Origin of the sequence: Amycolatopsis sp. MEPSY49 (genome assembly GCF_051337345.1) — a bacterium.
Lineage (GTDB): Bacteria > Actinomycetota > Actinomycetes > Mycobacteriales > Pseudonocardiaceae > Amycolatopsis.
The window spans coordinates 1-57671 of record NZ_JBDLYJ010000022.1 but is presented as its reverse complement, the minus strand read 5'-3'; the positions used below and the strand labels follow the sequence as shown (position 1 = coordinate 57671).

General features: G+C 72.9%; 34 protein-coding genes and 2 pseudogenes. 12 read left to right on the top strand and 24 right to left on the bottom strand.

Translation table 11 applies throughout. The annotated features are described in order from the left end of the window. Positions 1–231: 231 nt before the first annotated feature. Complete coding sequence (locus tag ABFJ78_RS47730; RefSeq protein WP_436394153.1) at positions 232–1569, top strand: GH25 family lysozyme; 1338 nt, start codon at positions 232–234, stop codon at positions 1567–1569. Between the two features lie 23 nt (positions 1570–1592). After that, a complete protein-coding gene (locus tag ABFJ78_RS47725) occupies positions 1593–2333 on the top strand; it encodes a D-Ala-D-Ala carboxypeptidase family metallohydrolase (RefSeq protein WP_436394152.1) in 741 nt (246 codons plus the stop codon). 141 nt (positions 2334–2474) lie between these two features. On the opposite strand, the gene ABFJ78_RS47720 is transcribed toward ABFJ78_RS47725, so the two are convergent. Next, the gene (locus tag ABFJ78_RS47720; RefSeq protein WP_436394151.1) at positions 2475–3425 is read right to left on the bottom strand and encodes a helix-turn-helix domain-containing protein; all 951 of its coding nucleotides are present in this window, start codon (positions 3423–3425) and stop codon (positions 2475–2477) included. 256 nt (positions 3426–3681) lie between these two features. Between ABFJ78_RS47720 and ABFJ78_RS47715 the strand changes: the two genes are divergently transcribed. The 3 genes from ABFJ78_RS47715 to ABFJ78_RS47705 all read left to right on the top strand — a co-directional run bounded on the left by ABFJ78_RS47715 (position 3682) and on the right by ABFJ78_RS47705 (position 7157). Next, entirely contained in the window at positions 3682–5079 is a 1398-nt protein-coding gene (locus tag ABFJ78_RS47715) for a hypothetical protein (protein WP_436394149.1), read from the top strand. 105 nt (positions 5080–5184) lie between these two features. Continuing rightward, a complete protein-coding gene (locus ABFJ78_RS47710) occupies positions 5185–6330 on the top strand; it encodes an acyl-CoA dehydrogenase family protein (protein WP_436394148.1) in 1146 nt (381 codons plus the stop codon). Further along, on the top strand, positions 6327–7157 hold the full coding sequence (locus ABFJ78_RS47705; protein WP_436394146.1) for an FAS1-like dehydratase domain-containing protein: 831 nt from the start codon (positions 6327–6329) through the stop codon (positions 7155–7157). The genes ABFJ78_RS47710 and ABFJ78_RS47705 overlap by 4 nt, the downstream gene beginning before the upstream one ends. Here ABFJ78_RS47705 and ABFJ78_RS47700 read toward each other — a convergent pair. The 7 genes and pseudogenes from ABFJ78_RS47700 to ABFJ78_RS47670 form a co-directional block, all read right to left on the bottom strand. Continuing rightward, positions 7154–8392, bottom strand: coding sequence for a prolyl oligopeptidase family serine peptidase (locus ABFJ78_RS47700; RefSeq protein WP_436394145.1), 1239 nt, complete (start codon positions 8390–8392; stop codon positions 7154–7156). The two genes, ABFJ78_RS47705 and ABFJ78_RS47700, sit on opposite strands and share 4 nt — an antisense overlap. Positions 8393–8447: 55 nt before the next feature. Further along, positions 8448–9023, bottom strand: a complete 576-nt coding sequence (locus tag ABFJ78_RS47695) for a molybdopterin dinucleotide binding domain-containing protein (protein WP_436394143.1) — start codon at positions 9021–9023, stop codon at positions 8448–8450. Positions 9024–9273: 250 nt separating this feature from the next. Then, positions 9274–9807 (bottom strand): annotated as a pseudogene (locus ABFJ78_RS47690) (molybdopterin-dependent oxidoreductase); the annotation flags it as partial. 172 nt (positions 9808–9979) lie between these two features. Continuing rightward, a pseudogene (locus tag ABFJ78_RS47685) lies at positions 9980–10696 on the bottom strand (molybdopterin-dependent oxidoreductase); the annotation flags it as partial. Positions 10697–11158: 462 nt separating this feature from the next. Continuing rightward, on the bottom strand, positions 11159–12373 hold the full coding sequence (locus ABFJ78_RS47680; RefSeq protein WP_436394141.1) for an RNA polymerase sigma factor: 1215 nt from the start codon (positions 12371–12373) through the stop codon (positions 11159–11161). Then, entirely contained in the window at positions 12373–12750 is a 378-nt protein-coding gene (locus tag ABFJ78_RS47675; RefSeq protein WP_436394140.1) for a YciI family protein, read from the bottom strand. Before ABFJ78_RS47675 ends, ABFJ78_RS47680 begins: the two co-directional genes overlap by 1 nt. Positions 12751–12899: 149 nt before the next feature. Further along, positions 12900–13898 carry an ABC transporter substrate-binding protein gene (locus ABFJ78_RS47670; RefSeq protein WP_436394235.1) on the bottom strand — a complete coding sequence of 333 codons (999 nt, stop codon included), beginning with the start codon at positions 13896–13898 and terminating at the stop codon, positions 12900–12902. A 944-nt stretch (positions 13899–14842) separates the two neighbouring features. Between ABFJ78_RS47670 and ABFJ78_RS47665 the strand changes: the two genes are divergently transcribed. After that, a complete protein-coding gene (locus ABFJ78_RS47665; RefSeq protein WP_436394139.1) occupies positions 14843–17674 on the top strand; it encodes a helix-turn-helix transcriptional regulator in 2832 nt (943 codons plus the stop codon). Between the two features lie 231 nt (positions 17675–17905). Here ABFJ78_RS47665 and ABFJ78_RS47660 read toward each other — a convergent pair whose 3' ends face one another. Both ABFJ78_RS47660 and ABFJ78_RS47655 read right to left on the bottom strand, forming a co-directional pair. After that, on the bottom strand, positions 17906–19057 hold the full coding sequence (locus tag ABFJ78_RS47660; RefSeq protein WP_436394137.1) for an MFS transporter: 1152 nt from the start codon (positions 19055–19057) through the stop codon (positions 17906–17908). A 245-nt stretch (positions 19058–19302) separates the two neighbouring features. Then, positions 19303–20190 (bottom strand): LysR family transcriptional regulator, encoded by an 888-nt coding sequence (locus ABFJ78_RS47655; RefSeq protein WP_436394136.1) that lies wholly within the window; start codon positions 20188–20190, stop codon positions 19303–19305. A gap of 83 nt (positions 20191–20273) precedes the next feature. Here ABFJ78_RS47655 and ABFJ78_RS47650 point away from each other — a divergent pair, with 83 nt between their 5' ends. Beyond that, a complete protein-coding gene (locus ABFJ78_RS47650; protein ID WP_436394135.1) occupies positions 20274–21128 on the top strand; it encodes an EamA family transporter in 855 nt (284 codons plus the stop codon). A 190-nt stretch (positions 21129–21318) separates the two neighbouring features. Here the strand turns inward: ABFJ78_RS47650 and ABFJ78_RS47645 are convergent, their stop codons facing one another. The 8 genes from ABFJ78_RS47645 to ABFJ78_RS47610 all read right to left on the bottom strand — a co-directional run bounded on the left by ABFJ78_RS47645 (position 21319) and on the right by ABFJ78_RS47610 (position 42665). After that, positions 21319–22491, bottom strand: a complete 1173-nt coding sequence (locus tag ABFJ78_RS47645; RefSeq protein WP_436394133.1) for a glycosyltransferase — start codon at positions 22489–22491, stop codon at positions 21319–21321. Next, entirely contained in the window at positions 22488–23939 is a 1452-nt protein-coding gene (locus ABFJ78_RS47640) for a serine hydrolase (protein WP_436394131.1), read from the bottom strand. The genes ABFJ78_RS47645 and ABFJ78_RS47640 overlap by 4 nt, the downstream gene beginning before the upstream one ends. A gap of 2 nt (positions 23940–23941) precedes the next feature. Beyond that, on the bottom strand, positions 23942–24613 hold the full coding sequence (locus ABFJ78_RS47635; protein WP_436394130.1) for a hypothetical protein: 672 nt from the start codon (positions 24611–24613) through the stop codon (positions 23942–23944). Beyond that, entirely contained in the window at positions 24610–25818 is a 1209-nt protein-coding gene (locus ABFJ78_RS47630; RefSeq protein WP_436394129.1) for a cytochrome P450 family protein, read from the bottom strand. Before ABFJ78_RS47630 ends, ABFJ78_RS47635 begins: the two co-directional genes overlap by 4 nt. 10 nt (positions 25819–25828) lie before the next feature. Beyond that, positions 25829–26701, bottom strand: coding sequence for a TauD/TfdA dioxygenase family protein (locus ABFJ78_RS47625; protein WP_436394128.1), 873 nt, complete (start codon positions 26699–26701; stop codon positions 25829–25831). A 23-nt stretch (positions 26702–26724) separates the two neighbouring features. Further along, positions 26725–35268, bottom strand: coding sequence for an AMP-binding protein (locus ABFJ78_RS47620; RefSeq protein ID WP_436394127.1), 8544 nt, complete (start codon positions 35266–35268; stop codon positions 26725–26727). Beyond that, positions 35265–39089, bottom strand: a complete 3825-nt coding sequence (locus tag ABFJ78_RS47615; protein ID WP_436394126.1) for a non-ribosomal peptide synthetase — start codon at positions 39087–39089, stop codon at positions 35265–35267. Before ABFJ78_RS47615 ends, ABFJ78_RS47620 begins: the two co-directional genes overlap by 4 nt. Positions 39090–39674: 585 nt before the next feature. Further along, on the bottom strand, positions 39675–42665 hold the full coding sequence (locus ABFJ78_RS47610; RefSeq protein ID WP_436394125.1) for an MGH1-like glycoside hydrolase domain-containing protein: 2991 nt from the start codon (positions 42663–42665) through the stop codon (positions 39675–39677). A 247-nt stretch (positions 42666–42912) separates the two neighbouring features. On the opposite strand from ABFJ78_RS47610, the gene ABFJ78_RS47605 reads away from it, so the two are divergent. Then, entirely contained in the window at positions 42913–44109 is a 1197-nt protein-coding gene (locus ABFJ78_RS47605; protein WP_436394123.1) for an MFS transporter, read from the top strand. A gap of 27 nt (positions 44110–44136) precedes the next feature. Here ABFJ78_RS47605 and ABFJ78_RS47600 read toward each other — a convergent pair whose 3' ends face one another. Then, on the bottom strand, positions 44137–45333 hold the full coding sequence (locus ABFJ78_RS47600; RefSeq protein ID WP_436394122.1) for an oxygenase MpaB family protein: 1197 nt from the start codon (positions 45331–45333) through the stop codon (positions 44137–44139). A 205-nt stretch (positions 45334–45538) separates the two neighbouring features. Here ABFJ78_RS47600 and ABFJ78_RS47595 point away from each other — a divergent pair, with 205 nt between their 5' ends. Next, complete coding sequence (locus tag ABFJ78_RS47595) at positions 45539–46705, top strand: TetR/AcrR family transcriptional regulator (protein ID WP_436394120.1); 1167 nt, start codon at positions 45539–45541, stop codon at positions 46703–46705. Here the strand turns inward: ABFJ78_RS47595 and ABFJ78_RS47590 are convergent. Beyond that, positions 46683–47747, bottom strand: coding sequence for an MBL fold metallo-hydrolase (locus ABFJ78_RS47590; RefSeq protein WP_436394118.1), 1065 nt, complete (start codon positions 47745–47747; stop codon positions 46683–46685). The genes ABFJ78_RS47595 and ABFJ78_RS47590 overlap by 23 nt on opposite strands. 110 nt (positions 47748–47857) lie before the next feature. Here ABFJ78_RS47590 and ABFJ78_RS47585 point away from each other — a divergent pair, with 110 nt between their 5' ends. Then, positions 47858–48451: a TetR/AcrR family transcriptional regulator gene (locus ABFJ78_RS47585; RefSeq protein WP_436394117.1), complete on the top strand. Its 594-nt coding sequence runs from the start codon at positions 47858–47860 to the stop codon at positions 48449–48451. A gap of 164 nt (positions 48452–48615) precedes the next feature. Here the strand turns inward: ABFJ78_RS47585 and ABFJ78_RS47580 are convergent, their stop codons facing one another. Continuing rightward, on the bottom strand, positions 48616–49206 hold the full coding sequence (locus ABFJ78_RS47580; protein WP_436394115.1) for a TetR/AcrR family transcriptional regulator: 591 nt from the start codon (positions 49204–49206) through the stop codon (positions 48616–48618). A 95-nt stretch (positions 49207–49301) separates the two neighbouring features. On the opposite strand from ABFJ78_RS47580, the gene ABFJ78_RS47575 reads away from it, so the two are divergent. Beyond that, complete coding sequence (locus tag ABFJ78_RS47575) at positions 49302–50291, top strand: quinone oxidoreductase family protein (protein ID WP_436394113.1); 990 nt, start codon at positions 49302–49304, stop codon at positions 50289–50291. Here ABFJ78_RS47575 and ABFJ78_RS47570 read toward each other — a convergent pair. Then, a complete protein-coding gene (locus tag ABFJ78_RS47570) occupies positions 50288–50887 on the bottom strand; it encodes a TetR/AcrR family transcriptional regulator (protein ID WP_436394112.1) in 600 nt (199 codons plus the stop codon). The two genes, ABFJ78_RS47575 and ABFJ78_RS47570, sit on opposite strands and share 4 nt — an antisense overlap. Positions 50888–50972: 85 nt before the next feature. Here ABFJ78_RS47570 and ABFJ78_RS47565 point away from each other — a divergent pair, with 85 nt between their 5' ends. Further along, entirely contained in the window at positions 50973–51395 is a 423-nt protein-coding gene (locus ABFJ78_RS47565) for a VOC family protein (protein ID WP_436394111.1), read from the top strand. Here the strand turns inward: ABFJ78_RS47565 and ABFJ78_RS47560 are convergent. Both ABFJ78_RS47560 and ABFJ78_RS47555 read right to left on the bottom strand, forming a co-directional pair. Beyond that, positions 51386–53041 (bottom strand): discoidin domain-containing protein, encoded by a 1656-nt coding sequence (locus ABFJ78_RS47560; protein ID WP_436394109.1) that lies wholly within the window; start codon positions 53039–53041, stop codon positions 51386–51388. The genes ABFJ78_RS47565 and ABFJ78_RS47560 overlap by 10 nt on opposite strands. 118 nt (positions 53042–53159) lie before the next feature. Next, a partial coding sequence (locus ABFJ78_RS47555) for an RHS repeat-associated core domain-containing protein (RefSeq protein ID WP_436394108.1) occupies positions 53160–57671 on the bottom strand: 4512 nt, incomplete at its 5' end.

The window sequence follows — 57671 nt, the reverse complement described above, 5'->3', positions numbered from 1 at the left end:
CGCCGACCCGGGTGACCCGCGAGGCCCGCGGAGCTGAACCCGACTTCGACGGAGCCGCCGCCGACGCGCCGCCGCGACGTCGCCGGGACCGGGACGCCCGGCGCCCACCGTCCCAGCGGCGTCCCACAGGCATGGCGTTCCCGCTGGTCCGGCGGGGTGGGACTGTCCCGGCATCCCGAATCGGGCGCCGACCGGTGATCGGCGGGGGTGGCCGCTGACAACCTCCTCGCCATGCAAAGACTCGCTCTGGCCGTCGCGGTGCTGCTGGTGGTCCCCGCCGCGGCCGCGGTCGCCGCCGAACCCGCTGCGGAACCCGCCGCCGAAGCCGTCGCCGTGTGCGGGCACACCACCGCCCAGCCCACCCTGGCCCAAGGGGCGACCGGCGCCGCGGTCGCCGAAGCCCAGTGCGAACTCAACCTCGCGACGAAGGCGAGCCGGTACTCGCCCATCGGCGCGGACGGCTCCTTCGGCGCGGCGACCGACGCCCGCGTGCGCGTGTTCCAGAAGTGCGCGGCCCTGAGCGTGGACGGCCGGGTCGGGCCGAACACGTGGGCCGCCTTGAACTCGTGGTCCGCGCGGCCGCGCAAGTGCGCCACCCCGGGCACGGCGGGCACCGCGCAGAGCGTCGTGTGCGGCCACTCCACCGCCCGCCCGACCTTGCAGAGCGGTTCCACCGGCACCGACGTCAAGGAACTCCAGTGCCGGCTGAACCTCGCGATGGAACCGGGCCACTACCCGCCGCTGACGGTGGACGGCAACTTCGGTGACGGCACCCGCAACCGCGTGATCCAGTTCCAGCACTGCGTCAACGCCAGTGCCGACGGCGTCGCCGGGCCCACCACCTGGGCAAAGGTCACCGACTGGTCCGGCCGCAACACCTACTGCACGCCGCCGAAGCCCGCCGGGCACCCGATCGACGGCGTCGACACGGCGAAGTACCAGCACCCCGGTGGCGCGCCGATCGACTGGGGCGCGGTGAAGGCGTCCGGCGTCGAGTTCGCGACCGTCAAGGCGACCCGCGGCCTGAACGTCACCGACGACTACCTCGCCACCGACCTGCCCGCCGCGCGCAGCGCCGGCCTGGCCGTGGGTCCGTACCACTTCTACACCGGCACGGCGGCCGGCACCGGCGGCGCGCAGGCGGACCGGTTCATCGCCGCGGTGAAGGCCACCGGGTACACCGGCAAGCGCGCCGGCGACCTGCCGCCCGTGTTCAACCTGGAGTGGAAGGACGACGGCTCCGGCGGCTGTCCGCCGTACGTCACCGTCGCCGACGCCAAGGCGTGGCTCGACAAGGTCCAGGCGGCGTTCGGCCGGACGCCCATCATCTACACCCAGAAGTCGTTCCTCGACGCGTGCCTGGGCGGCACCACGGCGTTCGCCGCGTACCCGATGCAGCTCGCGGACTACCGGCAGTCCGTCACGCAGCCGGCGCTGCCCGCCGGGTCGAAGACCTGGCTGATGTGGCAGTACACCGACGCGGCCATCCCCGACGGCATCCCCGCGCCGGCGACCGGCGACGTCTTCAACGGCACCCAGGCCGAGCTCGACCAGCTCGCCAACCGGTGAATCCCCGCTAGGAAAGGACGAGAATGACCCTCCCCCTCAGCCGCCGCACGGTGCTCCGCGGCGCGGTGGTGCTCGGCGCGGCCGCGGCGGTCAGCCCGCTGCTGCTTTCCGGCACGGCCCAGGCGTACTCGTGGTCCCGCACCCTCGTGCAGGGCAACACGGGCGCCGACGTCACCGAACTCCAGATCCGCGTCGCCGGCTGGGCGGCCGACCGGGCCGGCCAGACCCGGGTGTCGATCGACGGCGAATTCGGGCCGGGCACCGCAGCCGCGGTCCGCAGATTCCAGACCGCCTACGGCCTGGGCGCGGACGCCCAGGTCGGGCCGGCCACCCAGGCCGCGCTCAACGCGCTGGAGCAGAGCGACGGCTCGACCGCGCACTTCAACTTCAGCGAGTTCACCGACCGGGTGAGCGGCACCTTCAACGGCGGCAAGGTCAGCGCGGCCACCGCGAAGGAGAACGCCCGCCGCTGCATGTACAAGCTGGAGGCGCTGCGCAAGAAGCTCGGGAACACGCCGATCACGGTGAACTCCGGGTTCCGCAGCATCGCGCACAACGCGGAGATCGGCGGTGCCGGCGACAGCATGCACCTGTACGGCACCGCGGCCGACCTGGACGTGCCGGGCGTGGCCAACAAGACCGTCTACCAGAAGGCCGAGACCTGCGGGTTCTCCGGCCTGGAGACCTACAACACCGACCACCAGCACGTGGACAGCCGAGCCGACCTCGGCCGCTCGTGGTGGTGGGAGAACGGCACGGTCTGATCCGGCCACTGGGGGTCTGACGCCGGAAATCCCGCTACCGCGCGGGTTTCCGGCGTCAGCGTGCCGCGAAGCCCGTGCCCTCCAGGCCCTCTCCCAGGGGCCGCCCCTCGCGGAGGGCGCGGGCTTCGCCCTTCTCGGGGCTCAGTGCGACAGCGGGTTCTGCAGGGCCGCCGAGCAGGCCGGCCAGTCGTGGAAGTCGCGGCGCGCGCTCCACAGGCGGTGCGCCGCGTCGATGTTCCAGGCCGGGTCGAACGCCTGCCGCGGTGTGCCGCCGAGGTCCAGCAGGCGGGCGTCGGAGATCTGGAAGATCCCCCAGTTGCGGCTGCCGTTCGTGTTCGGCAGCACCCACAGCGGATCGAGGAACGAGGCACAGCGGGCGATCGCGACGGCGGTGTCCGGCGCTTCGGTGAACACGGCCCGGATCCGCTGCTCCACCATGGCCGGCGACCACCCCGCCAGGCTGGTCCGGTGGTCGTAGAGCGCGTTCTTGGTGGCGTCGTCGACCACCCCGCGGGCGGGCAGGCCGGCCAGCACCTGGAACGCGGTGACCCGGCGCAGCGTCTCCGGGCCGAACGAGCCGTCGACCGAGAGCCGTCCCTGGGCCGAGACCAGCAGGTTCTGCACCTCGGTGACGCACTCGTCGTGCTGGCCCATGCTCACGGGCGGCCGGCAGGCGGGGGAGAACAGCACGCGGTCGGCGTACCGGCCGGGAGGTGCCCCGGACCCGTCGGCGGTGACCCAGAACAGGCCGCCGGCCACCAGGACCACGACGGCGATGGCCACCGCGGCGTACCAGCGCCGACGCGGCGGCGCCGGGGTCTCGACGCGCTCCGCCGGCACCTCCTCGACCCGCCCGGCGTCGGCGAGGGCCCACAGCTGGTGCAGTTCGCGCAGTTCGTCGGCGGAGGCGCCGCAGACCTTGGCGAACGAGTGGACGACCCGGTAGTCGGCGGGGACGCTCTTGCCGGAGCAGTACCGGTGCAGGCTCGAGCCGCTGGCGCCGGCCAGCCTGCCGAGCCGTTCGTAGCCCTGACCGCTGCGCTCCTTCAACATGCGCAGGTAGGCGGCGAACTTGTCCGTGTGCACTGTCACGGTGACGGGAACACCTCGCTCGGGCCAGCGGATGACGGACGGAAGTTAACACCGTCCTGCCGCTTGCCGGGCGGAAACTGGCGGATTGCTCCACTTGGCGGACCGGGGGAACGGCCCGGCCACCGCCGGTTCGCCGGGCGAGAACGCTCGAATCCCGGCAAAGGTTGCCGTACCGCTTGCGCGGAACGTTCCGGTCTCCACGCACACCGGGGCCGGTCCTAGATTTTCCCCTACAACCCGAAGGGGGAACAAAACCATGCCCATCGGCAGATTCACGCGGTCAGCGTCCGTGCTGGCCGCGGCTCTTCTCATCACCGGATCGGCCGCCGCGCCCGCGTACGCCGACTCCGGGCCGAACCTCAAGGTCAGCGTCGTCGCCCAGCAGGGGCACTGGCTCCTGGGCGAGTACGTCGGGCTCGACGTGACCGTGAGCAACATCGGGGACTCCGTCGTCTTCGGCGCCTTCGGCACCGCCTACTCGGAATCCGGGACGGACTTCTGGGTCGATCAGCACCAGTGGGGCGACCTGGACGACAGCGGCACCGGCGCCACCATCGCGCAGGGGGAGACCCGGACCCTCCACCTCACCGGGCAGCTCGGGTCGACGTACTACGGCGACTCCGTCGTGCACGTCGAGGTGTACGGCGCGGGCGACACCGACTACAGCGACAACGTCCAGCGGGTCACCGTGCCGCTCGCGACCGGCACCGAGCGGGTCGCCGGTGTGCTGTACGGGGACGCCAACGGCGACGGCAAGCCCTCGCCCGGAGAAGCCCTGGCCGGGGCCCGGGTGCGTTTCTTCGGCGTCGGCACGACGCTCGAGATGTACACCACCACCGACGCGACCGGCCACTTCGCCTACGACGGCCTCCCGCTGACCCGGACCGGCTACCTGAGCTTCGACCAGCTGCCCGGCGGCTGGGTCGCCCCGGCCCTGCCGGACCTGCGGCTCGACGGCCGCGGCGCCTACACAGCGCTGGAGGTCGCGGCCACCCGCCCGCTGTCCGACGTGCTGCACGAAACCCTCACGCTGGACAAGACGAGCTACGCCGCCGGCGACACCGGCAAGGCGACGGTCACGCTCACCAACTCCGGCACCAAGCCGCTGACCGGCTTGTTCCTCAGCTGCGACGCGGGCGGCTTCGGCTCGGAGCTGACGGTGACCGACGACCAGTGGGGCGCGTTCAGCAACCAGCGCCGCGAAGGCGCGCTCGCCGCGGGGCAGCGGATCGTGCTGACGGCGACGGGCAAGGTGCCCGACAAGGCGGCCTACACCGGCGTCACCGGGCTCGACTGCACCGCCTACGACGGCCACACCGACGGCGCTCCGCACGTCTCCGTGACCGCCAAGGTGCCCGGCAAGGTGGGCGACTCCCACGGCCGGGTCTGGCTCGACAAGAACGGCGACAACCAGCCGGGCGCCGACGAGGGCATGGCGTACCGGAACCTGGTGCTGCTCGAGAACGGCACCATCCGCGCGTACGCCCGGACCGACGCCAACGGCTACGCGACGTTCAAGGGCGTGCCGGTCGGCAACTACCAGCTGCGGGTGCTCGGCCCGTGGAAGGCGGCGGCCCCGGACAACGGCGAGCTGAACGTCTCCGCGCCGCCATACGGTGGCGGTGAGTGGCTCATGCAGTTCGTCGCGAACTGAGCGGCGGGTGTCCCGGGCGGTGGCGAGCCGCTCGGGACACCGCCGCGCGGCGGCGCGGGTCCGGTGGGAAGCTCGGTGCGCGCCCCCGTTCCGAGGAGAAGGCCCATGGATGACGTCGAGCAGGCCATTGTGGACACCGTCCGCGACTTCGTCGACCGCGACGTCCGGCCGGTCGTGCGCGAGCTGGAACACGCCGACACCTACCCCGAAGAGCTCATCGAGCAGATGAAGCGGCTCGGGATCTACGGGCTGGCCATCCCGGAGCCTTACGGCGATCTGCGGGTCTCCACCGAGTGCTACGCGCTGGTGACCGAGGAACTCGCGCGCGGCTGGATGAGCCTCGCCGGTGCCATGGGCGGCCACACGGTCGTCGCGAAGCTGATCCTCACCTTCGGCACCGAGGAACAGAAGCAGCGGTACCTGCCGCGGATGGCGACGGGCGAGCTGCGCGCGACGATGGCGTTGACCGAGCCCGGCGGCGGCTCCGACCTGCAGGCGCTGCGCACGATCGCGCGCAAGGACGGCGGTGAGTACGTCGTCGACGGCACCAAGACCTGGATCAGCAACGCCCGCCGGTCCGGCCTGGTCGCGCTGCTGTGCAAGACCGACCCGAAAGCCCAACCCGCGCACCAGGGCATCAGCATCCTGCTGGTGGAGAAGGTGCCCGGGTTCACCGTCTCCAAGGACCTGCCGAAGCTCGGCTACAAAGGCGTCGAAAGCTGCGAAATCACCTTCGACGACTGTCGCGTGCCGGCGGACGCGCTGCTCGGCGCGACCGAGGGGGAGGGGTTCGCGCAGATGATGCGCGGGCTGGAGATCGGCCGCATCCAGGTCGCCGCCCGCGCCACCGGCGTCGCGCGGGCCGCGTTCGACGACGCCCTGAGGTACGCCCAGGAACGCGAGTCGTTCGGCAAGCCGATCTGGCAGCACCAGGCGGTCGGCAACCACCTCGCGACGATGGCGGCCAAGCTGACCGCCGCCCGCCAGCTGCTGCTGCACGCCGCGCGCCGGTACGACGCGGGTGAGCGCGCCGACCTGGAAGCCGGGATGGCGAAGCTGTTCTGCTCGGAGACGGCGATGGAGGTCGCGCTCACCGCGATCCGCGTCCACGGCGGTTACGGGTATTCCACGGAGTTCGACGTCGAGCGGTACTTCCGGGACGCGCCCCTGATGATCGTCGGCGAGGGGACCAACGAGATCCAGCAGAACGTCATCGCCCGTCAGCTCGTCGCTCGCGGCGGCCTGCGGTGAACCTCGCGGACGCGGTCGCCGGCTGGCAGCCGGACGCCGTCGAGACGTCCGAGGTGATCGGTGCGTGGCCGGCCGCGGCGTTCGCGGCGCTGCTCGACCAACCCGCGCCGGCCGGGCCGTTGCCGCCGTTGTGGCACTGGTTCCACTTCCTCGAGCCGACCCCGCAGGCCGCGCTCGGCGACGACGGCCACCCGGCGCACGGGCGGTTCCTGCCGCCGATCCCGGACCGGCGCCGGATGATCGCCGGCGGCCGGCTGGCCGTCCGGTCGCCGATCCGCGTCGGCGACCGGATCGACCGTCGCAGTGAACTGGCCGGTGTCACCGTGAAGGAGGGCCGCAGCGGGCAGCTGGCGTTCGTGACCGTCCGCCACGAATACCGGCGCGGCGGCGAACTGCTGCTCACCGAGCACCAGGACGTCGTCTACCGGTCCCAGCCCGCCGGACACCGGCGGCAGCTCGCCGAGCCGGAGCGGGCCGCCGAGCCGCCGCACGACTGGAAGATCAGCACGCCGACCGGGCCGCAGCTGCTCTTCCGGTTCAGCGCGCTGACCTACAACACCCACCGCATCCACTACGACCAGCCGTACGTGACCGACGTCGAGGGGTATCCCGGGCTGGTCGTGCACGGCCCGCTGCTTGCGTTGCTGTTGCTGGAGATTCCCCGCCGGCACGGTGACCGGCCGGTGACGTCGTTCGACTACCGGTTGTCCAGCCCGGTGTTCGCCGGTGCGACCGTGCTGACCCACGGGCGCCGGGAGGGCGGAAAGCTTGCCCTGTCCGGCATGGTCGAGGGCGGCGCCACCGCGATCACCGGCACCGCGACCTAGGTTCGCTTGCGCGCCATCCACTGCCAGACGTGGGTGCCGCCGGCGCTGGGGTCGTTGCGGGCCACGTAGATCCACGACCAGTGGCCGGGGAACTGGTGGCCGTTCCAGACGACGTGGTCGTAGAGCGTCAGGGTCGAGCGGGGGATGAGCTCGTGCGCGTGGACGGAGTTGGCCCGCGGGTCCACCGTGTCGTCGTCGCGGGAGGCGACCAGCCAGGTGGGCGTGCGGATCGCGGTCAGCTCGGCGTCGGGGATCAGCGGCGGGTTGCCCTCCTGCCGCGCCTCGACGACGCCGCAGATCGGGACCGACGCCGCGAACGTGGCCGGGTAGACCGTGGTCATCTTCAGGCTCATGTAGCCGCCGTTGCTGCAGCCCACGACGTAGACGCGACGGGGATCGACGGGCCGAGTGCGGAGCACGTCCCGGATGATCTCCTGGATGAGCGGGGCGAAGCGGGGGCCGTCGTCCATCCACGCGGCCGTGCACTGCGGGGCGACCACGTAGGCGCCGTCGAAGATCTTCTGCGCTTCCGGGGTCGCGAAACCCAGCGCGCCGCGGTTGGCGCGCAACGTCGTCTCGTTGTCGTAGTAGCCGTCGGGCAGGGAAGCGCCTTCGCCGCCGCCGTGCAGCCAGACGATCAGGGGACGGCGGCCGTGTCGCGACGCGGGGGAGTACAGCCGGTACTTCATGCCGGAGCGCGAGGCGTGGTAGGTGAACGCGTCGACTTCGGGGTTGGCCAGCCGGCCCTGGGTGAACCGGGTGAAGGTGATCGGGCGGCCGTGCCGCCGGAGCGGGGCGTGCTGCGTGATGGCGTAGACCAGGTCGAGCCGGACGTTGCGGCTCTTGCTGTTGAGGTAGCCGAGGGTGCCGCCGCCGGTCTGGCCCTCGCCGTGGCTCAGCTCGAGCACGATGTTCCCGCGGCGGTCGAGCCGCGCGGCCGTCACCGGCCGGTCGAGGTCGTAGCCGATGTCCTGGCCGCCGGTGTCGATCGGGCTGATGGCCTTCGCGTGCACGGTGAACGTGGTGGTGGTCAGGCTCGCCGGGTCGATCGGCCCGAGCCGGGCCGTGTCGAGGGTGAGCGAGGTGATCTGTTCGCCGCCGTCGAGCGTTTCGGCGTCGAGGGTGAAGCCCACGCCGCGGGTCGGGGCGGCGAGGGCGGTGTTCGGCAACGCGAGGCCGGCGGTGACGCCCGCGCCGGTGATCAGGACGCGGCGGCGGCTGAACGCGGTGACCATGCGAACTCCTTTGTCCGTGGTGCGGATTCAGGTGGAGCGGTGCCGGTCAGGCACGTCAGTCTAGCGCCCCGCCGGTCGCGGGAAAGCGTTTTCCAGTCGCCGGGTGCAGGGCCCGCACGGGTGGGACCGGGCCGTCGAAGCGTTCGACGTCGGCGGCCGCGTGCTGGCCCGCGCAGCCCTGCGACAGCCGCGACGACGGGATGTCGGCGGTCAGGACGTTGGGGTTGCCGTGCGCGCACAGCGGGCCGGTGGGGTGGTCGTCGACCGGGTCGAACCACGCGCCGGTCGCGAGCTGGACGACGCCTGGCCGGAGCGCGTCGTCCAGGACGGCGCCGGCCAGGCAGGCGCCGCGGGTGTTGAACACCCGGACGACGTCGCGGTCGGCGATACCGCGGGCGGCCGCGTCGGCCGGGTTGAGCCGGATCGGTTCCCGCCCGGCCACCTTGCCCGCTTGGCTGACCTCTCCGGCGTCGAGCTGGCTGTGCAGGCGGGTGTGCGGCTGGTTCGCGATCAGCCACAGCGGTCCGGTTTCGGTGGGTGGGAGCCAGACCGGGTGGCCGGGGCAGTCGGGGTAGCCGAACCCGGCGATGGTCGCCGAGGTGATTTCGATGCGGCCGCTCGGGGTCTTCAACGGGTGCGCGTCCGGGTTCGCGCGGAAGTCCGCGAACAGCGTGTGGTGCTCGCGGCCGGGCGGGAGCCGCAGTTCGCCCGGCGGCCCAGAACTGGTCGAACGTCGGTTCGTCGCGCCGGCCGTTGTAGAGGTGTTGCAGCCACTGCCTCGGGGTTCGGCCTTCGGTGAATGCGTCCGCGACGCCGAGCCGGTGTGCGAGCCCGGTGAAGATCGCGTAGTCGTCGCGTGCTTCGCCGGCGGGTTCGGCGATCCGGTGCATCGCGATCAGGTGGGTGTCGCGGCGGCCGGAGCCGAGGTCCTCGCGTTCGAGGGCGGTGGTGGCGGGCAGGACGATGTCGGCGTGGCGTGCGGTGGCGGTCCAGTGGGGTTCGTGGACGACGACGGTGTCCGGCCGGGTGAAGGCGCGGCGCAGGCGGTTGAGGTCTTGGTGGTGGTGGAACGGGTTGCCGCCGGCCCAGTAGACGAGCCGGGTGTCGGGGTAGCGGCGGACTTCGCCGTCGTAGTCGTAGGTTTCGCCGGGGTGCAGGAGCAGGTCGGCGATCCGGGCGACCGGGATGAACTCGCCGACCGGGTTGGTGCCTTGGGGCAGGGAGGGGATGCGTATTTCGGGTCCGGTGTCGCCGACGTCGCCCATCGAGCCGTACCCGTGGCCGAATCCGCCGCCTGGCAGGCCGATCTGGCCGAGCATGGCGGCGAGGGCGATGCCGGCCCAGACCGGTTGTTCGCCGTGTTCGGTGCGTTGCAGTGACCACGTGACGGTGATCAGGGTGCGTTTCGAGGCCATCTCGCGGGCGAGTGCGACGATGTCGGCGGGGCGGGATACCGGTGATCTCGGCGGCCCAGTGCGGGTTTTTGTCGCGTAGGTAGCGCTCGAACTCGGGGTAGCCGATGCAGTAGCGGTCGAGGAATTCTTTGTCGTGCAGGTCTTCGGCGACGAGTGTGTGGGCGAGTGCGAGCATCAGGGCGGTGTCGGTGGCGGGCCGGATGGGGTACCAGCGTGCGTCCACTGTGGACGATATGTCGTCGCGCAGCGGACTGATCAAAGCGACTTCGCCGGTGTAGCGCGCGAGGTGCCCGGGTGTGCCGTGGATGGTGACCCCGCCGGGCGTGACGAAGACGTTCTTTTCCGGGACTCCGCCGAAGGCGATGATCAGCTCGGTGTGCTCGGCGATCGTGGGCCAGGTCGAGGCCTGGCGCAGCACCGCGTGGGTGTCGCCGACGACGTGCGGCAGCAGCACCGATGAGGTTCCGTTGCTGTAGGTGTTGCGGGATGCGGTGAAGCCGCCGATGGTGTTGAGGAACCGGTGCAGCTGGCTTTGGGCGTGGTGGAAGCGGCCGGCGCTGGCCCAGCCGTAGGAGCCGCCGAAGATGGCCTGGTTGCCGTGTTCGGTCCGGACGCGGTCGAGTTCGGTGGCGAGGCGGTCGAGGACGTCGTCCCAGGGGACCTGGACGAACTCGTCGCGGCCGCGGCGGTCGTCGGGGCCGGGGCCGTCGTGGAGCCAGCCGCGGCGGACCGCCGGCCGGGTGACGCGGCTGGGGTGGTCCAGCGCGGCGGCCAGGTTGCCGAGTAGGGGTGAGGGTGCCGGGTCGGCCGGGTGCGGCTGGACGCGCAGCCGGCCGTCGGCGTCGACTTCGGCGGAGAAGGCTCCCGAGTGCGATGTGCTCGGCTTCATGCCCCGACGGTAACCGCGCCGGCCACCCGGTATGGACCACGTCCTGGTGATGGGACGAGCGGGGGCCGCGCTCGCCGAGTCTGCGACGACGCCAGCCTTCTCTCGGCTCGGGCCCGGGCCCGGCCCGGCCCCGCCCGGCCCCGCCCGGCCCCGCCCGGCTCGGCTGGTCCGGCTTGGCCCGGCCGGTCCGGCTTGGCTTGGCTCGGCTGGTCCGGCTTGGCCCGGCCGGTCCAGCTTGGGTTGGCAAGACCGGCCGGCCCGGCCCGGCCCGGCTCGGCTCCGCCCGGCCCGGCCCGGCTCGGCCCGGCTTGGCAAGACCGGCCGACCCGGCCCGGCAAACCGGCCGAGGCCACCAGGCCGCGGAACCACGTCCCGCGGCCGGGCCGCGCGGCTCCACCTCAGCGCCGCCGCCGTCTCACCGCCCGCAGTGACGCTGCCGACGAGCGCGGCGCCGCCGGCCGGTCAGTCCAGCGCGGCCGCCTTCCGCACCAGCACCGAGCGTTCGCGCTGGTTGGCGCACAGCCGGGCGGCCAGCTCCAGCTCGGCGCGCGCCTCCCGGCGGCGGCCGAGGCGGGTCAGCAGCTCGCCGCGTACCGTCGGGACCAGGTGCGATCCCGGCAACCGGTCCGTCGCGACCAGCTCGTCCACGATCGCCAGACCCTCCGCCGGGCCTGACGCCATCGCCACCGCGACCGCCCGGTTGAGCTCCACCACCGGCGACGGCGCGACCCGGCCCAACGCCTCGTACAGCACCACGATCCGGTCCCAGTCGGTCGCCTCGACCGAAGCCGCCGACGCGTGGGTGGCGGCGATCGCGGCCTGCAGGCCGTACGGGCCGAGGCCGCGGACGGACGCCTTGGCCAGCGCGGCCAGCCCGCGCTTGATCGCCGAGAAGTCCCACCGCCGCCGGTCCTGGTCCTCGAGCAGGATCGGCGCACCGTCCGCGCCCGTCCGGGCCGGGAAGCGCGCGGCCGTCAGCTCGCACAACGCGAGCAGGCCGTGCACCTCCGGCTCGTCCGGCAGCAGCGCGGCCAGCGTCCGGGCCAACCGGATTGCCTCGTAGGCGACGTCGGGGCGCAGCAGCCGGTCGCCCGACGTGGCCGTCGAGCCCTCGGTGAAGATCACGTACAGGACGCTGAGCACGCCTCCCAGCCGTTCGCGGCGCTCGGCGGGCGGCGGCAGCTCGAACGGGACCCCGGCCGCGGCGATCGTCTTCTTGCCCCGGGTGATGCGGGCCTGCACGGTCGGCACCGGGACGAGGAACGCGCGGGCGATCTCCTCGCTGGTCAGGCCGCCGACCACGCGCAGGGTCAGCGCCACCCGGGCCTCGGGGGAGAGCACCGGGTGGCAGCTGACGAACATCAGCGCGAGGACGTCGTCGTCGATCCGGTCGGGGTCGGCCTCGTCCTCGGCTTCCGCGTCGGCCGCCAGCAGGGCGTACCGGTCCCGCAGTGCGGTCCGGCGGCGGATCGCGTCGATCGCCCGCCGCCGGGCCGTGGCCTTGAGCCAGCCCGCCGGATTGGCCGGCGGGTCGAGCGGCCACGCCACGAGCGCCTCGGCGACCGCCTCCTGGGCGGCGTCCTCGGCCAGCCCGAAGTCGCCGGTGAACCGGGTCAGCGCGGAGACGATCCGCGCCGACTCGATCCGCCAGACGGCCTCGACGTCGGCCGGGCCCATCAGTTCCGGCCGCCGGAGTCCGGCGTCTCGTCGCCGCCGGGCACCCGCCGGACCTCGACCTTGGCCCCGCGCGCCGCCGGGACCCGCTTGGCCCACTCGACCGCCTCTTCCTTCGAGGCGACGTCGATCAGGAAGAAGCCCCCGAACAGCTCCTTCGTCTCGCCGTACGGCCCGTCGGTGACCACGGGGGTCTCGCCGCCGAAGTCGACCACGACGCCCAGGCTCGGGTCGTCGAGCCCCTCGGCCGCGACGTAGACCCCGGCCTTGACCAGGTCTTCGATGAACTGGCGGCTGGTGGCCATCATCTCGTCGATGTTCGCCATCATCGCCGCGTTCGACTCGTCGGTGCCCCGCATGATCAGCATGTACTGCGGCATCGTGCTCTCCTCGTCCGCGGGACCGCCTCTCGGCCCTCGCCCCCTCTTGTCGAACGGGCGACGCGCGGATCAACACGGCCGAGGAAAAACTTTTCGACGCCCGGTCCCGGGTGCGGATCGTATCGCCGCGCGGACGAGGTGGGGCCGGGTCATCTCCCCGCTTGCGGGCCGATCATCGAGTTCACGTCGATCGGCTTCGGGATGGCCCCGAGCTGCAGCAACAGGTCCGGCACCCGCTGCAGGCGCCGCGAGTCCAGGATCGAGCCGTAGCCCGGCAGGGTGAGCAGCTTGGCCGTGTCCTCGTCGATCTTGGCGAACCGCACCAGCAGCGGCTCGACCTTGGCGCGGTCGATCAAGGCCTCGTGGGTGGCCTTCTGCATCGCGCGCTGGAACGCGGCCAGCGTCTTCGGGTTCTCCCGGACCCACTTCCGTGTCGCTCCGTAACCGGTCAGCGGGAAGTCCTGGGTCGCGCCGGTGTTGATGTCGATCACCGGAATCGCGCCCGCCGTCTTGGCGGCCTGGGTGATGTACGGTTCCGGCAGGTAAGCCGCGTCGGCCTCGCCCTGCTGCAACGCGGCGGCGATGTTCGGCAGCGGGATCAGCACCCATTTCACCTTGCCGAAATCGACGTTGTGGTCTTGCATCACCGAGCGCGTGAGCAGATCCGACGCGGTGTTCTTGGCCGTGATGGCGATCTTGCTGCCGGCCAGGTCGAAGATTGTTTTCACCGGCGAATTCGGTACCGTGACGATCGCATTGCTCTTGGCGTTGACCGACGTCGCGTCGGCGACGAGCTGCATGTCGGCGGTACCGGTGCCGGTCGCGGTGAAGAACGGCGGGTAGGTCGAGAACGCGATGTCGGCCTCGCCCGAGATCGCCTTCGTCAGCGAGGCCTGGCCGCTGGCGGCGATGACGGAGTCGACGGTGAGCCCCTCGGCCTTGAAGAAGCCTTCGTCCTGGGCCAGCCAAAACGGCCCGAGGTCGGTGGTGGGCAAGATCGAGACCTTGAGCGTCGACTTCTCCACGTCGCTGCTCGCCGCGGCGTTCGGCTCGGCCGATCCGAGTGCCCCGCAGCCGGTGAGAACCATGGCGGCCGCGAGGGCGAGCGCGGCGCGAACCCGGCCACTGCTCCTGACGATTCCAAACAAGGCCTGCTCCTCGAAGGAGGTGAGTTGGTGTACCGAATCCAGGGGAGTCGTGTGAATCATTCCCCGGCGTCAGGCAGGTCACTGTAGGAGCCGGTTCAACGCTTGACAACGCGGGATGCGGGCGAAAACGGGATTTCACCAGAATGGCCGCAGGCATTCTTGATCGACGATCTTGCGGGTGTCCGGTAAATGGTGAGGAATGCTACGAATCACTGTGGCGAAAAGGTGGCGTGCCGCTGTTTTTGCGGGCGGATGGCCGCTGGAAGCGCGGATTCGGGGTCGCTCGTCGGGGTTTGCCGAACGTGATTGCGTGACCGGGATCGGTGGTATCGATGGGCCATTGGGGTTAACCGATGATCGTCGGGGAAGAGGGTGGCTCGGCTGCGGAAAACGTGGTCCGATGGCGGCGTCCGGAGCGGAAAACAACAGATCCTCGATGGCCGGCGACGGCTGGCCCGGTCGGGGTGCGCTTTTGGAAACCCGGCGGCTGCCGGGCGCCGTCCGCACGGGGGTTCGGTGTGCCGGAATAATCGCGAAGCCGCTCGCGGGAAGATCGTGCGGCCGGGTCGAAATCGTCGAATGCCGGCCTTGGTGGGCGCGGAGCGGTCGCGGACGAGAAATCCCGAACGCGGTGTCGATCCCGGAAGTGTCCCGGCATTCGTCGGCCGAACGGTGGTCGCACCGCACTTTCACCGGTTCGGTCGCGTTTCGCCCCCGGTGGCGTACACTGCGGGCGCGTCCGGAGCGCCCGCAGTGAGAATGGTCGACATTCGCCATTCCGCCGCGACGGCCCGGCGGTTGGTGATCCCGCGTTCTCCACCAGCGGAAATCACGGCCGGATCACGAGTCGGCGAATTTCCCGGAATTGATGTTTACCCGGTCGATCGGGGTTGTCCCGGCAAACCTCTTGTTGGGGAACAACTTTTACTTCTATTATTCCCGGTGTGCGACCGCTCACGGACGGTACCGAACTGCTGGTCGGACGGGACAGCGAGCTGTCCTGGCTGGTCGGCTGGATCCGTGATGTCGCGGCCGGTCGCGGCCACGCCGTGCTGGTGGACGGCGAGCCGGGCGTCGGCAAGTCCGCGCTGGTGCGGGCCGCCTGCGCCACGGCCGCGGACGCGGGCTGCCAGGTGTACTGGGGAGCCGGCGACGAGCTCGGCCAGGCCCTCCCGCTGCTCCCGCTCCTGGAAGCCCTGGGCGTCACGCAGGGTGCGCGGGATCCTCGCCGGGAGGCCATTTCCGAGCTGCTGCGGGGCGGCGCCGTCGCGGGCCGGGGCGCCGATCTCGCCGCCGCGGCCGCCGAGCAGCTGATCGCGCTGGTGGACGAGCTCTGCCAGGCCGGGCCGGCCGTGCTGGTCGTCGACGAGCTGCAGTGGGCCGACCGCACGACGGTGGCGGTGTGGAGCCGGCTCGCCCGGGCGGTCCGGCAGCTCCCGCTGCTCCTGATCGGCGTGCTGCGCCCGGTGCCGCGCCGCGACGACCTGCGGTCGCTCTTCCGGATCGTCGGACCCGCCCAGCGGCTGCGGCTGGGCAGGCTCGCCGAACCGGCCGTGCTCGAGCTGGTGGCGGCGCTGGCCGGCGGCAAACCGGGCGCCGAGCTGGCGCAGCTGGCCGACGGCGCCGCCGGGAACCCGTTGTACCTCACCGAACTGGTCGACGCGCTGAGCCGGAGCTCGTGCCTGGAGGTCGACACCGCGGGCATCGTGGAGCTGACCGGCGCGGCGACGCCGGACTCGCTGCCGGAGGCGATCGCGGACCGGCTGGGCTTCCTCGGGGAGCAGGCGCAGGGCGTGCTGCGCGCGGCGGCGCTGCTCGGCGTCGGCTTCTCGGTCGCGGACCTGGTGGCCGTGACGGACACCCCGCTCGCCGACCTGCTGCCCGCCCTCGACGAGGCCCGCGCCGCCGGGGTGCTCGTGGCGGCGGGCGACGACCTGGCGTTCCGGCACCCGTTGATCCGCACGGCGTTGTACGACGAGATGCCGACGGCGGTCCGGATCGCCTGGCACCAGGCCGCCGCGTGGGCACTGGCCGAGGCGAGCGCCCCGGTCGAGCGGGTCGCGCGGCAGCTGCTGCCCATGGTCTCCACCACCGACAGCCGGGTGCCGGTGCCGGCCTGGGCCGTGCGGTGGCTGCTCGAAGTGTCCACGCTGCTGATCGGGCAGGCGCCGGTGGTCGCCGTCGCGCTGCTGCGCCGGGCGGTGCGCGACGCGCCGCTCGACGACGCCGTGACCGGCGCGCTGGCGTGCCGGCTGGCCGACGCGTACTACCAGGTGGACAACGTGGCCCAGGCCGAGCGGATCGCCTGCCGCGCCCTGGATCGCGTCCGCGACCCCGACGTGCGCGTCGACCTGCACACCACGGTCGTCCAGTGCCGCGGGACAACCGGCCGCGCCGCCGAATCCCTCGCCGCGCTGAACGAGGCTTTGACCCAGCCCGGGCTGGAGGCCCGGCACCGGGCGAAGCTCCTGGTGCTCATCGCGCGGACGCACCGCGACCTCGGGGACGTCGAAACCGCGGGCGAGGTCGCCACGGCGGCGCTGGTGGAGCTCGGCCCGGCCGAAGACCGCTGGGCGACCGGGTGGGCGCTGCACCTGCTGAGCCTGGCCGCGATGTCGCGGGGCGACTGGGCCGGCGCGCTGCCGCTGTTCGAGCGCGCGATGGCGATCGTGCGGGGCGACCCCGCGTTGATCGACCTCACCCTGCTGCTGCGCATCAACCAGTCGGTCACCCTCGGCGCGCTCGACCGCCTCAGCGACGCGCTCGCCGCCGCCGCCCAGGCGCGGGAACTGGCCGACCGCACCGGTAGCGTCGTGCGCCTGGCGCAGTCCCAGAGCGCGATCGGGTACGTGCTGCTGGGGGCGGGCCGGTGGGACGACGCGCTGGCCGAGGTGGACGTCGTCCCGGACGACCGCAAGGAGCCGGCCGTGGTGTGCGCCGACCACGGGGTCGCCGCGATCATCTGCTACCACCGCGGCGAGACGGCCGACGCCCGCCGCCACCTCGACGTCGCGGCGCTGCACGCGGAACGCATCGGCGACCGGGTCGTGGATCCGCTGGCGCGGGCGCGTGGCCTCGCGTTCGAGCACGCGGGCGCGCCGGAGCGGGCGCTGGCCGTGCTGACCGCGGCGATGACCAGCGAGGACGCGAGCCAGGAACTGCTGGCCGAGGCGGCCCGCCTCGCCACGGCGACCGGCGACGACCGGACGGTCGCGCAGATCGAGGCCCGGGTGAGCGCGCTCGCCGCCGAGTCGCCCATCCCGCACCGCCGCGCCCTTTCGTTGTACTGCCGTGGTTTGCTGGAACAGGACGGGACGATGCTGCTGCGCGCGGCCGACGCCTACGACGAGGCCGGCCGGCCGCTGTCCCGGGCGAGGGCGCTCGAAGCCGCCGCGATCGCGTTCGCCAAGGCCCGCGAGGAAGACCGCGGTTCGGCGCGGGCGGCCTTCACCCACGCGACCGACGTGTACGCGGAGCTGGACGCCCAGTGGGACGTGGCCAGGCTGCGCGCGATGTTCCGGGCCTTGGGCATCCGCCGCGGCCCGACGGTGAAGCACCGCCAGACCACGCACGGCTGGGACAGCCTCACCCCGACCGAGGGCCGGATCGCGGCGCTGGTGGTCGAGGGGCTGTCGAACCCGCAGATCGCGGCCCGGCTGTACCTGTCCCCGCGCACGGTCGGCACGCACGTTTCGCACATCCTGAACAAGCTGGGCGTGCACTCGCGGATCGACATCGCCCGGGAGGCGGCCAAGCACCAGCCCGCGTCGGGCTGAGCGGGCGGCGAGGTGGCCGGCCGGGATCGGCCGCGTCACCCGGCTTGCCGGGGCCCGGGCTTGGCCAGGGTGGGGCCGCCGTAGGCGGTCGGGTGCGGGTGGGCCGCTCGCCACCGGCCCGCGTCGGGCTGAGCGGCGGCGGTGACCTCCGCCGCGGCCGGTTTGGTGCGGCTTCCCGCGCGTCGGCATCGCGCGGGAAGCCGCTGCTCGGCAACCCGCCTCGGGCTGAAGTCAGACTCCGACCTCCGGAGCGTTCCCCTGCGGGCGCACGGTGAGGGTGCGTTTGACCGGAGCCGCCGGGGTGCGGCGCGTCACGGCCACGTGCCCGCTGGTGATCTGGCCCAGCAGGATCGCCAGCACCAGCAGCAGCGGCGTCTGCCACGTGCCGGTGTGCGTGTGCAGCCAGCCGCACGCCAGCACGCCGAAGCCCGCGATGACGTACCCCACGCCCTGGACCACCGCGGACAGCGACAGCGAGCTGTCCTTGCTGCGCAACGAGATGGTCGTCAGCGCGAACGCGAGCGAGCCCATGCCCGCGCCGGTCGCCACGGCCCACAGCCAGGGCGCCGCCGCAGGGGCGAGGAGCAGGCCGGTCACGCCGATGACGTTGGGCGTGGCCAGGACGACGACGAGCAGGGTCTGGTTGCGCCACCGGCGGGTCCAGCCGGGGACCAGCAGCATCATCGGCAACCCCATGGCCATCGACACCGCGAGGCACGTGCCGGCGGTCGTCGGCGAGACTCCCGCGTCGCGCAGGATGCCGGGGAGCCAGCCCATGACCAGGAACGTCACCGTCGAAATCAGTCCGAAGTGGATGGTCAGGGCGGCGGCCGGGGTCGTCCCGGCGGCCCTTCGGGGCGCCACGAGGGCTTCGTCCGGAGTGCGTTGCCACATCTGCATGGTCAGCAGCGCCACGATCGCCCACAACCCCAGGGCGTACCGCCACGAAGACGACATGACCACGGCCGGCGTGACCAGCGCGCCGGCCGTGCTGCCGAGCCCGAGCCCGAAGGTGAAGGCGGCGGAACCCCCGGCCAGCAGCGGCAGCATGGTGCCGAGCACGGCGATGGACAGGCACGCCAGCGCCGTGCCGACCAGCAGCTGTGACGAGCCCCCGAGAACCCGGCCGGCTAACGAAAGCACCAGCCCGGCGAGGCCCACGGTGACGGTCCGGTGGGCGCCCACCCGGCCGCACAGCCACGGCGTCGCCCAGCCGCCGAGCCCGATCGCCCACAGGGGCAACGCGACGAGTACCGCGGCGACGAGGCTTCCGGCGACGGAGATGTCCGGCAGGGCCGCACCCAGGCTCGTGACGGCGGGCCGCAGGTTGACGGCCAAGAGGAAGATCACAACGGTGGAGGCGGTGGTGGTAGCACGAGACATCGCTCCTCCTCGGCGTCGAGGTCGGAGCGGCGGGCCCCGTGGAACAATGCTTCGCGGAACGCGTGGATCAGACATCCGTCACCTGACGGATGGCCGGAAGGGCCGTTGTGCCTCAACGGTTCTACGTCGTCCCCCGGACCTGCGAATGGGCGTGCATCGGCACGACCGGCCGGTTCGCGGTGACGCTGGGGAGCCGGCTCGCGCGCAAGCGCCCATCCGGGCGACCGCCGACCGGCCGGGTGGTGTCAGTGCGTCAGCAAGTCCAGCACCAGTGCCAGCGGAGGCCACGCGGCGCGGCCCCGGCGGGTGCACGCGAAGGCCCGTTGCCGGACAGCCGGATCGGCGAGCGGCAGCACCGCGACCCCCGGCCGGGTGGGCCGCCGCGCCGGGAGCAGGCCGACGCCGCGGCCGGGGGCGGTGATGAGGTCTTCGACCAGCTCGAGGCTGTCCGCGCGGTGCGCGACCCGCGGCGTGAACCCCGCCATGGACGCGAGCGTGCGGAGCACGTCCTCGTCGGCGCTGTTGCGGGAATTGCCGATCCAGTCGTGGTCGCGGAAGGCGTCGAAGACCGCGAGGGTGCCTTCGCCCCGCACTCGGCGCGCGTCGGCCGCGGGGACACCGAGGCCCCACGCGGCGGTCCACAGTGGACTCACGGCGACCGCGGGGTCCACGGTGGCGGGCGCGAGGTCGTAGTCGTAGACGAGCGCGAGGTCGAGGTCGTCCGCGAGCAGTGCCGCCAGTGCTTCGGTGGGCTCGAATTCGCTGACGAGCACCCGCACGCCGGGGTGGTCCTCGGCGAGCCGGGCCACGGCGGGCAGCACCGAGCGCCGGACGGCGGTGGCGAACCCGGCGACGCGGACGGTGCCCACCGGTTCGGCGTGCGGGTCGAGGTCGGCGTGCGCGGCCTCGACGGCGGCCAGGATCGCCACGGCGTGGTCGGCCAGCCGCCGCCCGGCCGGGGTCAGGCGCACGCGGCGGCCGTCGGGTTCGAGCAGCGGCGTGCCGACCTCCCGGGCCAGGACGGCGATCTGCTGGGAGACCGTCGACGTCGTCGTGCCGAGCACGTCCGCCACGGCCCGCATCGACCCGTGCCGGGACAGCTCCAGGAGGTACTCCAGCCGACGCGTGTCCATGGCGCGATTGTCCATGATTCCTGAATGGACTGTCCAGCATCGGCAAGTGGACGTGAACGGTGTGTCGGGTATTTCCTGGAGCCGTGCCATCCACGACCCGTTCCGGAGCGACCCTCGCGGTCGCGGCCATGCTGTGCGTCCAGCTCGGTCTCGCCGTGTCCGTCGGCCTGTTCGACCGCATCGGCCCCGAAGGAGCCGCCTGGCTGCGGCTCGCGTGGGCCGGCGTGCTGCTCGTCGTGCTCGTGCGCCCGCGGCCGTCGTCGTTCCGGCGGACGACGTTCGCGGCCTGCGCGGCGCTCGGGGTGGTCACGGCCGGGATGACCATGCTGTTCATGGAGGCGGTGGCGCGGCTGCCGCTGGGCACGGCGAGCGCGCTGGAGTTCCTCGGGCCGTTGACCGTGGCGATCACGCGCGGTCATGGGGGAAAGAAGGTGTGGCCGGCCTTCGCCGCGGTCGGCGTGGTGCTGCTGACGCAGCCGTGGCAGGGCGGCGCGGACCTGGCCGGCGTGGCTTTCGCGCTGGCCGCGGCGGTGTGCTGGGCCGGCTACATCCTGCTGACGCAGCGGGTCGGCGACGAGGTGGCGGGCGTGCGCGGGCTGGCGGTGTCGATGCCGGTGGCCGGGCTGGTGGCGACGCTGGTGTACGGGCCCGCGGTGCTCGGGCACTTGACGTGGCAGCTTCTGCTGACCGGGCTCGGGCTGGCGATCCTGCTGCCGGTGGTGCCGTTCAGCCTGGAGATGCTCGCGCTGCGGCGGTTGACGACGTCGGCGTTCGGGACGCTCATGAGCCTCGAGCCGGCGATCGCGCTGGTGATCGGTTTGGTGGTGCTGCACCAGGTCCCGGACGCGGCCGCGGTGGCCGGGGTGGCGTTCGTCGTGGTGGCGGGGGTGGGTGCCGAGCGGACCGGTGCCCGGGAGCCGGTGAGACAGCCGGCTTGAGTCAGGCCGAGCTGGCGGACCGGCCCCGGCTTCCCGGTCCGGCCGCACAAGACGCCGGCGGCCGGGCCGCGCGACTTGCCGGGCCCTCGCCGGCGACCGGGCCGCGTAACCTCGCTGGGCCCTCGCCGGCGGCCGGCCCCGCGATCTCGCCGGCGGCCGGGCCGCGCGACCGTGCCAGGCCCTCTCCGGCTCAACCCAGGGCGTCGAGCAGCCGGCGCGCGGCCACCGCCGCTCCATCGGTGCGCATCTCGGCACCCAAAGCCGCCGCCCGCACGCGCGTCTCGGGTGCCAGCGCCGTGTCGAACGCGGCGCTCAGCGACTCGAACGTGGCCGTCGCGCCGTCGAGGGCCGCGCCGACCTGGCACGCCGCCACCTGCCCGGCCCAGTACGGGTTGTCCGCCAACCGGATCGGGACCACCACCTGCGGCACGCCCGCCCGCGCGGCCGTCTGCGTCGTGCCCGCGCCGCCGTGGTGGACCACCGCCGCCAGCTCGCCGAACAGGCGCTGGTGGTTCACGTCGCCGATCGTGAAGCAGTCGCCCACGGCCAAGTCCGCCCAGCCGCGGGACACCAGCACCCGGTACCCCCGCGCGCGGCTCGCCTCGACCGACCAGCGGGCGATGTCCGGCGCCGGGCCGATGCTGCCGAAACCCACGTAGACCGGCGGCTCGCCCGCCGCCAGGAACTCCACCAGCGACGGCGGCAGCGGACGCTCGTCCACCCGCGTCCACGCCCCGTCCTGGACCACCTCGAGCCCCGGGACCGCCGGCCCCAGGACCGGGTCCGCCGCCAGCCACGGCCGGTCGGAGTAGACGTGGTCGCGCACGTTGTCCACCGGGGCCAGGCCGAGCGCGGCCCGGTGGCGGTTGAGCGGCTCGCGGAACTGCGCGTCCACCCGCTGGGCGTCCACCGCCCACAACGCCGTGTTGTCGCCTTGCTCCTCCGGCCAACCCGGCCGCGGCGGCGGGGTGTGGTGTGGCGACGGCAGGTTCACCACCGAGTAAGTCACGTACACGTACGGGATGCCGGCGGCCTCGGCCACCGACCGCGCCGCGACCTGCGCCAGACCGGCGACAACCATTGCGTCGCATCCTTCAACAGCCGAAGGGAAGACCTCGAACTGCGTTTCGACGAGTTCGGCCCGGTACCGCGTCAGCTCGGCCGGGGTCGTTCCGCGCATCAGCGCCCGCACCGGCGGTCCGACCGGCACCCCCTCGATCCCGAGCCCGGCGATCCGGTCCACGAGGTCCGGCGGTACGCACATCCGCACGTCGACGCCGAGGGCCCGCAGCCGCACCGCCAGGGCCACCAGCGGTTCGACGTCCCCGAGCGTTCCGTACGTGGACAGCAGGACCCGCGTCACCGCGGTGCCCCGGCGTAGAAGCCGACCGGCATCGTGACGTCCGCGCTCGAAGCCCCGCACTCCAGCATCCACAACGCGGCGGCCGGGCCGAGCTCCCGGCCCAGCACCCCGAGCGCCGCCGGGTCCGGCGCCACCGCCCGCGCCTGCGCCACCCCGCGCGCGAACGCGTCCGGGTCCCAGCCGCTCGCGTCGCCGTCACCGAGGGAACGCGCTCCACCGGCCAGCGCCGCGACGGGTAGCGCCTCGGGTACGCCGAGCAGGCCGTGGGTGCGTTCGCCCACCAGGACCCCCATCCAGCGCGAGGTTTCCGGGGTGGGCCGCGGCCCGGTCCACCGGGGCCGCCCGTCGAGGTCCGGCAGCTTCGCCGGCGCGCCGGACACCGCCCAGCGGCCCGCGTACTCCACGGCCAGGCCCGGGGCGCTGCGGGTGGCGGGGTTGTGGAACCGGGCCATGTCCCACCGGGTGCCGACCGCCACCGCGGCCAGGTCGCGGTGCGGCCAGACCCGTGCCTCCCACCAGAACCCCCACGGGAACGCCGCGGTGTGCCCCCACCACCAGTCCTCGCCCAGGTCCGGGTCCGCGAGTTCGAGCGTCAACCCGGAGAACGACCGCACGCCGTGCGGACTCGGCCGCTCCACCCGCGGGGTCGCCATCGCCGCGAGCGAGTCCGGGGCGACCAGGCCGCGGTCGCCGCGCAGCAAGGATTGCAGCAGCCGCGCGAAGTCCGCCGCGCTGGTGTACATCCCGACGCCCGGGTAGGCCGCGGTGCGCAGGGGCGGGCTCGGCACGCACCAGTCGCCGAACGCCAGATAGCCGGTCGCGCCACCGGTTCTGCCCGTGCCGTCGTCGATGCCGGAGGCCGTCATGCCGGCCGGGGCGAACACCTCGCGTTCGACGCGGGCCGCGTACGGTTCGCCGGTCACGTGCTCGACCACGCCGCCCAGCACACCGACGCCGAAGCTCGAGTACGAGTACGGCCCGGGCGCCGTCACCAGCGGCAGCGCCCCGCCGTACTCCACCGAGCGCCCGGCCTCGTGGCGCCGCCGGACGTAGCCGAGGATCGGCTCGGCCGGGGCTCCGCACGCCGTCGCGGTGACGATGTCGCTGTAGTAGCCGCCCTGGTGCGAGGCCAGCATGGCGGTGGTGACCGGCGGCGCGTCGCCACGCAGACCCGCGGGCAGCACGTCGTCGACCGGCGTGTCCAAGCCGACGGCACCCGCCTCGGCCAGCTGCATGAAGGCCAAGCCCGTGACGGGTTTGGTGAGCGAGCCCGCCGGGGCGGGCGTCTCCGCGGTCATCGGCGTGCCCGCGGCCAGGTCGGCGAACCCGGTCGCGGCCGTCCGCAGGTCGTCGCTGGTCGCCACCGCGACGGCGACCCCGGGCGTGCCGGTGACCGCGGCCAGCCGGGGCAGGACGGCGTCGAGCGCCCCCATCACGTCGTCGAGCACGCTCACCCCTCGGTGGTGTTGTAGTTGACGATCCGCTCCACCATGACGGCGCGCGCCCCGGTCAACGGGCTGTCCGCGTCGCGCCGCGCCACGTCCGGCAACCGGTGGGCCTCGTCCTCGGCGACCACCACCGTGCCCCACAGCGCGTTGAACCCCGAAGGGTCGACGGGCTTCTCCGCGGCGGCCTCGACGGTCACGACGCCGTCCCCGCCGGAAACGGTGAGCGCGCCCATCTGCCGCAGCACCACGGGGTCGCTTTCCTTCGCCGCCACCACGCTCCAGCCCGGCAGCCGCAGGGCGGCGAGCAGGCTGCCGGCGTCGCTGACGACGATGTCCGGGAGCACGAGGCCCACCGGCCCGCGCGTCATCGGCAGGGCGCAGCGGATCGCGCCGTCGAGGCCCGGCGCGGCCACGTCGTCCTGGAGGACGAAGACCAGCTGGAAGATCCCGGCGTAGCGCGCCAGGTACTTCACCGTGTCGAGCTTGTGCGTCCCGAACACGACGACCACGCGCACAACGAGGCCGCTCTTCACCAGCTCGACCGCGGGCTCCAGGCTGCGGTCCAGCACGGTGACCCCGGGCGCCAGGCAGTGCAGCTCCTTCGCGTAGGGCGCTCCGAAGCGCGTCCCGAAACCGGCGCAGGGCAGGATGACCGAAACGTCGGGGTCGCTCACCGCAGCCGCACCTCCAGCGCGACCCGGTGCCGTCCGCGGGGGAGCGGCACCCACGCCGGTTCGCCCACCGGCGCCACCGCCGGAAAGCGGTCGAACAAGCTGCGCAGCGCGACCTCCGCCTCCACCTTCGCCAGGGCCACGCCGAGGCAGAAGTGCGGCCCCCAGCCGAAGCCGACGCTGCCCTCGCGGCCGCCGTGCTCGGCCTGCCAGCGCACGTCGGGCGCGTGCGGGTGGGCGAACCGCGCCGGGTCGCGGTTGGCGGCGCCGAGCACGGCCTGCACCGCGTCGCCCGCTTTGATCGCCACCCCGGCCACCTCCAGATCCGTTGCGGCGTACCGCAACCGGGCCAGCTGGACCGGGCCGTCGGTGCGGACCAGCTCGCGCACCGCGGCCGGCCACAGCCCGGGCTCGGTGCGCAGCAGCTCCCGCTGGGCGGGGTCGCGCATCAGCGCGAGCGCCGCGTTGGACAGCAGGTGCGCCATCGTTTCGTGCCCGGCGAGCACCAGGAACACGACGAGCGCCACGACGTCGACGTCGGTCAGGTCGTCCTGGGCGACGACCTCGCTGAGCAGGTCCGCCCGCGGCTCGGTCCGGCGCCGGTCGACCAGGGCGTGGCAGTAGGCGAACATCTCGCCCAGCGTCGGCGTGATCCGCGCCGGGTCGCCGTCGACCAGTACCTTGCCCCAGCGCCACCAGTCCGCCCAGTCCGTCTCGGGAACGCCGACCAGTTCGCAGACCACGGCCATGGCCAGGGGATAGGCGTACTCGTCGAGCAGGTTCGCCGTCGTGCCCAGGCCGTCGAGCAGCTCGTCGACGATCTGCTGCACCCGCGGGCGCAGCGTGGCGACCCGCGACGCGCTGAACGCGTGGCTGATGCAGCGGCGCAGCCTCGCGTGCTCGGCGCCGTCGAGGCTGAGCAGGCTCGCGCGCAGGTAGGGCAGGTGCTCCGGGGGCGTGCCCAGCGCGAGGAACGCCTCCTCCTGCGTCTGCGCGCCCTGCCCCGGCAGGCCGGTGGGATCGTTGCGCACGGCCGGGTCCGACAGCACCGCGCGGACGGCGTCGCTGCCGGTGACCAGCCAGCCTTCCCCGCCGTTCGGCAGCCGGGCCCAGCAGACCGGTGACTCGGCGAGGACGCGGTCGTACCCGCCCATCGGGTCGTCGAGGACGGCCGGATCGCGGACGTCCACCACGGGTTCGGTCGACATGGGTCTCCTGTCAGCCTTTGAGCGGGCCGCCGTTGATGGCGACGCGGTGACCGAAGCGGGTGTGCGGGTAGTAGTCGTAGGTCGCGTGGTGCTGGACGCAGCGGTTGTCCCAGAACACCAGCGTGTTCGGCTCCCAGCGCACGCGGCACGCGAGCATCGGCCGGTTCGGCACGACCGAGAACAGCAGGTCGAGCACCGCCTGGCTTTCGTCGGCCGACAGCTGCGGGATGCGCGAGGTGTAGGCCGGGTTGACGTACAGCAGCGGCCGGTCGGTCTCCGGGTGCCGCACGACCACCGGGTGCTCGCTGACCGGGGGCTCGTAGCCGTCCGGGATCTTGTGGCCGCGGAAGGCGTGCGCGCCGTCGTGGATCGCGGTGAGCCCGGTCAGGAACTCCTTCAGCTTGGGCGAAAGCATGTCGTACGCGAGGTGCATGTTCGCGAAGAGCGTGTCGCCGCCGCTGCCCGGCGCCGGCATCTCCGTGATGTGCAGCATCGAACCGAGCGACGGCTCCTCGTCGGCGGTGCCGTCGGCGTGCCAGCCGTTGCCGAACACGGTGGCCGCCTCCGGGGCGGTCGCGACCTCGAGGATGTAGGGGTTCCCGTGCTCGGGCGGCGGGTTCACCGGCCGCAGCTCGCCGAAATTCGCGGCCAGGCGCTGGTGGTCGTCCGGTGTGATGTCCTGGTCGCGGAACACCAGCACGTGGTGGTCCAGGAACGCCGTCTTGAGCTCGGTCAGCTGCTCGTCGGTCAGCTCCCGGGTCAGGTCGAGGCCGGTGACTTCGGCGCCGATGACCGGGGTCAGGCCGCGCACGTCCAGGGTCCGGTAGTCGCGTGCCGGCCGCGTCGTGATCCGCTTGACGGCGTCGAGTTCGTACTGCTCCATGGTTTCCTTTCCGTCTGTGGGTCTCACAGTCCGATGGCGGCGGCCACCGCGGTGACGTGCGGGGCGCGCACGATGCCGTAGTGGGTGGCGGGCAGGTCGTGCCAGTGGCTCGGTTCGGGCAGCAGGGGGCGCCAGCCGGCGCGGTCGGCCACCGGCAGGCCGGGTTCGGGTTCGGCGGCCAGCCAGACGTGGCTGGGTGTCGCGGTCAGGCGGGGCAGTTCGTGCCCGGTCATGCTGCGCAGGTTGGCCCGGCACGCGCGGGCGAGCTTCTGCGCGTGCTCGCCGGCGGTGCCGCCGGAAGCGCCCAGCTCGCGCTCGAAGACCGTCTCCAGCTGGGCGTCGCTGTAGTCCGCCGCGCTCGCGCCGGGCGGTGGCGGGTCGATGAGGTGCAGTGCCCGCACGGGCTGTCCGGCCGCCTCGGCTTCGGCGGCCATGCCGGCCGCGACCCAGGCGCCGAACGACCACCCGGCCAGCTGCTTTTCCTTGCCGGGGAAGCGTTTTTCCAGCGCCGCGTGGTAGCGGCGGGCGCGGTCCGTGATGGACCAACCCGGTGGTTCGGGGCGGCTCAACGCGGGGTCGGCGATCACGCAGACACCGAGCTCCGGCGGCAGGGCGTCGACGAGCGGGCGGTAGGCGTGGACGTCCCCGCCGACCGGGTGCACGAGGCAGACGACCTCCGCGGTCGTCCCTTCGCGCCAGACCTGCACCTCGACGTCGCCGGTGCCGGCGGCTTCGGAGAGCTTGGCCAGCAACGCGGCCATCGTCACCTCCGGGCCGAGCCACGCGAGGTCGAGGTCGACGCCGTAGAGGCGCTTCACCGAGTCGACGACGTCCAGCAGGGTCAGGGAGTCGGCGCCGAGGTCGTAGAGCGGCACGTCCGGATCGAGTTCGGCGACACCCAGGAGGGCGCGGACTTCCTCGGTCAGGTCCGCTTCGGCCGGTTTCGCCGCCTTTGGTGGAGCTTCGCGGTCGTGGAACGCCCGGGCGTTGTCGAGGCCGGTCGTCGCGACCAGGAGCTGCGGGAGGCCCGTCGCCAAAGCGCGGGCGAAGGTGCGGCGGCCCTCGTCGTCGGTCAGGCCGACCGCCAGGTGGGCTTGGTGCCGGGCGTCGGTTTCCAGGGCCGTGACGGCCATGCCGCTGTCGCGCCAGACGTCCCAGGCGATCGAGAGCCGGACGGTCGGGCCGTCGCGGTGGGCGAGGGCGTCGAGGAACCCGTTGGCGGCGGCGTAGTCCAGCTGACCGGTGCCGCCGAACTGCGCGGACAGCGACGAGCAGTAGACGGCGAATTCCGGCTGGTGGCGTTCGATGAGCTCTTCCACGAGGAGGGCGCCGGCGAGTTTGACGTCTTGGGTGCCTTCGCCCCGGGTGGCGATCAGGCCGCCGGCCGGTGCCCCGGCCGCGTGCACGATCCCGGTGAGCGGACCGGGGACCTCGTCGGCGGTGATCTTCGTGAGGTCGGCGGCGAGCAGGTCGACGCGGTCCGCCCACGGCTTGAGCGCTTCGGGTAGTCGCGGGTGGCGGGCCAGCAGGATGACGCGGCCGGTGGTGCGGGTCAGCAGCTCTTCGGCGACGGCGGTCCCGATGCCGCCCGTGCCGCCGAGGACGAGGTAGGTCCCGTCGGCCGCCGGTTCGGGCTCTCCGAACGTGACCGGTGCGGTGTCCTGCGTCCACCAGAACCCGTTGCGGCGGGCGACCCGCTGCGGCGGGGTGGGGCCGGTGAGCAGGTCGGCGGTTTCGTCCAGGTCGGGGTGTTCGAGGTCGACCCAGTGACCGGGCAGGCCGGCTTCCTGAGGGCCGACGGCGGTGATCCCGGCGAGCAGCCCGGCTTCGGGGCGCGTGACGGCGGTGTTCGCGGGCGCGGCCCCGGTGGAGAGCCACCACGTCCTCAGTGGACGGTCATGGGCGGCTCGCAGGAGGGCGGCGGGGGTGTCGAGGCACGCCCATTTCGCTCGGTTCAGGGACTTTTCGCCGACGGGTCCGGTGATGCCGAGGGGGAGGGCGTGGAGCCAGTCGATTTCGGTGTCCGGCAGGGCTTCCAGGACCTGACGGAGGTGAGTGGTGTCGGCCGGGTCGGCTTCGAAGGTGTCGGGGCTTCGGCGGGCGAAGTGGTCTGCGGCGTGGACTCGGACGACGCGCGGGTAGGCGGCGTCGAGAGCGGGGGCGGTGAGCTGGCCTTCGCCGGAGATGACGAGGATGCGATTCGCTTTGTGGTTGACGGTTGTCGCCCGGCGGAGGCGGACCCAGGTGGGTTGGTGCAGCCACTCGCCCTCGGGGCGTCGGGTGACGGCGGCTTTTCGGGGGAAGTCGAAGTCGCGCGCGTCGAAGGCAGGCGGGGGAAAGTCCCACGGTGCGGGAGCGGGGGATTGGCCCCAGTCGACGGAAGTGCCGGCCAGCCAAGCGGCCACCAACTCGGCCGGGTCTGGTGAAGGCGCGGTGGTCGGCTCGGCAGGAGGCAGCGGCGCTGGTGTAGTGAATGACTCATTCATGTCGCCTGGCGACATGAATGAGTCATTCACGTCATCGACGGAGCCGCGGCCACCCCGCCCGACCCCCCGCGGTCCGGCAGCGTCGGGCACCTCTCGGGGCTCGGCCGTGCGGAGCCACTCGAATGCCGCCGCTGCGTCCTCGCAGGCCGCCGCCAGGCGCCAACGACCCTCCGGCCTGCCCGACTGCAAGTGCCGCAGCACGTCCACATAGGACTCCGGGTGCGCCGTCAAATACGCCGCCACCCGGCCCGCTTCCAGCCGCAACGCCTCAGCACTACGAGCCGAAAGCACCAGGCACCGCACCGGATCCAGGCGTGCCGGCGGCACCGGGCGGACCGACTCCAGCACCACGTGGGCGTTCGTCCCCCCGATGCCGAAGCTGCTCACCCCCGCCACCCGCGGGCCCGCCGGCCACGGCTCGGCGGACGTCGGCACCCGGAACGGCCCCAGCTCCAGCGCCGGGTTCGCGGCCCGGAAATCCACCGTCGGCGGCACCACCCCGTGGTGCACCGCCAACGTCGCGCGGATCAGCCCCACCACACCCGCCGCCGCGCCGAGGTGGCCGATTTGGCTCTTCACCGAAGAAAGCGCGCACGCGGAGACGTCGGGCATCGCCTCGCGCAGGGCCGCCACCTCGATCGGGTCGCCGAGGCGGGTTCCCGTTCCGTGCGTCTCCACGTACCCGACGTCCGCACCCGACCGCCCGGCCCGCCGAAGCGCCGCGCGGATGGCCGCGCGCTGCCCGGCCGGGGACGGGGCGCTGTAGCCCTGCTTCACCGCGCCGTCGTTGGTCAGCGCCGAGCCCGTGATCACCGAGTACACCGTGTCGCCGTCCCGGCGAGCCGCCGAAAGCGGCTTCAGCACCACCACGCCGACGCCGCTGCCGCCCACCGTGCCGTCCGCGTCGTCGCTGAACGGCCGGCAGTGCCCGTCCGCCGAGAAGATGTGCTGCGGCCGGTACCGGTACCCCTCGGCGAGGGTGACGTCGACGAGCACGCCGCCCGCCAGCATCACCTCCGCCTCGCCGCCGCGCAGCATCGCCGCCGCCTGGTGGACGGCCACCAGCGAGCTGGAGCACGCCGTCTGGGTCGTCAGCGCGGGGCCGGTCAGGTCGAGGTGGTAGGCCACCTTCGTCGCCAGGAAGTCCTTCTCGTGGTGCAGGGCCAGCTGGAAGCCGTCCGGCAGCGCGGCCGGGTCGGCTTCGCGCAGCAGCTGCTGGAAGTACGTGTTCTCCCCGCAGCCCGCGATCAGCCCGACGCCGGTGCCCGAGGTGATCCCGGCGTGGGAGAGGGCCTCCACGCACGCCATCAGCAACTGCCGCTGCTGCGGGTCCATCAGCGCCGCGTCCCGGTCGCTGACGCCGAAATACGACGGGTCGAACGCCAGCGGATCGTCCAGGAGGCTGCGCGCGCCGACCAGGCCCTCGGCGGCCGGGAACTCCTCGATGCCCCGGCGGCCGGAAACGACCAGATCCCAGAACGCCGCCAGGTCCCGCGCGCCGGGCAGCCGCACCGCCATGCCGACGACGGCCACCGGCTCGTCGGCCGCGAGCCGGGAAGACGACGTCGCCGCGGCCGGGCCGCTCTCGAGGTGTCGCGTCAGGTCCCGGAGGGTGACGTGCTCGAAGAGGTCCGCCACGGTGAACCGGTAGCCCGCTTCCGCGCAACGCAGGTGGAACCGCATCAGTGACAGCGAACTGGCGCCGGCGGCGAAGAACGTCTCGTCGGGACCGATCGGCGCGCCGGTCACCTCCTCGAACAGGCCCGCCAGCTCGCTCGACGGCTGGGTGGCCGCCCGATGCAGGTCCGTCCCCGGCGTCCGGGACGCCGCGTCCCGATCGAGCTTCCCGCTGGGTGTGCGCGGCAGCGCGGCCACGACGCGGAAGCGGTCGACCCGCGCGTGCGGCGGCAGCAGCGGCACCAGGAAATCCGCCAGCTCCGCCGCGGAAGGCGTCCGGCGGCACTCCAGGAACGCGGCCAGCCGGTCACCCTGGACCGTGACGACCGCGTTGACGACGTCGGGATGCCGCAGCAGCGCCGCTTCGACCTGCCCGAGTTCGAGGCGGTGCCCGCTGAGCTTGACCTGCCGGTCGGCGCGGCCGTCGAAGTGCAGCAGCCCGGTGCGGTCGAAGTGCACGAGGTCGCCGGTGCGGTAGTACAGCTCCGGCAGTTCGGCGAACTTCTCCGGAGCAGCTTCGCCGAGGTAGCAGCGGTTCGCCGCGAGACCCCCGATGAGCAGCTCGCCGACCTGCCCCGGCGGCAGCGGCGCGCCCGCCGCGTCGGCGACGCGCAGGACCGCGTTCGCCACCGGACGGCCGATGGCGGGCCGCTCGGGCCACGAAGCCGGATCGCCGTCGAGGGTCAGCGCGCTGACGACGTGCGTTTCGGTCGGCCCGTAGTGGTTGTGCAGCCGCGCTCCGGACAGCCCGGCGAACCAGCGTCGGATCGCGGGGGTGCACACCAGCTGTTCGCCGGCGGTGATCACGTCCCGCAGCCGCGCGGGGTGGCGTCCGAGGCGGACGCCGTGCTCGGCCAGCAGCTGCAAAGCCACGTACGGCAGGAAGATCCGTTCGATTCCGGCCGTGTCCAGCTGCGCCAGCAGCGCCGGGACGTCGTGCCGCCATTCCGGGCGGATCAGGTGCAGCCGGCCGCCGCCGCAGAGGGTCGTGAAGATCTCTTGGAACGACACGTCGAACGACAGCATCGAGAACTGCTGCGTCGCCGCGGGTGGTGCGTCCTGCCACTGCAGCAGGTTGGCCAGGGTGCGGTCCGGGACGCGCACGCCCTTCGGCACGCCGGTCGAGCCCGAAGTGAACAGCGTGTAGAGCGGACGTCCGGCGTGCCGGGCCGGGACGTCCGGCACCGGCCCGCCGGTGAGCGTCACGAACCGCTGCTCGACGTCGGTCTCGAACGTTTCCCCCGGGGCGAGCAGCACGCAGCGCGGCCGCACCCGGTCGAGCATGGCGCGCAGCAGGTCCGGCGGGTACGCGGGATCCAGGGGCACGGCGGTGATGTTCAGCCGGGCGAGCGCGAGCAGCGCGACGACGTGCTCGGCCGACGGCCGGAAGTACAGCGCGATGTCGGTCGCGTCGGCGGGCAGGGTGGCCGCGAGCCGGGCCGCGTGCGCGTCCAGTTCGGCGTAGGTCAGCGTCGTGTCGCCGGTCAGCGCCGGGGCGTCGGGCGTGCGGGCGACTTGCCGCGCGAAGCCGTCCGCCACGGTTTCCCACGTCAGCTCCGCCACAGCACCACGGCCGTGGTCGCGACGGTCCGGAGTCCGGGCGTCGCCGTGCAAGGCCCGGTCGAAGATCTCTCCGAGGGCCGTCGCCTCGGCTTCGGTGAAGTAACCTTCGCCGTACTCCCACAGGCAGTCGAAGCCGTCCGGCCGTTCCACGACCGACAGCGTGAGCGCGCACTTGGCCTCGGCCGCCTCGATCCACTGTGGACTGACCGAGCAACCGGGGAGCCGCAGTGCGCCGAAGTCGGTGTTCTCCAGGACGAACAGGTAGTCGAAGGCCGCATACCCGGGGTCGAGGTCGGCGAACGCGACGTCCTGGTGGTCCAGCGCCGCGCCGGACGCCGCGCCGAGCCGGCGCACCTGGGTGTCCAGGTCCTCGTCCGGATCCACGGAAAGCGGCAGCCGAACAGTGTTGGCGAACATGCCGACACCGTCCTCGAACTCCCGCACCGGCCGGTTGGCCACCGGGGCGGCGATCCGCGGCCGGGTCCGCCCGGTCACCGCGTAGAGGCTCCAAGCGAACACGCCGAGCAGGAGCTGGAACCGCGTCAGGCCCAGCTCGCCGGCCCACTCGTCGACGCGCTCGCGGTCGATGCGGGTCGTGTGCAGCCGGCCGGCCAGGGACGCCGCACCGAGCGGCTCGGCGTCGTCGGACCGGTCGGTCAGCCGGGCGCGGTAGCCGGGGGAGGCGAACCAGCGGGACTGCCACGCGGCGAAGTCGAACGGCGTGTGCGCGCCGGGCCGCGGCGGTGCGCCGGACAGCTCGCGGAAGAGGATGTTCAGCGACCAGCCGTCGACCGCGATGTGGTGCAGGCACAGCAAAAGCGTGCCGTCCGGTCGCCAGGCCGCGCGCAGCAGCCGGCCGGACGCGAGATCGAAAGGCGCGGTGAAGAAGTCGTCGGCAGGCTCGGTCCACGGGTCGTACGGGGCCCTCGCGACCTGCCGCAGGCCGTCGGGAGCCGCCTCGAACGCCGTCCGCAGCGCCGGGTGCCGGTCCACGAGCGCCCGTACGTTCCGGCGCAGCGCGTCGACGTCAGGGGAGCCGGTGACGCGGAAGGCGAGCGGCACGTGGTACGCCGTGGACGCCGGATTCCGTTGCTGCAGCAGCCAAAGCCGTTGCTGCTCGCTGGTGGCCGGCGCCGTGGCCGCGCTCGTCGGCGGGCCCGGTTCCGGGTACGCCGCCCGCTCGGCGGCCGCGACGGCGGCGGCGAGGTCGGCGAAGGTCCCGCGTTGCACGACGGAAGGCGGGAGGTCCGCACCCCAGCGTTCCCGGATGGCGAACCGCAGCCGCAACGCCTTCAGCGAGTCGCCGCCGGACCGCAGCCACGTGTCGCCGGGGTGGAGATCCGGGACGTCGAGGGTCTCGGTGACGACGTCCAGCACCTCCTGCTCCCACGCGGTCGCCGCACCGCCGGTGTCCGGCCGCCACGGCGAGAAGCCACCAGCCAGCAACGCGGTTTCGTCGACCTTGCCGTTGGCGTTCCGGGGCAGCTCGCCGACGCGGAACACGTGGTGGGGCCGCATGTAGGCCGGCACGGTCTCGGCCAGGTGTGCTTCGAACGCGTCGAAGGACAGCTCGCCGGCCACGACGAAGGCGAGCAGTTCGGCCGTCGCCACGCGGCGCACGGCCACGTGGACCTGCCGGATCTCCGGGTGCGCGAGGAGCCGCTGCTCCAGCTCGCCCGGCTCGATCCGGAAGCCGCGGACCTTGACCTGCCGGTCGGTGCGCCCGACGTAGGCGTACCGCCCGCCCGGCAGCACGCGGACCAGGTCGCCGGTGCGGTAGAAGCGCGCGCGGCCCTCGTCCAGCCACGGCAGCCGGACGAACCGCTGCCCGGTTTCCGCGGGCAGGCCGCGGTAGCCGAGCGCGACGCCGGCCCCCGAGAGGTACAGCTCGGCGACTTCGCCTTCGGTGGCCACGCGCTCGTCCGGCGTCACCGCGACCGCGCCGGTGCCCGGTAACGGGCGGCCGATCGGCACGACGTCGCCGTCGAAGCCGCGCGGGATCGCGTAGCTGAGCGCGAACGTCGTCGTTTCCGTTGGGCCGTAACCGTTTTGGAGCCGCGTCGGCGAATCCGGGTTGGCGCGGTACCAGCGGCGGATCAGCGGGGCGTTCAGCTGTTCGCCCCCGATGACGACCCGGCGCACGGTCGCGAAGCTGCCCGGCACGGTCTCGGCGACCGCGTTGAACAGCGTCGCGGTCACGAACATCGTGTCGATGCGTTCGCGCACCAGGGCATCGGCGAACGCCCGCGGGTCGCGGACGGTGTCGTCGTCGAGGATCACGCACGTGCCGCCGGTCAGCAGCGGGACCCACACCTCGAAGCTGATGGCGTCGAACGCGGGGTTGGCCAGGCAGGCGAACCGCGTGCCGATGTCGAGCCAGCCGGGTTCGGCCAGGCGCAGGACCCCGGCGTCGCGCACCTCGACGCCCTTCGGCCGGCCGGTCGTGCCGGAGGTGGAGAAGAGGAACGACGCCGGGGCGGGCTCGGCGGGCACGCCGGCCTCGGCCGGCGTCAAGCCGGGCAGCTCGTCGCAGACGAGGACCGCGCCCGCGTCGGCGAGGATGACGTCGCGGCGCGCGGGCGGGCTTTGCCGATCCAGCGGCACGACCTGAGCGCCCAAGCGCAGCACGCCCAGCATCACGAGGATGAGGTCCGCCGAACGCGGGAGGCTGACGGCGACGGCGTCACCCGGGCGGGCTCCCTGGCGCGCCAACGACTCCGCGACCGCCGCGGCACCGGAGTTCAGCTCGGCGTAGGTGAGCCGGCGCGAACCGTCGGACACCGCGATGGCGTCCGGATGCCGCAGCGCGCGGTCGTGGACGCGGCGGGCGATCGACGTCATCGGGCCGCCAGCTCGGCCGAAATGATCTTGGCGACCAGTGGCAACGCGTCACTCTCGAGCATGTCCCAGTGCCCGCAGTCCGCGGGGACCACGTCGAACTCGCCGCGGACGCGGCGGCGCCAGAACTCGGCGCTGCCGGGGATCGTGTCCTCGCCGACGGCCTGCACGAACACCACTCGCGCCGCGGTCTCGCCGGGGTCGTACTCGCGTGCGGTCAGCCGGTTGTGGTTGTACGTGCGGTGGTAGCGCTCGATCTGCGCGTCCTCGATCCCCGGGTACATCCCGTTGAAGCGGACCAGTTTGTCGCGGAACTCGGCCGCGGGCACCGGTTCGATCGCGGCCTTCGCGGCCGGGTCGTCGGTGGCGTTCGTGTCGAGCAGGACGACGCTGACGCGCCCGGCGAGCCTGCGACCCATCTCGTAGGCGACCAGACCGCCGTAGGAAAGTCCACAAAGGACCAGAGTCTCGCCCGGTCGCGGGTCGACCAGCCGCAGGTACTCCTCGGCCATCGCCTCGACGCTCGGCAGCGGCTCCTCACCGGCGTTCAGCCCGGGGGACTGGATCCCGAGCACCCCGGCCTCCGCGGGCAAGGCGGCGCTGAGCGGCAGGTAGCAGAACGCCGTGCCGCCGGCCGGGTGCACGCAGACGACGCGGGCCGCGCCGTCGCCGCGGCGGAACTCGATCAGGCTGCCGGTCTCATGTGGACGGTCGGCGCGCAGCAGTGCGGCCTGCGCCTCGATGGTCGGGTGCAGGATGACGTCCCGGATCGGCAGCTCGCGGCCGAACTCCGCGCCGATGGCGTGGGCCAGCTTGATCGCCGAGATCGACGTGCCGCCGACGTCGAAGAAGCCGTCCGAGACGCCGATCGCGGGGTGCAGCAGCAGGTCGCGCCAGATGGTCAGCAGCGCCAGCTCGACGTGGTCGCGCGGGGCCGTGGTGTTGACCGCGGCCGGGGCGCTCGTCCGAGCATGCGCCAGGACGGCGTCGCGGTCGAGCTTGCCGCTGCGGCTCAGGGGCAGCCGCTCGAACTCGGCGAACACCGACGGGATCATGTAGTCCGGCAGCCGGCCGGCCAGCGCCGCACGCCACTCGTGCGGGGTCCGGCCGCCGCCGCCCGCGACGCCGGCTACGAGCCGCGGCTCGCCTTCGCGGTCCACCAGCACGGCGGCTTCCTTCACCCCGGGAACGGCGAGCAGCGCGGCCGTGACCTCGCCGGGCTCGATCCGGAAGCCGCGGAGCTTGATCTGGTCGTCCCGGCGGCCGGCGTACTCGGCTTCGCCGCCGGGCAGCCACCGAGCGAGATCTCCGGTGCGGTACATCCTTTCGCCGGGTATGAACGGGTCCGGCACGAACCGTTCGGCGGTCAGCGCCGGCCGGTGCAGGTACCCGCGGGCCAGGCAGTCGCCGGCCAGGAAGACCTCGCCCGCCACGCCCGGTGGCACCGGCCGCAGCCGCTCGTCCAGCAGGTACAACCGCGATCCGGGCAGCGGCCGCCCGATCGGCGCCGGCCGGTCCCGCGGCTGCGGGTCGAAGTGCGCGGTGGCGTAGAGAGTCGCTTCGGTGGGTCCGTAGCCGAAGCAGATCCGAAGGCCGGGCAGGGCGGCGGCGAACCGGGCGAGCGCGGCCTCCGGCAGCGGTTCGACGCCGGTCAGCAGCTGCCGCAACGCGAGCCCGCGGACGCGCGTGGGATCTTCGTCGACCCACCGGACGTAGGCGGGTGGCAGGAAGGCCTGGACCACTCGGTGCTCCCGCAGCCACTCCATCAGCGCCGCCGGATCGGGTCGGACGTCCTCGGGCACGACGTGCAGCACGGCGCCGGTCGTCAGCGGGAGCAGCAGTTCGTGCACCGAGGCGTCGAAGCCGATGCTCGACCACGCCGACGTCGCCTCGCCGGGGGTCGCGCCGAAGCGGTCGAGCCACTGGTCGAACAGGGCGAGAACGCTGTGGTGGGTGACGGCGACCCCCTTGGGCCGCCCGGTGGACCCGGAGGTGTAGATGACGTAGGCCGTCTCGCCGGGGCTGGTCGCGATCGGTCGCCGGGTCTCGTCGCCGTCGGCTTCCAGCGCCGTGACGTCGTCGAGGACCAGCACCGGGCGCGCGTCTTCGACCATCGCGGCCCGCCGGGCGGCCGGCTGGGCCGGGTCGAGCGGGAGGTAGGCGGCGCCGGTCTTCAACACGCCCAGCACGGCGACCACCAGCTCGACCGACCGTCCACTGAGGACGGCCACGACGTCGCCCGGCCCGGCTCCCCGGGCTCGGAGGGCGTTCGCCAGCTTCGTGCTGCGGCGGTCCAGCTCGCCGTAGGTGAGGGTCCGGCCGTCGCAACCGAGCGCGGGCGCGCCCGGGGTGGTGTCGGCGTGGGTGGTGAACCGGTCGACCAGCCCGCCGGGGCGCCGGCGCGGGCTCGGGCCGGTGCTCCAGGTGAGGATTTCCCGGCGTTCGGCGTCGTCCAGCAGTTCGTAGCTCGCGACCGCGGCGCCGGGCCGCGTGGCCAGCTGGTCGAGCAGCCGGACGAGGTAGCGGGCGTACCGCTCGGCGGTGGCGTGGTCGAAGAGGGCGACGGCGTAGTCGAGGTGCCCGGTGACGTCGCCGTCCTCGTCGGCGAGGCCGAGGGCGAGATCGAACTTCGCTGGCGCGTGCTCGACATCGAGCGACTCGACGGTGACGCCCGGCAGCTCGAGGACGTCGCGCAGGGTCGGCACCCAAGCGAACATGGTCTGGAACAGCGGCGTGTGCGCCGGGCTGCGCGGCGGGTTGACCAGTTCGACGACCCGTTCGAACGGCAGCTCGACGTGGTCGATCGCGCCCCGCAGGGCGGCTCGCACCTGCTTGAGCAGCGCGGCACCGGTGGGCGAGCCGGCCAGCTCGGCGCGCACGGCGAGGGTGTTGACGAAGAAGCCGATGGTGTCGGGGTACTCGCCGCCGGCGCCCCGGTTGGCGGTCGGGACGCCGACAACGATGTCAGTCTGCGCGGAAAGCCGGGACAACAGGATGAACCAGCAGGTCAGGATGGTGGAGTAGAGCGTGACGCCGTGCTCGCGCGCCACGGTCTTGAGCCGGGCGGCGAGGTCCGGCCCGAGGGAGACGGGCACCCGCGCGCCTCGGTAGTCCTGCCGGGCCGGGCGCGGCCGGTCGGCGGGCAGGTCCAGCACGGGCGGCACACCGTCGAGCCGTTCACGCCAGTACGCCTCGTGCGGCGCCGGACCGGGGCCGGCCAGCCACTCTTGCTGCGCTTCCGAGTGGGCGCGATAGGGCCGCGCGGGCGGCAGATCCGGTGCCGTACCGCTCAGTTGAGCGGCGTAGAGGAGGCCGAGTTCGCGCAGCAGCAGGGTCCGGGACCAGCCGTCGAAGACGACGTGGTGGACGGTGATCAGCAGAACGTGGTCGCCGGCCGGGAACTGTCGGTGGTCCCCGGTAACGTGGAAACCGGGGGGCGGCGCCCCAACCCCAGCCCCGGCGCCGCTCAGCAGCCGGGCGCGGGCGAGCGGGGCGCGCGTGAGGTCGAACGGCTCGAAGGGATCGGTGCGCCGCAGTTCGGCCGCCACGTCCGGCCGCCCGGCGACGTCCGTGACGGGGCAAGGAAAGCCGTGACCGGCGGGTTCGACGATTTGCACCGGCCGGCCGTCCTCGACGACGATCCGCGTCCGCAGGGCTTCGTGCCGGTCGGCGAGGGCGTCGAAGGCCCGTTGCAGCGCTTCGCAGTCCAGGGGTCCCCGGAGGGCGAAGGCCATGGTCTCGTTGTAGGCGGGCCCGGCGCCGTCCAGCTGGGAGACGGTCCAAAGGCGCTGCTGGCCGGACGACAGCGGGGCGGACACTCGCATCGAGGACGGCCTTTCCTGGCGGGGCGGCGGGCGAACCGGTACGGCGTCGTGCCGTCGCAGCCGAGGTCGGGGAAACGCTCTCTGTCTGTCCGGACAGTTAACACCACACCATCGGGTGATGACGAGGGGTGACGGAAGTTTGCCCGGAAGTGCCTTCCGGGGGTTCCCGGCTGTGCTGGTGGCCGGGCCGGGGCGGCGGACCGGGCGGGGAGTCCACAGTGGACGCGGCGAGCAGGGTGGCCGGCCGCTGTGGGGCGGCGCCAGGCCGGCTCCGTCGGACGCTGTGGCCATGCGCGCCTTGCCCAGGTGAAGCCGAGCGGCGGTCGCGGCGGGGAACGCTACCAGCGGCCGCTGCGGCGCCCGGGAAACGCGCGCACTGGCGGGCGGGTGCGGCGGCGGGAATGTCCGTCGGGACGGGGTGCAGGATGGGAATGCTGCCGCGGGCGGCGAGGAGCCCGTGGCGGGGAGGGATGTCGGCCGGGAGAGGGCGCAGGATGGGAATGCTCCGCCGGCGGCGAGGAGCCCGTGGCGGGGAGGATGCCCGCCAGCCGCGGGCACCCTCCCCACCAGCGGAGGACGGCCGGCTTACCGCCCCGCGACCTCGGCCGCGGTCAGAACCCGGTTCCACACCACGACGTCGTCGACACTCCCGGGCCAGAAGTCGCTCTGCCGGCCACCCGACATCGCGCGCCCGATGGCGAGCGGTCCAGGTGCGGCGTCACCCGTCGGCTGGCTCCACGTCTTGGCCTGCGCCACCCCGTCGACGTACAGCACGTACGTGCCGGCATCGGCGTCGTGCACCCCGACCAGGTGGTACCAGCGCCCGGCCTCCGGAGCCACGTCCGACAACGCCCGCCCCGAGCTGGTCGAGAACGCCAGCCGGTTGTCGGCCGCGGAGTACTGCAAGTAGAACCCGCTGCTCGGATCACCGTCCTGGCTGACCGCCGTCGCCCATGAACCCGTGCGGTCCAGCCGGACCCACGCGCTCACCGAGTAGTTGCCGGTCGTGTCCAGTACCGGCCCGCCCGTCTGCGCGTACTGCCCCGAGCCGTCGAACCGCAACGCCGTGCCGGTCACGCCGGGGACCCACGAGCCGGTCGAGGTGGCGTCGTGGGAGCCGGCCGTGTCGTGGGCGGTCGTGCCCGTGCCCTCGTCGAGGGTCCACGCGCCGACCGGGTCGTGCTGGCCCGCCGCGTGGGCGACTTGGACGTTTTGCCGCTGATGCGTGGATCTCGGGCCGTCGGGGCCCCGGTAGGACGCGGTCGCCGACAATGTCGCCGCGCTGCCCGGCTCGGCGTCCGCCGGGGCCGTCAGCGTGAACGTCCACGTCCGCGACCCGCCGGGCGGGATCGCGGCGGCGGACTGCCCGGCAGGCACGGCCGACCAGCCGGCCGGCACGGCGACCGCCACGCGCGGAGCGACAAGCGGGCTCCGCGTCGTGTTCCGCACTGTCACGGTCACCGGCGTGCTCCCCTTGACCGTGACGACTCCGGTGCCCGGCCCGACGGCGATCCGGGCGTCCGGGCTCGACGGCGTCCACGATTCGAACTCCGTGACCCCGACGAACGCGCCCGGCGGGTTGGTGAACACGAGCCGGATCTTGCTCGTCGTCAAGGTGGGGAACGTGACCCGGTTGACGCCGTTGCCCACCGGGGTCGCCGGGGCGCGGACCTGGCCGGGCACCTCCTGCCACGCCGAGCCCGTCCAGTACTGCAAGCGGTAAGCCGCGGCCGGTCTGACCCCGCCGCCGTCGTCGTAACCGTGCCAGCGGATGTCGGAAACCGGTGTGGGTGCACCGAAATCGACGCCGTAGAAGTCGTTCGCGTTCGGCGACGAATAGTTCGTCCACCGGGTGTTCTCCGGCACCTCGTTGTACCAGACCTTGCCGTCGACGGCGTTCCACGCGTTGTCGTACGTCCACGTGTACGACGTGATCGGCCGCGGGTAGCCGGTGCGCAGCGGGTTCGCGGCGTCGTTCACCAGGTCGTCGGACCGGGGGAGCAGTGTCGGGCCGACGTCGATGGTCGTGTTCCGCAGCGTCGCCGAGCGCTGGACGAGCCGGCCGTCGACGTAGAGCCGCATCCCGGCGCCCTGCCCGTAGTGGCGGCCGTCGCGGTCCCACAGCACCGTCACGTTGTGCCCGTGGTACGGCACGTTCTCGGCGGCGAAGTGGTCCCATGTGGACGGTGTCAGCGGCCGGATGTCCAAAGTGGAACCGGACTGCGGGCGGAGCCCGATCAACCCGGACAGCACGAGATCGGTGTAGGTCGAGTGGTTGTAGTCCTCGCTGTGGTTCTGCCCGTCGTAGATCCAGGCGTCCCGGTCCGGGTCGTGGGCTTCGGCGACGTACGGCTTGCCGTTCTTGGTCTGGGTGCGGGCATACGTGGCCAGCGCCGCGGCGTAGTCCTCTTTGGACATTGCGGACTGACGGGGGTAGTCGTCCAAGAGGTTCGCCAGGCCGGTCAACGTCTGCGAGGTGGCGAAGGGCCAGCTCGGCCCGTCCCAGCGGCAGCAGCTGCCGGCGTCCTTCATGAAGAACGGGCTGCGACGCTCCGTCGTGGTCGGGCCGTAGGCGCTCGCGAAGCCGTTCGGGTCGAGCAGCTGCGACCACGCCCCGGCGTTCCCGGTGCCGGCCGCGCCGAACATCCACGGGACGAACCCGATCTGCTCACGGCTGCCGGACAGCCGGTGGTCCGGGTTGTCGTCGCGGGGCATCGCGTAGTAGAAGCCGCGAGCCGGGTCCCACAGCCACTTCTGCAGCGACGCCTTGAGCCCGGCGGCGCGCTGGGCGTACTCGGCGGCGAGCCGGTGGTCGCCGACGGAGTCCGCGATGCGGCTGATCGCCACGGCATCGCCGTACTGGTAGGAGTTCAGCGTCGGCCGGTACCCGGCACCGCCGTGGTACGGCTCGGGCGACTCGTAGGAGGACGCCGAGAACTCCATGGCGTCCCAGACCGGCACCGACCAGTACAGGCCCAGCTCGGCGTTGAACTGCTTGTCCCAGCCCCGGTACTGGCGCACGAGATCCGGCAGCAAAGCACGCAGCGGCGCGAAGTCGCCGCTCACCTGAGCCTGGCCGTAGGCGGACGTCGCGAGCCAGACGCTGTACTCGTGCGCCCAATCGGTGGTGTCGGCGTTGACGTCGTCGGTGGCCGGCTTCGGGCCGGCACCCGGGCCGGTGAGCCAGAACCGGAGGTAGTCCTGGGCGTAGCCGGGGTCGCGCAGCCAGCGCCCTTCGGTCAGCTGGTGCCCGGCGGCGGCGTTGATCGCCTGGTAGGGCGCCGCGTAACCGCAGCAGTCCAGGAACTCCGTCGAGATCCAGCCGTTGGCGGGGTCGGTGTAGCGCAGGTGCTCCTTCCAGACCCGCCACCGGTAGTAGTAGACGCTCTGCATGGTCGCGTCCGGCAGGTCGACGAACGGGATGTTCGCCTCGTACCAGTCAGGATCGGCGTAGCCGGCGAGGGCGGCGGCGTGGTCGAGGAAGTGCGTCCCGCCATCCGGCGCGGATGGCTTGTCGGCCGCGGTCGCGACACCGGGGAAGCCGAGCAGGGCGGCCGTGGCCAGCCAGGTGATCACGCCTCGGGTGCGTCTCCAGGACCGCCGCATCGCGCCTCCCGTGAGAGATTTACAACGTTGTAAAACGCAGACTCGACCACTATTGCTCAAGAGGCCCCAAAAAGGAACACCCGCGGCGGGGACAAGTCCGGACAAGACCCGGACCCGCCGATAAGTCCGAAATGCCTGGCCGGCGCGCGGTTTCGGGACGCGAGAATGATCACTCCCGGCGTCGGCCGCCCCTTCGGCCACGCATGATGGGCCCGAGATGGTCGAGAACTTCCGCCTGCGCTCGGTCGCCGCGGCGGCGTACGGGCCGGCGGCCCTCTTCGGGCTGTCCGAAGGAGCCGTGCTGCCGGTCATCGCGCTCAGCGCGATCGATCGCGGGGCGAGCACCTCGACGGCCGCGCTGATCGCCGCGATGCTCGGGGTCGGGTCGCTCGCCGCGAACATCCCGGCCGGGGTGCTCGCGACGCGGATCGGGGAGCGGCGGTCGATGCTGCTGGCCGCGGGCGTCATGGTCGCGGGCGTCGTGACCTGCCTGATCGACCTGGGCCGGGGGCCGTGGTCGCTGCTGCTCTACGGCTGCGGCGTCGTACTGATCGGGGCGGCGAGCGCTGTCTACGGCCTGGCCCGCCAGTCGTACCTGACCGAGATCGTCCCGCAGCACATGCGCGCCCGGGCGTTGTCGACGTTGGGCGGGAGCATGCGGATCGGCGTCTTCCTCGGACCGTTCGCCGGGGCCGCGGCGATGCGGGCCGCCGGGCTGCCCGGCGCCTACTACGTCAGCCTGGCCGCGATCGCCGCCGCGGCCGTCCTGGTGCTCCGGGTGCCCGACCTGGCGGTCAGCGCCGGCGACCGGGCCGCCGCGTCCGCCGTCACGACGCGGAAGATGCTGGGACAGCAGTGGCGCGTGTACGCCACACTCGGCGTCGGCGTCCTGTTGCTGTCGGCGATCCGGCAGACCCGCCAGACCGTCGTTCCCTTGTGGGCGGCGCACATCGGGCTGTCGCCGACGACCAGTTCGATCATCTACGGCGTCGCCGGAGCGATCGACGCGCTGACGTTCTACCCGGCCGGCAAGGTCATGGACCGCTACGGCCGGCGCTGGGTGGCCGTGCCCTCGACCCTCGTGCTCGGCACGGCCTTCCTCCTCGTGCCGCTCACCCACGGCGCGGGCCTGCTCACGGTCGCCGCCATGGTGATGGGCTTCGGCAACGGCATCGGCTCGGGCATCGTGATGACGCTCGGCGCCGACGTGTCCCCGGAGGTGGGCCGGCCGACGCACCTCGGGATCTGGAACGAGCTCGCGGACATCGGCACCGGGGTGGGCCCGTTGATCCTGTCCGCGGTGACCGCGCTGGCCGGCCTCGGCGCGGGGATCGTGGCCGGCGGCTTCGTCGGCTTCCTGGCGGCCGGGGCGCTGTGGCGGTGGATTCCGCGCCCCGGCCGGTCCAGGGTGTGACGCTCCCGGGACACGGGAGCCCGGCTGTCAGGCGCCGGGCCGGTTGCCGGTCGGGATCGTGATGGGCGTGGTCGTCGGGGAGGAAACCTTGTTGAGGAACAACATCGCGATCGCGCGGATGAACTGGTCGAACAGGTAGAACCCGGCCGGCGCGATCGGCAGCAGCCCCTCGCGGAACGCGATGTAGGCCGGCCAGCCGGTGCGGACCAGCGCGGCCGCCGCGTAGTCGCGGGGCAGGCCGAGCCAGTCGCCGACCGCGTCGCTGAGCACGTACCGCACGAACTCGTTGAGGAACCCGCGCGTGACGCCCAGGTCGATCTGCGCGGTCAGCCCGAGCAGGTCCGCCGCCAGCTCCCTGCCCTCCGTCGTCGGGGACAGCAGCGGCGTGAGCACCCGCGCCGACTGCGCGTCCGCCTCGGCCCACGTCCGGGGGATGAACTCGTCCCGCACGCCGAGCAGGTGGATGGCGACCTGCCACTGGTGCAGGAAGGCCTCTTCGTCCGCGGCCGACATCGGGACGCGCCATTCGAGCAGCTTCCGGTGCACGTACGTGCCGAGGCTGTGGAAGGTCACCAGGATGTCGCCGTTGCTGATCGGGATCCGCTCGTCGGCGACTGCCCGCCAGTGCGGCGACTGCGGCAGCAGGTGGCGCACCGCGGCGTGCACCAGGCGCGTCTTGTTGGCCGTGACCACGAACTGGCCGCCGGGCTGGAACGCGTTCAGGTCGCTCAGGTCGTAGCCGAAGGTGAACGTCTTGGCCGCGCGGTCCTGCATGTTCGCCCCGCCCGCGGACCAGTAGACCGACTTGGCCTCCCGCGGGATCACCGTGCTCATGATGCCGCTGCCCAGGCCGTAGAGCATGAACAGGTAGGTGTCCTTGCGCCGGTTGAAGTCGGCGGCGCGGCGCAGCTTGCCGGGGTCGGCCCAGGAGGGCAGCCGGTTCGCCTGCTGGAGGTAGCCGGCGAGGCCGGCGGGCAGGCCGGCCGGCAGTGGGTCGCTGTTGTTCACCCACGGCCGCAGCGCGGTGTTGAGCGCGGGCACCCCGGCGGTGTCGAGGACGTCCGCCATCAGGCGGTCGATCTCGTCGTCCCAGACCCACCACGGATCGGTGCCCGCCGCGGTGGCGGCGCCCGCCGACGCCCACGCCGGGACGACGCTCGTCGCGCTCGCCAAACCCAGCGCGACACCGAGCGAAAGGACGTTCCTCCTGCTGAGATTGCTCATTAACTTACCTAGCTTCCTTGATAGGCAGCCTCCCGGCCAAGTAATGGTTCGCCGGGAGGATCACTCATGAGCCGCACATCACCGGGGAGAGATTCTCCATTAACATAGCGAGCCGTGTCGCCGGTCGGCAAGAGGCGTCCGGTCCCCGTCGTGGTTGACTGGCACGCATGGCTCCGTCCGCGCTTCGTCCCGCCCGGTGGCCGCGGTGACCGCCGAGCCGGCCGCGGCCGTCCGGCCGCGCAACCGCAAGCAGCTCATCGTCGAAGCGGGAGCCACGGTCTTCAGCGAGCGCGGCTACCACGCGGCGTCCATGGAGGAGATCGCGGCCGGGGTCGGGATCACCGCGGCCGCGCTGTACCGCCATTTCCCGAACAAGTACGCGTTGTTCGCCGAGTGCGCGAACGTCATGGCCGACCGGCTCGTCGCGGCGCTCGACGAGGTGCCGCCGGACGCGGCGCTGACGGACGTGCTCGCCGCCGTCACCCGGGTCACCGTCGCCCACCGGGCGGCCGGTGGCGTGTACCGGTGGGAGGCCCGGTACCTCGACCGCGCCGACCGCCGGCTGCTGAAGGGCAAGTTCGCGCACGTCGTCGGGCGGGTGGCGGACGTCGTGCGGCGCGAGTACCCGCTGCCCGGCGAGGACCTGCGGGCCGTGGCGGCCCTGGGCGTGATCGGGTCGATCACCATGCACCACAACTCGATCGGCCGGCGCCGGGTCGAAGACCTGCTACGGGCGTCCGCGCTCCGGGTGGTCGCGACCGACGACTTGACAGGGAGGGTCGCGGACGCGGGCCTCGTCGAACTGCCCGCCCGGCCCGTGCCGCGCACCCGGCGCTCGGAGATCCTCGCGGCCGCGATCCCGCTGTTCGAACGCGACGGGTTCGCCGCCGTCACCAACGGCATGATCGCCGAGGCCGTGGGGCTGGTGCCGTCCGGGCTGTACCGGTACTTCCCGGGCAAGGCCGACATCCTCGCGGCGGCGTGCCTGCAGGCCGCGGACCTGCTGGCCCAAGCGGTCGAACACAACCTTCGCGGGGTGACCGATCCCCTCGCCGCCTTGACCGCCCTCACCGCGACCTACGTGGCCTACAGCTTCGAGCACAGCGCCCTCAACAGCGTGGCCAACGCCGAGGTCGTCGGCCTGCCCGCCGGCCTGCGCCGGCCGCTGGTCGCGGCGCAGCGCGAGCACATCGCCGTGTGGGAGGAGCACCTGCGCCACGCCCGGCCGGACCTCGACACGCGCCAGGCCCGGGTGCTGGTGCACGCGGGTTTCGGCGTGGTGGTCGAGGCCGGTCGTCACCTGCGGTGGCGGGACACCCCCGAGCACCGGGCCGCCGTGGCCGCGCTGCTCATGAGCGCCTTGGACCTGTGACCCGCATCGGCGTGGGGCCGTACCCCGGCCAGGTGAGCCGGCCCTGCCCGGCCAGGTACTCGATGTGGGCGACGGTCTCGGCCACCGCCGACAGCCGCATGAACCCGATCTCCGGCCACGGCCGGGACCACGTCAGGTGCGTGGCGATCTCCCACGGCGTCGGCTGCCCGAGCTCCGTGACGACCGCGACGATCTCCGCGCACCGCTGCTCGTGGTGCTCGCGCAGCAGCTCGCTGCGGGCGGCGAGGCCGCGGAAGCGGTACTCGTGCGCGGGCAGCGCGTCGTGGTCGTCGAACGTCGACGTGCGCTCCAGTGAGCGGAGGAACTGGCCCAGCGGCGGTTCGGCGGCGCCCGGCCACGAGCCGATCGCCGGGGTGATCCGGGGCAGCACGTGGTCGCCGGTGAGCAGCAGCCGCGCGTCCGGCTCCCGCAGGCACAGGTGCCCCGGCGTGTGGCCGGGCGTCCACACGGCCCGCAGCCGGCGGCCGCGCACCGGCACGAGGTCGCCGTCCTCCAGCAGGACGTCCGGGTCGGGCAGCTCGGCGGCCGGCCGTGGGGCGGCTTCGAGCGTCTTGAGGAGGTCGGCGATCTCCGCCTCCGGGGCGCCGCAGCCGCGCAGCCACGTCGTGATCTCGGTGCGGGTGTCGCCGTGCTCGTCGCGGCGGCGCTGGGGCAGCGTGGCGCGTTCGGCCGGGTGCATGCCGATCCACGCGCCGGACTCCGCGCGCAGCCGGGCGGACAGGCCGTGGTGGTCGGGGTGGACGTGGGTGGTGACGATCCCGGCCACGTCGGCGGTCGACGCGCCCGCGGTGGCGAGGCCGTCGAGCAGGGCCGTCCAGCCCTCGTCGGTGTCCCAGCCGGGGTCGACGACGACCAGGCCTTCGTCGGCGGGGACGAGGTAGGACAGCGTGTAGCGCAGCGGGTTGTCCGGGATCGGCACCGGCACCGACCACAGCCCGCCAGGCAGCTTCTCGACCGGCGGCCGCCGCCGCGCCCGCCACGCCGCCTGCTGCTCGGTGCCGAGCACCTCGATTCCCGGCATGTCCGCACCTTCCGCGAGATACTGAACAAGGTGCGTCCAGTAATAGCCCGACTCTATAGTGGTCGGATTCCGTGCGGCAACGACCCCGATCACGGGGCGAGGTGAGGCGCATGACGGGCGAGGCCGGGCGGCCCCGCGACCCCGAGGTCGACCGGCGGGTGCTGAGCGCGGCCGCGGAGGTCTTCGGCGAGGACGGCTGGGGCCGGTTCACGGTCGACTCCGTGGCCCGCCGCGCCGGGGTGGGCAAGGCGTCGATCTACCTGCGCTGGCCGAACAAGAAGGAGCTGCTGGCCGGCTGCCTCGAAGCGCGGATCACCCCGGTCGCCGACATCGACACGGGCTCGGTGCGCGAGGACCTGGTCCGCCTCGCCGAGCAGATGCTGACGGCGTTCTTCGGCGAGTCGGGCCGGGCGACGACGAGGCTGCTGCTGGAGGCCGACCGCATCCCCGGCGTCGCGGAGCGGGTGGCCCGGCTGCGGCAGGCGCAGGTGCTGGCGGCCCGCGCGATCGTCCGGCGCGGTATCGCCCGCGGCGAGCTGCACGGCGGAACGAGCGTGACGCTCCTGCTGGACGCGATCGTCGGCGGCTGCCTGAACCACGCGCTGGCGACGCCGGCCCACTTGCGGCCGCAGGTCGCGGCCGGGCTGACCGAGTACGCCGGCGAGCTGGTCGACTTCGTCCTCGGCGCGGTGAGCGCCGGTTAGCCGATCCCGGAGTCCGCGACCGCGAAGGTGTCCATCCAGGTGATCTCCAGCCGCCGGTGCACGATGCGCCACCCTTGTCGCCCTGGTGCGTGGGAGGTGCGGCGTGCGGGCCGTCGCGGTGTCATCGTGGAGTCCACAGTGGACGATCGGCCGGGTCGAACAGCTCAACCCCCCGGCGAACGCAGGTGAGTCAGGCAGAGGTCCAACGCGCTCTCGAGGTGCCGCGCGGACCCGGTCGACATCAGGATCGTGACCCCGCCCTGGATCGCCGCGATGATCGCCATCGCCGTGGCTTCCGGATCGACCTCCGGACGCACGTCGCCGCGATCGCGCATCGCCTCGATCCCGGCGCGGACCCGCGCTTCCCACTGCGCGAGCAGCTCGCGGGTGACTTCCTGCGCCGCCGGGGTGTGCCGCCCGAGCTCGGTGATCAGGACGCCGAGCGGGCAGTGCACCCCCTGGCGCCGGTAGCGCTCGACCACCGCGTCGCGCCAGCTCCGCCAGGCCGGCCACGTGGTCAGCCCGTCCAGGTGCGGCTGCTGGTCTTCCAGGACGCGGTCGGCTTCCCGTCGCGCCACCGCCAGGAGGAGCTGCTCCCGGCCCTCCGGGAAGTAGTGGAAGAGCTGGCTCTTGCCGGTCCCGCTGCGCCGGCAGACGTCGTCCAGTGTGGTGGCGTTGACGCCGCGCTCGCGGATCTCGGCCGCGGCGGCGTCGACGATCCGCAGGCGGGTCGCGGCACCCTTCTTCGTCAGCAACGCGGGCCTCCCGGATTGTACTTGCGGGTACATTTTAGGCGGACGACACTGGCCGGGGCAACGAAGATCACCTTCGGCGGAATCGGAGAAAACCCATGCAGGCCATCATTGTCGACCGGCTCGGCGGACCGGACGTGCTCACCGCGCGGGAGGTCCCGGACCCCGCACCGGGGCCGGGGGAGCTCCTGGTCGACATCGCCGTGGCGGGCGTCAACTTCATGGACACCGGCGCGCGGCAGCGCGGCCCCGCGGGCGGATCGGTTCCGTTCGTGCCCGGCGTCGAGGCGGCCGGGGTGGTCCGGGCGCTCGGGCCCGGCGTCACCGGGTTCGCCGCCGGCGACCGCGTCGCCTGGGTCTACGCCTACGGCAGCTATGCCGGCACGATCGCCGTCCCGGCGGCGTCGGCCGTTCCCGTACCGCCCGGGATCTCCGACGAGGTCGCCGCCGGCGTGCTGATGCAGGGCATCGCCGCCCACCACTTCACCACCGAGGCCTACCCGGTCCGGGCCGGTGACGTCGTCCTCGTCCACGCCGCCGCCGGTGGGCTCGGCCGGTTGATCACCCAGATCGCGAAGCACCGCGGCGCCGAGGTGATCGGCGTGGTTTCGCGGGAGGAGAAGGTGATCGCCGCGAAGGAGGCCGGAGCCGACCACGTGCTGGTCTCGATCGGCGAGGCGTTCGCCGGCGAAGTCCGGCGGCTCACCGGCGGCGAGGGTGTCCACGCCGTGTTCGACGGCAACGGCGAGCCCACCTTCCGGGCCTCCATCCGCGCCTTGCGCCGCAACGGGACTTTGCTCTACTACGGCGCCTTCATCGGCAACGTCCCGACGATCGGCATGCAGGAGCTGCCGCGCAGCGTCAAGATCTGCTACCCGACCTTCCGCGACCACATCGCCACCCGGGCGGAGCTGCTGAGCAACTCGGCGGACCTCTTCGCGCTGATCGCGTCGGGAAAGCTGACCGTGGCGGTGGGCGGACGCTACCCGCTCGCGCGGGCGGCGCAGGCGCACCGCGACCTCGAATCCCGGCGCACCACCGGAAAGCTGCTCCTGCTGACCGGCCACTTCGCGTCCACAAAGGACTAATCTCGCGGCCGCAGGCCCTGCACGAGGCTATGCACCGTGCCGGTCACCACGGCGTCCGGGGACCGGTCGCCGATCAGGCCGCCGGTGATGATCGACGCCAGGCCCTGGAGCGTCGCGAGCACCGCCATCGCCACGCGGTCGGGCTCGCCGGCGACGATTTCGCCGCGCTCCCGTGCCCCGTCGATGAGCGCCACCGGTGCCGCGAACGCCCGCTCGTTCGCTTCCCGCAGCTCCGGCCGGGCCGGGTCGTCCTTGTGCGCGAACACCAGCGCCAGCAGCGCCGGGAACCGCGTGGCGAACCCGACGTAGACCCGCGCGAACGCGGTCAGCCGCTCCTCGAAACCGCCCTGGGCCCGGCCGAGCCCTTCGTCGAGCTCGTCGCCGAGGCGCCGCAACCCCCGCACGGCGAGCGCGTCGAGCAGGGCCTGCTTGTCGGCGAAGTGCTGGCGTGGCGCGTTGTGGCTGACGCCGAGCTCGCGGGCGAGGCCGCGCAGCGACAGCCCCGCGACGCCGCTGCGCTCCACCGTCCGCTCGGCCAGGTCCAGCAGCTCGGAACGCAGGTTGCCGTGGTGGTACGGCGTGGCCTTGTCGTCCATGGCCGCAGTGTAGCCACTGCCCACAATGTGGTCGTTGACAACAATGTGGTCAGTGCCTACATTGATGTCACGAAGGGAGTTCGCCATGTCTTTTCCGGTCCGTTTCCACCACGTCAGCGTCTCGGTCGCCGACCTCGACGCGCAGCGGCGCTGGTACGCCGACGCGCTCGGCTTCACCGAGGTGATCGAGCAGTTCGAGGTGCCCGAAGCCGGGGTACGCACGGCCGTCGTGCAGACCGCCGGCGGGACCAGGATCGAGTTGATCGAACGGGCCGGCTCCACCCGCGCGGAGACGTTCGCCGACCCGATGGACGTCCTGCGTGCCCAGGGCTACGGCCACTGGGCCATCGAAGTCGACGACCTCGACGCCGCCTACACGCGGCTGACCGGTGCGGGCGCGCAGCCGGTATGGCCGCCCGCCGACGCGGTCCAGCCCGGCGCGCGGTTCGGGTACGTCAAAGACCCCGAAGGCAACCTGATCGAGCTGATCCAGCCGGCTCAGCCGTAGACCTCGAAGCGGGCCAGCTGACCGGCCGGCCACCCGGTGTTGCCGGTGCAGGTCAGGCGCAGGAACCGCCGCGCGCCACCGGGAACGGCGATCGTGACGCTGTTGCCCCGCGCCGGATCGAAGACGTACCCCGTCGCCGGGACGAGAGTCTCGAACGAGCCACCGTCGGTCGAACCGGACACGGCGAACGTCTGCGTCCGGGTGCTCCACGCGCTCGCGGGCGGGACCGCCAGCACGATCCGCGTCACCGCGGCCGCTGCGCCGAGGTCGACCTGGAGCCACTGGGGGAACGCGTTGTTCGCGCTTTCCCAGTAGCTGTCCGGGTTTCCGTCGACCGCGTTGCCCGCGCCGTAGTTCTGGGTGTGGCTGCTCTCGCTCGTGGCGCGGCCCCGCGCCAGATCCGTGGAGCCGCCGGTGGTGAGCGTGGGCCGGGTCGGCCGGACCGCCGTCAGCGGGAGTTCTCCCTTGAGCATGCGGCCGCCGTCGGCGGTCAGCCGCAGGTAGTAGTCCGACGAACAGGCCGTTCCGTCCTCGTCGAGGGCGAGCAAGCCGGAGCCCACCGGGGTCATCGACGCGTTTTCCGCCGTCTTCGCGATCTGGTTGCCTTCGCCGTACTCGTCGAACATCGAGATGTAGATGCCCGCCACGCCGGCGCGCACGACGTTGTAGAACTGGCGCCACATGAAGTCGCCGTGGGCGCGTTGCCGCCCGGAGACGTCGCCGGGCAGGACGCACGGCTGGTAGTCGATGCCGTGGACGGCGCAGTCGGCCTGGTCGGGCACGGTCAGGTTCTGGTACGCCCAGTCCGAGCCCGCCGCGTCGCCGATCGCGCCGACCATCCACGGCGAAATCATGTCGAACGAGCGGTAGACGTCACCGAAACCGGGCCGCGAACCGCCGTCGCTCGTCCGCCATTCCCGCGGCACACCGCCGATGACGTAGCAGCCCTGGGCCTTGAACCAGTTCACGACGTCGAGGCAGGTGCCGGCGTCCCACGGGTGGTTGCCGTCGTTGTACCCGAAACCCCAGACGCAGACGACCGGTTTGCCGTTCTGGCGGGCGTACGCCGGTGACGCGGTGTGCGCGGACATCTTGGTCATCCAGTCGGCCTTCAGCTCGGACTGCATGGCCGCCCAGCCGGTGGCGTCGTACATGATGTAGAACTTCCGTCCCTGCGCCTCGGCGGCCGCGCGGACCTTGGCGGCCATCGCGTCGCGCGTGGGACCTTCGCTGCTGTTGGGGTTGAAGCGCTGCAAAGCGGCGGTGTCGCAGCCGTTCTCCCGCATCCACCGGAAGTGCGTGTCGACGGTCTGCTGGTCGTAGGACGAGAAAAGTCCGGCCGCCCGGCCGTTTCCGAGGTTGCCGTAGGCGGTCGGGTAGGTGCGGGTGTACTCGCGCAGGTCCGGCCAGGCCTTGATGACGTTGTTGGCCGGCGACGGCGTCCGGCCCCAGTCCTGGCTCCAGTGCCACCAGCCGCCGATCGGCGCGCCGTCGCCGGCGCAGGCGAACCAGCCCTGGTACCCGACGGTGATCTTGCCGACGACGTCCCCGGGCGGACTGGTCGCGGCGGCACCCGGCGCACCGATGGCGGAAAGCGCGCCCCAGGCCGCGGCCGAACCGAGGAAGACCCTGCGCGAGATCGCCATGCCAGTTCCTCTCGCCACGCTGCTCGAGTACGTGACCGGACTGTAGGCGGCCGGACAGGAACTGGCAATAGTCGAACCAATTGCGGAAATTTTCGTATCAAAGTCCGCAAAAATGACGTCAGTCGACGTCCATGTTGTTCGCCAGGCCTTCCTGCTGCCGTTGCCACAGGGGGTCGTGGTGCGCCTTGAACTTCGCCGCCGCGTCCGAGACCTGCGCGTCGGTCGGGTCCGGCATGTTCTTGAGCTGCGGCGGGTCGAGCTCGCCGCGTTCGAGCTTGGCCCAGTCCTCGGCCGTCGGGTTCTTGTAGAAGCCGCCGTAGCCCGGCCATTCGCCCGTGCGCGCCGCGTCGCGGGCACCGTGCATCTCGGCCGCGTCCCACTTGTCGATCGGCTTCGTGGTCACCGTGCCGTGGTCCGCCGTGTGCCCGCCGGCCGGAACCGCCTGGCCCGCCTGCGGGTTGTACCGCATGCCCTCACCGCTGGAGCGCATGTCGTCGATCATCTTGTGGTACGAGTCGTCCGCGATGGCCATCCGCTTCTGCTCGTCCTCCCAGGCCTTGCGGTCCGGGTGGTTCGGGTCGTTCTTGACGGCGTCCCGCCGGTCCTGCTCCGCCTTCGCCGCGTCCGCCTTGTCCTTGTCGTACAGCGGGTGGTCTTCGTGGTGGACGTGGTTCTTGTCGTTGCCGTGGTAGACCTGGTCGGAAAAGGTGTCGTTGCCCGTCTTGCCGAAACCCTGCTGGTGGCCGTAGCCGAGCTGGTTGAGCTGGACCGCCGTGCTCGGGTCGTTGCCCTCGATGGCGCTGCGCTGGGCGTGCCGGTACGAACCGAGGCGGTCGTCGTACTTGAGGTTCGCGTCCGGCGAGGTGTTCGGAGCGTCCCGGACGTCGCCCTTGGTGAACCCGGACTCGTGGTTCGCGCCGCCCTTGCCCGTGCCGGGGTGGTAGCGGTGGTTGGCGTAGTCCTCGTAGTAGGCGTAAGCGTTGTTCTCCAGTGGCTTGTTGTCTTTGTCCTTCCGCAAGCCCTTCGCGCCGCCGTTGTCGCTCAGGATGTCGTACCCGGCGGCGTGCTCGTTCTGGTGCGTCTTGTCCCCGTCGATCTTGTAGTCGTACTTCTCGTTGAGGCGCTTGCGCTCGGCGTTCCGGTCGCCGTAGGTGCTTTCCGGGTACTTGCGGTTGCTCGTCGACGGTCCGTCGTTCCCGCGGGCGTAGGGGTGGGCCTGGGCCCGGGCGGCCGCCGCCGCGCACGGCGTGGTCCGCTGCGGGCCCAGCCCGAGCGGGTCGGTCATGGCGGTCGGGTTGTCCACATAGGACATGGAGTCCGGCGCCGGGGTCAGGCCCAGCGGATCGTGCGAGAGGAACCGGCCGGTCTCGGGGTCGTAGTAGCGGTGGCGGTTGTAGTGCAGCCCGGTCTCCGGGTCGTGGTACTGGCCGGGGAACCGCAGCGGGGTGTTCGCCGTGCCGCCGGCCGAGACGGCCGGGCCCCACAGCGCCGTGTGCAGGTGGCCGGCCAGCGCGCCGGTGTCGTCGACCAGCTCCGCGGGCGCGCCGACGAGGTCGGGCACGATGGCGTGGAACCGGTCCCCGCCGGCGCCGAGGACGCGCTCGGTCTGGGTGAGCGGGACCGGCGAGCCGGGCGCGTACTCCCACACCGTCGCGACCGGCGGCCGACCCGGTCCACTGTGGACCTGTTCGGCCGGGACCTGACCGTCCCAGGCGAACTCGACCTGCTCGGCGACGGCGCCGCTTCCGTCGAGGCACTGCTTGGCGATCCGGCGGCCGAACGGGTCGTAGAGGTAACGCCACGTCGCGCCGTCCGGCGTGCGCACGCCGGTCAGCCGGTTTTCCGCGCTCCACTCGTAGGTCCACCGCTGCCCGTGGCGTTCGCGGGCGACGACCCGGCCTTCGCCGTCGTAGCTGTAGCGCGTCGGACCGGCCGAGGTGAGCAGGGTGCCGGTGTAGGACCGGGGCCCGCCGGCCTGCGTCCCGCCGGACCAGCCCGCCCCGGTGACGGCGCCGCTCGCGTCGTACTCGTAGTCCTCTTGCCAGCGCGGACCGCGCACGGCGCGGACCCGGCCGCGGGAGTCGACGTCGAGGGTGCGCTGCCCGGAGATCAGGTCGGTCACCCCGGCGAGGTAGCCGTCGGGCAGGTAGCCGTACTCGCGCCGCTGCAGCGTGTCCGGGCCGCGCAGCACCGTCTGCGCGGACAGCTGCCCGGTGGGTGTCCAGTCCTGCCGCAGCTGCGCCACCGGCCCGGTACGGGTGACCAGTTCGCGCACGGTTTCCCGGCCCGCGGCGTTGTACCCGAACCGCAGGGTGCGCCCGGCGGTCGTCAGCGCGACCGGGCGTGCGGCGGCGTCGTAGCCGACGACCGACTCCGCCCCCGAGGGCGTCCGGCGGCCCACGCGGCGGCCGAGGGCGTCGTAGCGGTAGGAGACGGTCCGGCCGTTGATCGACTCCGCCAGCACGCGGCCGAGCGCGTCGTAGGTGTACCGGACCTCGCTGTGCGCGTTGGCCGCCGACAGCATCCGGTCGGCCTCGTCGTAGGTGAACACGGCGACCTCGTCGGCGCTGCTGCGCCGCACCACCCGGCCCACGCTGTCCCGCTCGAGGGTGATGGTCTGCCCGGCGCCGTTGGTGCGCGAAACGAGCCGCCCCGCGGCGTCGTAGCCGTAGCGCAGGACGCGGCCGTTGTAGTCGGTTTCCCCGATCTTCCGGCCGGCGGCGTCGTATTCGTAGCGCCACACCAGGCCGCGTTCGTTGGTGATCGAGGTGAGCCGCAGTTCGGTGTCGTAGCCGTACTTCAGCGTGCCGCCGTCGGGACCCCGCTCGGTGACCGGCAGGTCGAAGTGGGCGTACTCGATACGGGTGACGCCGCCGCGCGGGTCCGTCCGCTCCTCGAAGCTCCCGTGCGCCGTCGCCGCGAACCGCTCGACCGCGCCGTCGGCGTCGCGCCGCTGCACGAGGTGGCCGGCGGCGTCGCTCACGAAGGTGGTGGTGTGACCCAGCGGGTCGGTCTCGCTGGTGGTGTTGCCGAGCGCGTCGTAGCCGTAGCGCCAGACGGCGCCGTCCGGCTCGGTGACGAGCAGGGGGAGCCCGGCGGCGTTGGCCTGGATCCGCGTGACGCCGCCGAGCGCGTCGGTCACCGAGTCGACGGTGCCGGTGAAGGGGTCGTAGGTGTAGGCGGTCGCGGCGCCCGTCGGGTCGACGGTGCGGGCGAGGCTGCCGCCGGCGTCGTACTCGTGGCGCCAGACGGCCCCGTCCGGCCCGGTCACCGCGATCGGCCGGTGCCGGTCGTCGTAGCCGATGACCATGCGGCTGCCGTCGGGCCGCGTGACGGCGGCGAGGTTGCCGACCTCGTCGTAGTCCCAGCGCGTGACGTTGCCGAGCTCGTCGGTCTCGGCGACGACGCGCCCGAAGCGGTCCCGTTCGGCGCTCGTGGTGTTCCCGAGCGGGTCGGTCTGCCCGATCACGCGCAGCCGCTCGTCGAGCCGGTAGCGGGTGACGGCGCCGAGCGAGTCCGTGACGGTCGTGACGCCGGGCTCGAAGGCCAGCGTCGTGTCGAGGTAGCCGTCGGTGCCCTGGGCGCGCACGCAACGGCCCTGGCTGTCGTAGCCGTAGCGGTACCAGCGGCCGTTGACGTCTTCCCAGCGCGTGAGCCTGCCGTCGGCGTCGTAGGTGAACTTCTGCGGGGTGCCGACCGCGTCGACGACTTGGACGAGCCGGCGCGCCGAGTCGTAGGTGTACTCCGCCAGCGGGACCGGGGAACCCGCCGCGCGCACCGCGGTGACCAGGCCGCCGGTGCTGTCGATCTCGACGCGGTAGCCGCCGGAGTGCTCGATCGCCACCGGCACGCCGTCGCGGTAGCGCAGGACGATCCGGTTCCTCTTCCCGTCCACGACCGCGCGCAGCGGCAGCGTGGCGTCGCCGGGACGGCCCGCGAAGTAGCGCATGCGGTCGGACTGCGGGTCGCCGACGACGAACCCGTGCCGCACGCGGCGAAGGGCCAGATACGGGCCGCTGTCCGGGACGACCGCCTCCACGCCTGCCGGGACCGGGTAGCGCAGCAGGGTGCCGTCGGCCAGCGCCAGGTGCAGCCCGTCCGGCTCGACCTCGAGGCGTTCGTCCAGCGTCGAGGCCCAGGTGGGGCCGAACAGCCGGCCGGCCCGGTAGGACGACAGGTGCGTGCGCTCGACCACCAGCGGCAGGGCGCCGGGCAGCGAGACGTCCTCCTGCACGAGCATCACGGCCCCGGTCGCGACGTCGATCGGGTCGCCGCAGTCGGTCTTGTCCTTCGTCCGCGTGGTGTGCTCGTCCGGCTTGGGGTTGTTGTCCTTGATCCGCCCGCCGTCGCCCTTGGGGTTGCCCTTCGGGGTGCTGTTCGTGTCCAGGCCCCTGGACGCCGGGGGCGGCGTCGGGTCCAGGCTTCTCGGCGTCTCGTCGGGGCCCTTCGACGCGGGCGGCGGGTCGCTCTTCGGCGGCGGCGGGGTGTGGTCGCCGGACGGCGTGGTCGAGTCGCCCTTGGCTCCCGACGGCGTCGTGTTCCCGTCGCCGCCCTTCGGGCCGTCGAGACCCTTCGGGTTGCCGTTGATGTCGGCGTGCTTCGGCGGCGGGGCGGCTTTGCCGGGTTTGAT

What these genes read in the sequence shown, in the direction of transcription:
- ABFJ78_RS47700 (WP_436394145.1), bottom strand. Translation starts at nt 8,392, where the DNA reads ATGGTCACCGCGTTCAGCCGCCGCCGCGTCCTGATCACCGGCGCGGGC.
- ABFJ78_RS47560 (WP_436394109.1), bottom strand. Translation starts at nt 53,041, where the DNA reads ATGGCGATCTCGCGCAGGGTCTTCCTCGGTTCGGCCGCGGCCTGGGGC.
- ABFJ78_RS47710 (WP_436394148.1), top strand. Translation starts at nt 5,185, where the DNA reads ATGGATGACGTCGAGCAGGCCATTGTGGACACCGTCCGCGACTTCGTC.
- ABFJ78_RS47675 (WP_436394140.1), bottom strand. Translation starts at nt 12,750, where the DNA reads ATGCCGCAGTACATGCTGATCATGCGGGGCACCGACGAGTCGAACGCG.
- ABFJ78_RS47585 (WP_436394117.1), top strand. Translation starts at nt 47,858, where the DNA reads ATGACGGGCGAGGCCGGGCGGCCCCGCGACCCCGAGGTCGACCGGCGG.
- ABFJ78_RS47570 (WP_436394112.1), bottom strand. Translation starts at nt 50,887, where the DNA reads ATGGACGACAAGGCCACGCCGTACCACCACGGCAACCTGCGTTCCGAG.
- ABFJ78_RS47715 (WP_436394149.1), top strand. Translation starts at nt 3,682, where the DNA reads ATGCCCATCGGCAGATTCACGCGGTCAGCGTCCGTGCTGGCCGCGGCT.
- ABFJ78_RS47575 (WP_436394113.1), top strand. Translation starts at nt 49,302, where the DNA reads ATGCAGGCCATCATTGTCGACCGGCTCGGCGGACCGGACGTGCTCACC.
- ABFJ78_RS47600 (WP_436394122.1), bottom strand. Translation starts at nt 45,333, where the DNA reads ATGAGCAATCTCAGCAGGAGGAACGTCCTTTCGCTCGGTGTCGCGCTG.
- ABFJ78_RS47620 (WP_436394127.1), bottom strand. Translation starts at nt 35,268, where the DNA reads ATGACGTCGATCGCCCGCCGCGTCCACGACCGCGCGCTGCGGCATCCG.
- ABFJ78_RS47565 (WP_436394111.1), top strand. Translation starts at nt 50,973, where the DNA reads ATGTCTTTTCCGGTCCGTTTCCACCACGTCAGCGTCTCGGTCGCCGAC.
- ABFJ78_RS47615 (WP_436394126.1), bottom strand. Translation starts at nt 39,089, where the DNA reads ATGCGAGTGTCCGCCCCGCTGTCGTCCGGCCAGCAGCGCCTTTGGACC.
- ABFJ78_RS47655 (WP_436394136.1), bottom strand. Translation starts at nt 20,190, where the DNA reads ATGGACACGCGTCGGCTGGAGTACCTCCTGGAGCTGTCCCGGCACGGG.
- ABFJ78_RS47605 (WP_436394123.1), top strand. Translation starts at nt 42,913, where the DNA reads ATGGTCGAGAACTTCCGCCTGCGCTCGGTCGCCGCGGCGGCGTACGGG.
- ABFJ78_RS47680 (WP_436394141.1), bottom strand. Translation starts at nt 12,373, where the DNA reads ATGGGCCCGGCCGACGTCGAGGCCGTCTGGCGGATCGAGTCGGCGCGG.
- ABFJ78_RS47725 (WP_436394152.1), top strand. Translation starts at nt 1,593, where the DNA reads ATGACCCTCCCCCTCAGCCGCCGCACGGTGCTCCGCGGCGCGGTGGTG.
- ABFJ78_RS47630 (WP_436394129.1), bottom strand. Translation starts at nt 25,818, where the DNA reads ATGTCGACCGAACCCGTGGTGGACGTCCGCGATCCGGCCGTCCTCGAC.
- ABFJ78_RS47730 (WP_436394153.1), top strand. Translation starts at nt 232, where the DNA reads ATGCAAAGACTCGCTCTGGCCGTCGCGGTGCTGCTGGTGGTCCCCGCC.
- ABFJ78_RS47590 (WP_436394118.1), bottom strand. Translation starts at nt 47,747, where the DNA reads ATGCCGGGAATCGAGGTGCTCGGCACCGAGCAGCAGGCGGCGTGGCGG.
- ABFJ78_RS47660 (WP_436394137.1), bottom strand. Translation starts at nt 19,057, where the DNA reads ATGTCTCGTGCTACCACCACCGCCTCCACCGTTGTGATCTTCCTCTTG.
- ABFJ78_RS47625 (WP_436394128.1), bottom strand. Translation starts at nt 26,701, where the DNA reads ATGGAGCAGTACGAACTCGACGCCGTCAAGCGGATCACGACGCGGCCG.